45 protein-coding genes and 2 pseudogenes are annotated in these 57671 nt (G+C 39.1%); 23 read left to right on the plus strand and 24 right to left on the minus strand.

What is annotated here, in order from left to right:
• Both C7B62_RS00005 and ilvB read left to right on the plus strand, forming a co-directional pair.
• Positions 1 to 298: pseudogene (locus C7B62_RS00005) on the plus strand (hypothetical protein); the annotation flags it as partial.
• 209 nt (positions 299 to 507) lie between these two features.
• Positions 508 to 2361, plus strand: a complete 1854-nt coding sequence (gene ilvB / locus C7B62_RS00010; RefSeq protein WP_106232554.1) for a biosynthetic-type acetolactate synthase large subunit — start codon at positions 508 to 510, stop codon at positions 2359 to 2361.
• 71 nt (positions 2362 to 2432) lie between these two features.
• Here ilvB and C7B62_RS00015 read toward each other — a convergent pair whose 3' ends face one another.
• From C7B62_RS00015 to C7B62_RS00025, 3 genes are all read right to left on the minus strand, one after another.
• A complete protein-coding gene (locus C7B62_RS00015; RefSeq protein WP_106232555.1) occupies positions 2433 to 3092 on the minus strand; it encodes a hypothetical protein in 660 nt (219 codons plus the stop codon).
• A 387-nt stretch (positions 3093 to 3479) separates the two neighbouring features.
• Positions 3480 to 4295 carry a hypothetical protein gene (locus tag C7B62_RS00020; protein ID WP_106232556.1) on the minus strand — a complete coding sequence of 272 codons (816 nt, stop codon included), beginning with the start codon at positions 4293 to 4295 and terminating at the stop codon, positions 3480 to 3482.
• Between the two features lie 34 nt (positions 4296 to 4329).
• On the minus strand, positions 4330 to 4983 hold the full coding sequence (locus C7B62_RS00025; RefSeq protein ID WP_106232557.1) for a hypothetical protein: 654 nt from the start codon (positions 4981 to 4983) through the stop codon (positions 4330 to 4332).
• A gap of 662 nt (positions 4984 to 5645) precedes the next feature.
• Here C7B62_RS00025 and C7B62_RS00035 point away from each other — a divergent pair.
• From C7B62_RS00035 to C7B62_RS00050, 4 genes are all read left to right on the plus strand, one after another.
• On the plus strand, positions 5646 to 6419 hold the full coding sequence (locus tag C7B62_RS00035; protein WP_146132031.1) for a DUF1868 domain-containing protein: 774 nt from the start codon (positions 5646 to 5648) through the stop codon (positions 6417 to 6419).
• Positions 6420 to 6502: 83 nt separating this feature from the next.
• The gene (locus tag C7B62_RS00040) at positions 6503 to 7114 is read left to right on the plus strand and encodes a precorrin-8X methylmutase (protein WP_106232559.1); all 612 of its coding nucleotides are present in this window, start codon (positions 6503 to 6505) and stop codon (positions 7112 to 7114) included.
• A gap of 235 nt (positions 7115 to 7349) precedes the next feature.
• Complete coding sequence (locus C7B62_RS00045) at positions 7350 to 7619, plus strand: hypothetical protein (protein ID WP_106232560.1); 270 nt, start codon at positions 7350 to 7352, stop codon at positions 7617 to 7619.
• The gene (locus C7B62_RS00050; RefSeq protein ID WP_106232561.1) at positions 7616 to 8041 is read left to right on the plus strand and encodes a PIN domain-containing protein; all 426 of its coding nucleotides are present in this window, start codon (positions 7616 to 7618) and stop codon (positions 8039 to 8041) included. Before C7B62_RS00045 ends, C7B62_RS00050 begins: the two co-directional genes overlap by 4 nt.
• A 187-nt stretch (positions 8042 to 8228) precedes the next feature.
• On the opposite strand, the gene C7B62_RS00055 is transcribed toward C7B62_RS00050, so the two are convergent.
• The 4 genes from C7B62_RS00055 to C7B62_RS00070 all read right to left on the minus strand — a co-directional run bounded on the left by C7B62_RS00055 (position 8229) and on the right by C7B62_RS00070 (position 10702).
• The gene (locus tag C7B62_RS00055) at positions 8229 to 8777 is read right to left on the minus strand and encodes a hypothetical protein (protein ID WP_106232562.1); all 549 of its coding nucleotides are present in this window, start codon (positions 8775 to 8777) and stop codon (positions 8229 to 8231) included.
• A 13-nt stretch (positions 8778 to 8790) separates the two neighbouring features.
• Positions 8791 to 9138, minus strand: a complete 348-nt coding sequence (locus C7B62_RS00060) for a hypothetical protein (RefSeq protein ID WP_106232563.1) — start codon at positions 9136 to 9138, stop codon at positions 8791 to 8793.
• Positions 9139 to 9164: 26 nt separating this feature from the next.
• Complete coding sequence (locus C7B62_RS00065) at positions 9165 to 10217, minus strand: ParA family protein (protein WP_106232564.1); 1053 nt, start codon at positions 10215 to 10217, stop codon at positions 9165 to 9167.
• A gap of 263 nt (positions 10218 to 10480) precedes the next feature.
• Positions 10481 to 10702: a hypothetical protein gene (locus C7B62_RS00070; protein WP_199194002.1), complete on the minus strand. Its 222-nt coding sequence runs from the start codon at positions 10700 to 10702 to the stop codon at positions 10481 to 10483.
• A gap of 122 nt (positions 10703 to 10824) precedes the next feature.
• Here C7B62_RS00070 and C7B62_RS00075 point away from each other — a divergent pair, with 122 nt between their 5' ends.
• A complete protein-coding gene (locus C7B62_RS00075) occupies positions 10825 to 13500 on the plus strand; it encodes an efflux RND transporter permease subunit (RefSeq protein WP_106232566.1) in 2676 nt (891 codons plus the stop codon).
• 106 nt (positions 13501 to 13606) lie between these two features.
• Here the strand turns inward: C7B62_RS00075 and C7B62_RS00080 are convergent, their stop codons facing one another.
• Both C7B62_RS00080 and dut read right to left on the minus strand, forming a co-directional pair.
• Entirely contained in the window at positions 13607 to 14881 is a 1275-nt protein-coding gene (locus tag C7B62_RS00080; RefSeq protein WP_106232666.1) for a glycosyltransferase family 1 protein, read from the minus strand.
• Positions 14882 to 15240: 359 nt separating this feature from the next.
• Entirely contained in the window at positions 15241 to 15672 is a 432-nt protein-coding gene (dut, locus tag C7B62_RS00085) for a dUTP diphosphatase (protein ID WP_106232567.1), read from the minus strand.
• A 62-nt stretch (positions 15673 to 15734) separates the two neighbouring features.
• Between dut and C7B62_RS00090 the strand changes: the two genes are divergently transcribed.
• From C7B62_RS00090 to C7B62_RS00105, 4 genes and pseudogenes are all read left to right on the plus strand, one after another.
• The gene (locus tag C7B62_RS00090; protein ID WP_106232568.1) at positions 15735 to 16151 is read left to right on the plus strand and encodes a hypothetical protein; all 417 of its coding nucleotides are present in this window, start codon (positions 15735 to 15737) and stop codon (positions 16149 to 16151) included.
• 101 nt (positions 16152 to 16252) lie between these two features.
• Positions 16253 to 20101 (plus strand): magnesium chelatase subunit H, encoded by a 3849-nt coding sequence (gene bchH, locus C7B62_RS00095; RefSeq protein ID WP_106232569.1) that lies wholly within the window; start codon positions 16253 to 16255, stop codon positions 20099 to 20101.
• A gap of 129 nt (positions 20102 to 20230) precedes the next feature.
• Complete coding sequence (locus tag C7B62_RS00100) at positions 20231 to 21676, plus strand: DNA methyltransferase (protein ID WP_106232570.1); 1446 nt, start codon at positions 20231 to 20233, stop codon at positions 21674 to 21676.
• Positions 21677 to 22636: pseudogene (locus C7B62_RS00105) on the plus strand (AvaI/BsoBI family type II restriction endonuclease).
• A gap of 545 nt (positions 22637 to 23181) precedes the next feature.
• On the opposite strand, the gene C7B62_RS00115 reads toward C7B62_RS00105, so the two are convergent.
• From C7B62_RS00115 to C7B62_RS00125, 3 genes are all read right to left on the minus strand, one after another.
• Positions 23182 to 23472 (minus strand): antibiotic biosynthesis monooxygenase, encoded by a 291-nt coding sequence (locus C7B62_RS00115; RefSeq protein WP_106232571.1) that lies wholly within the window; start codon positions 23470 to 23472, stop codon positions 23182 to 23184.
• Positions 23473 to 23505: 33 nt separating this feature from the next.
• Entirely contained in the window at positions 23506 to 24537 is a 1032-nt protein-coding gene (locus C7B62_RS00120) for a right-handed parallel beta-helix repeat-containing protein (RefSeq protein WP_106232572.1), read from the minus strand.
• Between the two features lie 275 nt (positions 24538 to 24812).
• Positions 24813 to 25283, minus strand: coding sequence for a J domain-containing protein (locus tag C7B62_RS00125; protein WP_106232573.1), 471 nt, complete (start codon positions 25281 to 25283; stop codon positions 24813 to 24815).
• Positions 25284 to 25532: 249 nt separating this feature from the next.
• On the opposite strand from C7B62_RS00125, the gene psaC reads away from it, so the two are divergent.
• On the plus strand, positions 25533 to 25778 hold the full coding sequence (psaC, locus tag C7B62_RS00130; protein ID WP_006515950.1) for a photosystem I iron-sulfur center protein PsaC: 246 nt from the start codon (positions 25533 to 25535) through the stop codon (positions 25776 to 25778).
• A 260-nt stretch (positions 25779 to 26038) separates the two neighbouring features.
• Here the strand turns inward: psaC and C7B62_RS00135 are convergent, their stop codons facing one another.
• Together C7B62_RS00135 and C7B62_RS00140 are read right to left on the minus strand one after the other, a co-directional pair.
• Entirely contained in the window at positions 26039 to 26308 is a 270-nt protein-coding gene (locus C7B62_RS00135) for a type II toxin-antitoxin system RelE/ParE family toxin (RefSeq protein WP_106232574.1), read from the minus strand.
• 1 nt (position 26309) lies between these two features.
• A complete protein-coding gene (locus C7B62_RS00140) occupies positions 26310 to 26525 on the minus strand; it encodes a hypothetical protein (protein ID WP_106232575.1) in 216 nt (71 codons plus the stop codon).
• 385 nt (positions 26526 to 26910) lie between these two features.
• On the opposite strand from C7B62_RS00140, the gene C7B62_RS00145 reads away from it, so the two are divergent.
• From C7B62_RS00145 to C7B62_RS00155, 3 genes are all read left to right on the plus strand, one after another.
• On the plus strand, positions 26911 to 30888 hold the full coding sequence (locus tag C7B62_RS00145; protein ID WP_106232576.1) for a magnesium chelatase subunit H: 3978 nt from the start codon (positions 26911 to 26913) through the stop codon (positions 30886 to 30888).
• Positions 30889 to 31002: 114 nt separating this feature from the next.
• Complete coding sequence (locus C7B62_RS00150) at positions 31003 to 31668, plus strand: SDR family oxidoreductase (protein WP_106232577.1); 666 nt, start codon at positions 31003 to 31005, stop codon at positions 31666 to 31668.
• A gap of 433 nt (positions 31669 to 32101) precedes the next feature.
• Positions 32102 to 32728, plus strand: coding sequence for a hypothetical protein (locus C7B62_RS00155; RefSeq protein WP_106232578.1), 627 nt, complete (start codon positions 32102 to 32104; stop codon positions 32726 to 32728).
• Between the two features lie 168 nt (positions 32729 to 32896).
• On the opposite strand, the gene tnpA (C7B62_RS00160) is transcribed toward C7B62_RS00155, so the two are convergent.
• Positions 32897 to 33313, minus strand: coding sequence for an IS200/IS605 family transposase (tnpA, locus tag C7B62_RS00160; protein WP_106232667.1), 417 nt, complete (start codon positions 33311 to 33313; stop codon positions 32897 to 32899).
• Between the two features lie 41 nt (positions 33314 to 33354).
• Here tnpA (C7B62_RS00160) and C7B62_RS00165 point away from each other — a divergent pair, with 41 nt between their 5' ends.
• A complete protein-coding gene (locus tag C7B62_RS00165) occupies positions 33355 to 34635 on the plus strand; it encodes an RNA-guided endonuclease TnpB family protein (RefSeq protein WP_106232579.1) in 1281 nt (426 codons plus the stop codon).
• Positions 34636 to 34769: 134 nt separating this feature from the next.
• Here the strand turns inward: C7B62_RS00165 and tnpA (C7B62_RS00170) are convergent, their stop codons facing one another.
• Positions 34770 to 35174, minus strand: a complete 405-nt coding sequence (gene tnpA, locus C7B62_RS00170) for an IS200/IS605 family transposase (RefSeq protein WP_106232580.1) — start codon at positions 35172 to 35174, stop codon at positions 34770 to 34772.
• A 31-nt stretch (positions 35175 to 35205) separates the two neighbouring features.
• On the opposite strand from tnpA (C7B62_RS00170), the gene C7B62_RS00175 reads away from it, so the two are divergent.
• Positions 35206 to 36480, plus strand: coding sequence for an RNA-guided endonuclease TnpB family protein (locus C7B62_RS00175; RefSeq protein ID WP_199194003.1), 1275 nt, complete (start codon positions 35206 to 35208; stop codon positions 36478 to 36480).
• A gap of 56 nt (positions 36481 to 36536) precedes the next feature.
• Positions 36537 to 40550: a hypothetical protein gene (locus C7B62_RS00180; RefSeq protein ID WP_106232581.1), complete on the plus strand. Its 4014-nt coding sequence runs from the start codon at positions 36537 to 36539 to the stop codon at positions 40548 to 40550.
• Between the two features lie 148 nt (positions 40551 to 40698).
• On the opposite strand, the gene C7B62_RS25530 is transcribed toward C7B62_RS00180, so the two are convergent.
• Positions 40699 to 40851, minus strand: a complete 153-nt coding sequence (locus C7B62_RS25530; RefSeq protein WP_158260604.1) for a hypothetical protein — start codon at positions 40849 to 40851, stop codon at positions 40699 to 40701.
• Positions 40852 to 41294: 443 nt separating this feature from the next.
• Here C7B62_RS25530 and C7B62_RS25535 point away from each other — a divergent pair, with 443 nt between their 5' ends.
• Entirely contained in the window at positions 41295 to 41480 is a 186-nt protein-coding gene (locus C7B62_RS25535) for a hypothetical protein (RefSeq protein ID WP_158260605.1), read from the plus strand.
• A 172-nt stretch (positions 41481 to 41652) separates the two neighbouring features.
• Here the strand turns inward: C7B62_RS25535 and C7B62_RS00195 are convergent, their stop codons facing one another.
• From C7B62_RS00195 to C7B62_RS00205, 3 genes are all read right to left on the minus strand, one after another.
• Positions 41653 to 41988, minus strand: a complete 336-nt coding sequence (locus C7B62_RS00195) for a hypothetical protein (protein ID WP_106232583.1) — start codon at positions 41986 to 41988, stop codon at positions 41653 to 41655.
• Positions 41989 to 42104: 116 nt separating this feature from the next.
• The gene (locus C7B62_RS00200) at positions 42105 to 43757 is read right to left on the minus strand and encodes an NAD(P)/FAD-dependent oxidoreductase (protein ID WP_106232584.1); all 1653 of its coding nucleotides are present in this window, start codon (positions 43755 to 43757) and stop codon (positions 42105 to 42107) included.
• Positions 43758 to 43952: 195 nt separating this feature from the next.
• Positions 43953 to 46124 (minus strand): bifunctional diguanylate cyclase/phosphodiesterase, encoded by a 2172-nt coding sequence (locus tag C7B62_RS00205; RefSeq protein WP_106232585.1) that lies wholly within the window; start codon positions 46122 to 46124, stop codon positions 43953 to 43955.
• A 217-nt stretch (positions 46125 to 46341) separates the two neighbouring features.
• Here C7B62_RS00205 and C7B62_RS25540 point away from each other — a divergent pair, with 217 nt between their 5' ends.
• The gene (locus C7B62_RS25540) at positions 46342 to 46503 is read left to right on the plus strand and encodes a hypothetical protein (RefSeq protein ID WP_158260606.1); all 162 of its coding nucleotides are present in this window, start codon (positions 46342 to 46344) and stop codon (positions 46501 to 46503) included.
• A gap of 437 nt (positions 46504 to 46940) precedes the next feature.
• Here C7B62_RS25540 and C7B62_RS00210 read toward each other — a convergent pair whose 3' ends face one another.
• Together C7B62_RS00210 and C7B62_RS00215 are read right to left on the minus strand one after the other, a co-directional pair.
• Positions 46941 to 47732: a WecB/TagA/CpsF family glycosyltransferase gene (locus tag C7B62_RS00210; protein ID WP_106232586.1), complete on the minus strand. Its 792-nt coding sequence runs from the start codon at positions 47730 to 47732 to the stop codon at positions 46941 to 46943.
• Between the two features lie 333 nt (positions 47733 to 48065).
• Entirely contained in the window at positions 48066 to 49670 is a 1605-nt protein-coding gene (locus C7B62_RS00215) for an Hsp70 family protein (protein WP_106232587.1), read from the minus strand.
• A 202-nt stretch (positions 49671 to 49872) separates the two neighbouring features.
• Between C7B62_RS00215 and C7B62_RS00220 the strand changes: the two genes are divergently transcribed.
• The 3 genes from C7B62_RS00220 (at position 49873) to C7B62_RS00230 (ending at position 54831) form a co-directional block, all read left to right on the plus strand.
• Positions 49873 to 51111 (plus strand): HhoA/HhoB/HtrA family serine endopeptidase, encoded by a 1239-nt coding sequence (locus tag C7B62_RS00220; protein WP_106232588.1) that lies wholly within the window; start codon positions 49873 to 49875, stop codon positions 51109 to 51111.
• A gap of 305 nt (positions 51112 to 51416) precedes the next feature.
• The gene (gene recG, locus C7B62_RS00225) at positions 51417 to 53882 is read left to right on the plus strand and encodes an ATP-dependent DNA helicase RecG (RefSeq protein ID WP_106232589.1); all 2466 of its coding nucleotides are present in this window, start codon (positions 51417 to 51419) and stop codon (positions 53880 to 53882) included.
• Positions 53883 to 54093: 211 nt separating this feature from the next.
• Entirely contained in the window at positions 54094 to 54831 is a 738-nt protein-coding gene (locus C7B62_RS00230; RefSeq protein WP_106232590.1) for a succinate dehydrogenase/fumarate reductase iron-sulfur subunit, read from the plus strand.
• Here the strand turns inward: C7B62_RS00230 and C7B62_RS00235 are convergent.
• Positions 54815 to 55504: a glutathione S-transferase family protein gene (locus tag C7B62_RS00235; protein WP_106232591.1), complete on the minus strand. Its 690-nt coding sequence runs from the start codon at positions 55502 to 55504 to the stop codon at positions 54815 to 54817. The two genes, C7B62_RS00230 and C7B62_RS00235, sit on opposite strands and share 17 nt — an antisense overlap.
• Before the next feature lie 67 nt (positions 55505 to 55571).
• Positions 55572 to 57536, minus strand: a complete 1965-nt coding sequence (locus C7B62_RS00240) for a glycosyltransferase family 39 protein (RefSeq protein ID WP_106232592.1) — start codon at positions 57534 to 57536, stop codon at positions 55572 to 55574.
• Positions 57537 to 57671 lie beyond the last annotated feature (135 nt).

Here is a 57671-nt window from a genome sequence, read left to right on the forward strand (position 1 = left end):
GGCAGCTTGGGGGTGGCAGCTTGGGGGTGGCAAAATTAGTAATTTTATTGCTGTTGATGGCTGGGGGATGCCCTTAAGCGCAAATTTTCCTCTGCATCGTGTCAGTCACGATTATTTTACTCACTGGAGTTCCAGCATTTTAGGCGCAGGACAACAAGGTTTTTATGCCGATCCTGGAAGAGAACATTTAGAGTTATGGCGATCGCCACAAACCAGCTATGGATGGCGGATCATTGCTCCAGGACAGAAAACCCGCGATACTCTAGCCAATTATCTAGGTGATATCTTAAATTCATGACATTGTTAAGCAGTTAATAACTAGCCCAAAAACCACTATCCATCCTGTAAAGTGTGTATTTTTATATGTTTTACCAAGTGTCTACTCGACAGCAAAAGCAGTTTAATTTATATTAAAAAGCTTAACCGTAAAAATTAATCCTAGTTTTTGTTGCAGATTAGACTGCAAATTTTACAATAAAGAATAAGCAAGTCATACGGATAGCAAGCGTGGTATCTACAAGTATTCCCCAAAGTTCACAATCAATTCAGGCTTCACAACGTCGTACAGGGGCCTATGCCCTGATGGACAGTCTTCGTCTGCATGGTGTCAAGCATATTTTTGGCTACCCTGGTGGTGCCATTTTGCCAATTTACGATGAGCTATATCATTCGGAAGCCAGGGGCGAAGTGAAACATATTTTGGTGCGTCATGAACAGGCGGCAGCCCATGCAGCAGATGGTTATGCTCGCGCTACAGGCAAGGTGGGTGTGTGTTTTGCCACTTCAGGCCCTGGGGCAACTAATTTAGTCACAGGTATTGCCACCGCCCAGCTAGACTCTATTCCCCTGGTTATTATTACAGGGCAAGTGCCACTAGCAGCGATTGGCACTGATGCTTTTCAAGAAACAGATATTTTCGGCATAACCACTCCAATTGTCAAAAACTCTTATGTAGTGCGTCGCGCCCAGGATATGGCGAGAATTGTCGCCGAAGCATTTCATATCGCTAGCACGGGTCGTCCTGGTCCAGTATTGATTGATATACCCAAGGATGTGGGGATTGAGGAATGCGATTATGTTCCCGTATTGCCAGGGGAGACAAGTCTGCGGGGATACAAGCCTACAGTCAAAGGAAATCCCAGGCAGATCAATGCTGCTTTAAAGTTGATTTCCCAAGCAGAAAAGCCATTACTGTATGTAGGTGGCGGTGCAGTTGCTGCTGATGCTCATGCTCAAATCAAAGAACTAGCGGAAAAGTTTAAAATTCCCGTCACGACAACGTTAATGGGTTTGGGGTCTTTTGATGAACACAATCCTCTAGCGGTGGGAATGTTGGGAATGCACGGTACAGCCTATGCTAATTTTGCCGTGAGTGAATGCGATCTCCTCATTGCCCTGGGTGCTAGATTCGACGATCGCGTTACGGGTAAACTGGATGAGTTTGCCAATCGTGCCAAGGTAATTCATATTGATATTGACCCTGCCGAAGTTGGCAAAAATCGGACTCCTGATGTACCAATTGTCGGGGATGTGCGCAAGGTATTGGAGCAAATTTTAGACCGCGCCAAAGGTTCAGATTTTGCAGCTAAACCTAACCTGACGAAATCTTGGCTAGAAAAGATCGATCACTGGCGCAAGGAATATCCTTTAACCGCCCCTCACCCTGAACAGGGCTTATCTCCCCAGGAAGTAATTGTCGAACTAAATCATCAAGCGCCCCAAGCTTTTTATACTACTGATGTCGGTCAACACCAGATGTGGGCTGCCCAGTTTCTCAAAAATGGGCCTCGTCGCTGGATTTCCAGCGCTGGTTTAGGCACGATGGGCTATGGTTTACCCGCAGCCATGGGGGTAAAAGTTGCTATTCCCGATGAGGAAACCATCTGTATCAGTGGTGATGCTAGTTTTCAAATGAATCCCCAAGAGTTAGGAACTTTAGCGCAGTTTAACATCAACGTTAAAACCGTGATTATTAATAACGGTTGGCAGGGAATGGTGCGTCAGTGGCAGCAAAACTTTTTTGGTGAGCGCTATTCTTCTTCTAACATGGAAATCGGCGCGCCAGATTTTGTCATGTTGGCAGAGGCTTACGGCATCAAGGGGATGATAGTGCGCGAGCGAGATCGATTACCCAGCGCGATCGCCGAGATGCTTGCTCATGATGGGCCAGTCTTAATGGATGTTCGTGTTACCAAAGACGAAAATTGCTATCCTATGATTGCCCCTGGTAAGAGCAATGCTCACATGCTGGGTTTACCCCAAAAAGAACAGCCTGACGTTGAGTTTGTTAACTGTAACAATTGCGGTACTACCAATCCAATCGCCAACAAGTTTTGTCCTGAATGTGGCACTGGTTTATAGTTAGGTCTAAAATCAAATTTCTCCTAGGGGCGAACGGCTGTTTGCCCCTACATACTCAAAATAACTAGTGATTAATTAGCTTTTCTAGCTTTAAACTCTAGTAAGTTAACTTGATTTTGCAAATCTTTATTTTCAGTTTTTAAGACAGCAAGTTTCTTTTGCGCTCTATAAAAATGACCTTTATAAGCTCCCAAACTTTTATTGCTAACCCCTAACTTTTCCCGTCGTCTTACTTCCTGTTGATATTGGCGCTGAAGTTTATTATACGCCGTTTGCAGATCTTTTAAGCCACCTTTGCATTGAGATTTTAGCTGTTTTAATTCGCGATCTCGCGTCGCTACCATTTTATTTAAGCATTCTATTTTAACCAACATTTGCTTGTCAAAATTATTAGTTTTAACCTGCTTAATTAAACCTTGATAGCTATCATGAATCCATTCATGTTGAGCCTTAAAAGCCCGTCTAGTTGCTTCATATTTGACTGTATTTAAAACTGCTTCTTTATAAATTCCCTTATGTTTGCCTTTAATATCAATCAATAATCGGTCATAGTTCGTTGCGTTGTGGCGTAAACTATCACAATTAGCTTCAATATACTTAACGCGATCGCCTGTAGTAGAATTAATAATATAAGCTTCTGATCCTAGTCCTTGGGGTGGATGACAGACAATGCGATCTTTCCAACTTTGAATTACTTCCTCTAACGAAAATTGTTGGGTGTTAATACTCATTTGTATTTCAATTACTAAATAGTAGGTAATAGTTGGCAGCGATAAGCTGAGACTAAATAAAAGGCGTTGGAATCTAAAGTATGACGTACAAAATGTTTCTGTTCGTAGCTAAAAGCTAATAGCTTTTAGCTTTTTAAATTTAATGAAATATAATGATGTTAAAAAATCATATCTTGATTCACCAACGCCAATAAAACAATAAATATAAGTTAGCCAGACCATAGCAACGACAACCATCTATCCTATCTTGTTGAATTATGTGCTATGTAAGTCACGTCAGTTTTAACAAGCAAACTAGAAAACCGCCACTGTAATTACAGCAAGTCAAATAGTCTTTGATTAGTTATCAATTCAAAATTCAGATGATCAAAAGAAGATAAGGCTTTCTTAACTATATTTGATTTTTAGTAGCTTAATCTTGCCTTGAAGATCAATATCGTATTGTTCAAGTAATTGGCGATCGCTCTGGATCAGATTAATTTTATTTTGCGCTTTGATGAAGATATTTTTACAAGCCTGTAAGCTCTTATTTTGACTATCAATCTGTTGTTTATAAGTACAGCTTTTAACAAATTGAGTAATTAATCCTTTGTATTTAAGCTTGAGTTCCTGTAGTCCCTGATTTAATTCAGATTTAAGGCTGATAATTTCGCGATCGCATTTTTGTAGCTGTTGATTTAGTTGCGCGATCTGACGATTTTTTTGCTCAATTTCCGCCTCTTTTTGCTTTAAGAGAACATCGGCTTGAATTGCTGACAACTCTTCCTGATACTCACTCTTAATTACGGCGATCGCTTGATTTTGTTCGGCAATAATTTGTTTAAGATCATCAATTTCTGATGACTGCTGTTCTACCGTTAACTTCTTGTGTTCAATCAATGCTTGATAGCTAGATTGAATCCATTGGTGCTGTTTACGTACTACTCTTCTGGTTGCTTCATATTTGACACTATTCAAAATTGCTTCTTTTAAATAGCCATAATACTGCTCTTTAATCTTATTCAAAATTGAATTGTAGTTAGTACCTAAATGACGTAACTCATCACAGCTTGCTTGAATATAGTTAACTAGGCGACCATCTCTAGAATCCACAAAGTAAGCGCCGTAGCCTTCGCCTTGAGGAGAGAAACAAATAATCTGATCTTGCCAAGTTTGAACTATTATTTGTAGGCTATTTTGTTTTTCTATGGTGGAATCAATCATAGTAGCTAATAATAAATTTTAGTTGTTAATTGGCTTATTCAATCGGGCTATATTTAAGTAATTGGCTCAATTGATGTTGAGCTAAAAATTGTTCCAACCAAGCTCTTTTTAACAAATCTAAAGTAGAAGCCTGAGTTGCCAAAGTATACTCCCACTGCGCTCCTTTCCACCAGCTAATATAGCTTGATAAATCGTCATAGGCTTCTTCCACCGCTGTACTGCCTGTAAGTTGATGATAATTTTGCTGATGAATTGCCAAAATAAAAGCTTCAACATCTTGTTTAAATTTGGCAAATACTTGGGAATCTTTGGTTAAATTGTCGATCGCGTAAGCGCATTGTGACCAAGAAATTTTGGTACGAAAGTCGTACTGCTCGTGTTTAAAGATGGGAAAAGCCAATTTTAATTCCCTCAAACTGTCAACCTGCCCCAAAGTATAGGTTTTGGCTTTAATAATTCTCAGAGGAAAGCGATCTGGATGAGCCTGAATTTCCAGACAAGAAATAAACTCTAGATATTCATAATTTTTAATTGCCGTCAGTCTTTCCAAATCACTTTGAGACAATCCCAACTGCAAGCAGCGTTGATACTCCACCTCTAAAACTGGCAAAGCAGAATTTAATTTAACCGTCACTAACCCTGCGACCTGATATTGTTTTAATCTTCGTTGCAGGTCTATATATTTCATCTCTTAATCATGATTTAGGAACTAAAGTTGAGCGCTCAGAATTAAAATTAACCAACTTATCAGGTATAACTTCAAAACTTATGGGTTAGCAACTTATTGGTTTTCAACTTGAAACTCTAAGCCAAAAAATAATCAGTGAGTTTCAGGCGATCGGGTAAAATAACAAATAATCAACCATAAAAAACAAATTTTACAGGAGATCTTCAATGGGTGGCGCGATCGCATTTTTACTAATCATTGGTTTGTATACAGGAATTGCTTCTGGTTTATATTTAGGTTTACGCAAGTTCGACATCATTTAATTTAACCAGTCTTCTACCGCTAGTGAGTAGGAGGGCAAATTAATTAGAAGATGCTTTGATAGGGAGTTAGGGAATTAGGGAAGTAAAAAATAGAGATAGCTAACCAATTGCCCTCAAAATCTATTTTGTCTTTGATTTGATATTTAATTCCACCTACTTACGTATCTAAAAGAGCATCGTTAGACCTGACGGTGCTTTTTATGTGCAGTTTACTCAGGGATTTAGACATAATAGACAGAGCAAAGCTAATCTCACAAAATTGGGGTGAAATTCTTGGGCAGAGACGGCACAATTAAGAAGCAAAGTTGCTTGCTAATGCTGGGTCATTATCGAATTCAATAAAATTAGAGGTAAGTTAGGTTGGACGAATCATATCAAGAATATATTAATCGAGTTGCGCGGTTAACTCTACCGAGCGCCTGTGCCTTACAGCTTCAGGGTATTCAGCAATCACCTAAATTTGTCGATGGCAAAGCCGTATCATTTCCAGGCTACAGCGTGATTACTCCTCCCGCAGCGGAGGACGATGTCAACCAGCGCTTTTATCAGCAGCTAGAAACTCTACAACGACAATTATTTGATGGTTTGGGACAAAATTTCTTTATTCCTCTACCAACGACAAGTTTTCATTTCACCCTAGCCGATTTAATTTGGGATGAAAGCTATCGTCAGGTAGTTAAAGACAATCCTAATTTTGATCGAGAATTGCAGCAGCAGGTTGCAGCTAGTATGAATGAGTATCAGGCAGAGTGGGATCATCAGCCGATCTCTTGGCAGTTGTGGGGCGTAATCACCAGACCAAGAGCAATTATGGCTTGCCTAGTGCCAAAAGATCAAAACAGCTATCAATCAGTAATCAAGCTACGTCGCGCCCTCTATCAGAATGCAGGAATTATTGGCTTGGGTGTTGAGCAACAGTATGACCTAACGGCACATATTACTTTAGGCTATTTCGATCATATTCCCGACAGCTTAAATCGCGATCGCCTTTGTATCGTCATGTCACAGATTAATGATCGACTGATCGAAAGCGAGTTGCCAGAGTTTACTCTCAAACAGGCCGAATTAAGAAAATTTGAAGATATGATTCACTACAACCGTGAGTCAGATTGGGCGGTAGTTAACTTTGATTAGTTTAGTGAGTTTAATTGTTCCCGAACAGTCGGGACAAAGTTTTAGTCTCTTAAATAAAATCATCGAGATCATTACTAAATTAATTGAGTAAACTAAATCATCCAATTGTCGAACAAAGCTTTGCAATTATTGACCGCGAGGTGGGAAAACATCAGCTTAATCCCCAAGAATATGCTCTTGCTCGCCGAGTAATTCATGCTACGGCCGATTTTGAGTATTTGAATTTATTATGCTTTAGCTCTGGAGCGATCGCTGCTGGGATTCGCCATCTACAACAGGGAATACCAATTGTGACGGATGTAACCATGGTTAAGCAGGGCATCACCAGTCTTGTCAGCCAAACATTTAATAATCCCATTATTAGTGCAGTTGAGCAAGCAAAAAGAGCCGAAGCTGGCAAAACTCGAACCGAGACAGGTATGCTGCGGTGTTGTTCAAAATATCCCCAGGCTATTTATCTAATTGGCAATGCGCCGACAGCACTATTAGCTTTATGCCAAGAGATAACTCATTCTGCAATCAAGCCAGCGCTCGTTATTGGTGTACCCGTGGGCTTTGTTGCTGTGATTGAAGCTAAACAAGCCTTAATTGAACAAGATGTCCCATACATTACGATCAAAGGGAGAAAAGGTGGTTCTCCCGCAGCCGCTGCAATACTCAATGCCCTGCTAATTTTGGCAGCAGAAATGCAATAAGCTGTAGTGACTTGAGTACGTTCTTATTCAAATCAAGATTATTCCTATTGCTATGCCTAGAATCTTAACTCCAAGTCAACTGGTGGAAGAAGTTGATCTCGTAGAATGAGTTGAGGGCGTAGCGAAGCCATGCCGAAGGCTTATCACCACAACATATATTTTTACTTTAAATGCGATCGCGTAGTTAGCCTAAGGCATCGTTTAAAATTAGAATGTGTAAACATCTCGCACTCCTATGCAAGCGTACAAACTAACAGGAAAAATTGATTACTCTGGTAAATTAGTTATTACCGAGCCTACTAATCTTAAACCTGGCGATGTAGAAGTTATTATTTTACAGTCAGCTACAATAGAAAACAAATTTATCAATGATGAACAAATAAAACAACGTCCATCAAAAGTGAAAATATTTCAAGACTGGTTTGCTAAGACTGAGCCAATATCTTCTGATTTTACGTCCGATGATGCTAAGTGGGATTATTTAAAAGAAAAGCATAACCTGTGAAAGTTTTATTGGACACCAATGTAATTCTAGACTTTGCACTAGAACGTTACCCGTGGTTTGCAGACAGCGAACAGATTATCTATTTTGCTGAACAGAAACAGATTCTAGGTTATGTTTCAGCCTCTACTATCAGCGATATTTATTACATAATTAGAAAAAGCAAAAGTAAAGAACTTGCTTTAGAGTTTCTGCTCAATCTTTCTATTTTTTGCCAAATTGCTGCTGTTGATAGTTCAGTAATATCTATGGCACTAAATGTTAACTTTAAAGATTTTGAAGACGCAATTCAATACAGTACTGCGATGATGAATGGTTTAAATATTATCGTTACTCGTAATCCTCAAGATTTTCCTGTTTCCATACCTACAATCTTAACTCCAAGTCAACTGATTAAAGAAGTTGAACTTAATCTCGTAGATTGAGTTCAACAATGAAAAATGAATAAGTTTAGAGCGATCGCAATAGTGGATATCTTTACGTTGATTGCGTAGCAAAGCCATGCCATTAGGTTTTTCGCTCTAAGTAACGAAATTTAATTCTTGAACAAAATCAAAATTATTGTGTGTTGGGCTTCAATCTTTAACCTAATCTAAGATGTCGGCGATCGCACTACAGATCAGCGATCACTAAAAAATCTTTTATTTTCGGTAGCGTCTTGTCACCAATACCACATCGTTGTTTGGTTAAAAAATTAAGGCTGGTAATTTTATTTTTTTTTCTATATTCAACTATTGATTTAGCTGCTTCTTTAGGCTTAATAGTACTCACCCCATATTTCTGAGTTTTAATATATTCCAGCACTTCCACAATATCTTTTTCTAATGCAGTAAGAATTGGCAGCCGAATAATTTTTCCTGATTCAACTAAAACTTGATTCAGCATTTGATTGTTGATAACAATACACCAAACAAAATTTAAGTTTGCTTTTTTTGCTGCTTCTAGTATTTGGGTATTTTCAATTGCTTTGTAGTTATCCTCTGAAACAAGTTCAACCATTACAGGCAAAATATTTTTACCTGTAGTTTCCATCTGTTTAGCTAAATTTTTAATTAATGCTGGATGTGCGTCGGATTTACCTTGAACAAATTTACTAGGTATGCGTAGAATACGACCAAGTTCAATATCTAAAAGAGATTCGTTTTCTGTAAAAAGTGCCATAATTTAATACCTCTTAATTATCTATAAAATGATGACCGAGAAAAATTTCATCTGCTAACTGTTTATAAAGTTTAGTGATTGGAGAATTTTGCCAACAGATAACAGGTAAGTGTTTATATTCAGCTAATTTGGTTTGAGCATAAATTGCTAATCTAGTCTGACATTGATAACCTGTAAATCCTTTATTTTTTAGTTCTTGTTGAATACATTTTTCAAGTTGAGAGTCTGATGCGACACCAGGAGGACAATTACTAAATACTATTCCCAAATTCCAAGGACCAATATGTAAGTAATTTTGCTTAACTCTATTTTGTCTAATAGTCAAAGCATCTTTTTGATATAGATCTACAGCATGATGCAATGTCTTTTTACTGTAGTCTGAAGGAATTAAAAAGTATCACAAGAAAGAAGTGTTGCAATTGTTAAAGGATCACTAGCTGGAGATATATCTATAAAAATATAGTCGTAATCTTCAGTAAATAATTTAATTATTTTTTGGAATAATTGTATTTTTTCACGTTGATCATATTCGGTTGCATTAGTTTTAAATTTCTCTTGAGATTTTTGTTCACCTGGGAGAATAGATAAAGCAAAAGATTTTTTATCTGTAGTGCGATAATTACGAATTTGAACAGTATCATCAAGAATCTGTTTGGCATCATCTAAATGACCCGCTTGAATTTTTTTCAAAGATAGTTCTAGATACTCTGAATAATTTTTAGGTTCTAATCCTAAAGCTCTAGTTAAATCATTTTGTGTATCTAAATCGAGTAATAAAACTTTTTTGCCTTCTAATGCTAAGACTGAAGCTAAGTTAAGCGTATTAGTGGTTTTGGCGACTCCTCCTTTGCGATTCCAGATAGCACTAACTAATGCTTTGGGTTTTCCATATAAGCAATATTCTAATTGCTGCATTAATTCAGGAATAGTTGATTCTGTCATTCTTTGAATTGGTGTTAATGGCAAAATTAAACCATCAACTCGTCGCCAAAGTTGAAAAAAGTCACCATTAAAAACTAATCCGTAAGAAGCTAAACGATTAGGATCGATATTATTGTTACTTTTATTTAGGTATTGTTTGATGCCATTTTCTATTGGAGAATCCTTATAGCCTACAGCATTTTTATATAGTTGATGTTTTTGACATTCATCAATAAAGTCTTGATCATCAACAGTTGCTAAACTTGATACACGTTTTTTTATTTCGATTACCAAAGCTGGAGGTTTATCTAAATTTGGATAAATTAGTCTATCTGGTTTTAATCCCGATCCTATACCCAAGTGAATATTTAATATTTGACTAATTTCAAGATTTAAAGATAAAAGTAATGGTTGAATAAAGTTAAGTTCTAAATTTTGTTCCGCGTAATCATTCGGAAGACTTTTCCAAATTTGAATTATATTATCGTAAGATATTTTATTTAAAGTAGTTGCTAGCATGAGGATAAATTTGAAGTGTAATATACTCAATATTCCCCAAACTCAAATTAAAGTAACCAAAAAATAGATTAAAAATAATTTAACTAGATCGAAACAGAAGTAATACTGTAATTAAGTATTCATTTTCTAAAAACTATGAAGGTTTTGGTATATCTAAACGATCATCAATTCTGGCTGCGATCGCCTTTTGGATCGCGATCGCTATAAATACTTAATCTCTGCAATTGCTGACATTAAAATAAACATGATTTGGGAGTGAGAAACTACACTAAATATAAAACTGCTTTTTTACCTAAAACACTAAGTGTTAGTTTAAGTTCATCTTTCAGGTTACGTACAATCTTCAACTTATCTCCATAATAGAGAGTTACATGGCTACCTTTACTGCGCTTTCTATCAACACGAGATTCAAGACCATTGACTTTTGCTAATTTTTTGACTTTTTTAACAAACTCATTCCCTCTCATTGTCACATTTTCGGACATTAATGTCCGAAGTGATTGAAGATTTAGAATATGATGTAGGAGATACGATATCAGTATTATTTGGTGAACGTGATGATTCTCTTTCTGCGAGAATAGCGGTTAGACTACCTGTTTAATCTCTGATGTTTAAAAAACCGCAGTTTAATCTTTCTCGTTTAGCAATCGAACATTCCCGTTTAACCATCGCCTTTTGGATTGCGATCGCTGTTGCGGGTTTATTTGCCTTTAGTTCGCTCAAATATTCTTTGTTTCCGACGGTGAACTTTCCTGTGGTGGTAATTCGCGCCCAGGCTGAGACAAGCACAGTTTTAGCGACGGAAACGCAGCTAACTAAACCGATCGAGACAGCTTTAGCTGATACCCCAGGATTGGCACAGCTTTATTCTTCGACTTATTTAGGACAGACAGTAGTTAATCTTCTGCTAGATACCGATATAGATATCCAAGCGGCTACTGCTACGGTGGATAGCAAACTCAAGCAATTATCTTTACCCCCGACAACTGATTTAGATATCATTCCTTTTAACCTCAATGAAACTAGCGCGATTAGCTATATAGTTACCGATCAAGAGGACGATTTAGGCAATTTAAACCAGATAGCTAGTACAGAAATTGCACCGGTGATTGAAAAATTATCAGGAGTAGCACGAGTAGATATTTTGGGTAATGCCGATTATGGTGAATTTAATCCAGATCTTCCCACTGCTAACAACACTTTAATTCATTTTAATGGACAAGAAGCGATCGCTTTTCAGGTAATTAAACAGGGAGATGCTAATACTCTAGAAGTTGTTAAACAGGTAGAACAACAGATAGCTCAACTCCAAGAGAGTTTACCCAATCTTCAGTTGATTTTAGCCGAAACCTCCGCAGGCTATATCCGCGATAGCACCCAAGCAACGATTGATGCTTTATGGGGGGCGGTAGTATTGGCAATTTTGATTATTTTTCCCTTCTTACATAATCTTAAGGCAACTCTAATTACTGCGGTGGCTATTCCTATTTCACTATTAGGAACATTTATTGTCATGGCAATCGCGGGCTATAACCTAGAAACTCTCACCCTGCTAGCTTTAGCTTTAGCAATTGGTATTATTGTCGATGATGCGATCGTCGAGATCGAAAATATCATGCGTCATCTAGAAGAGGGTAAAACTATTCGTGAAGCTGCTTTTGCTGCCACTACAGAAATTGGCTTTACGGCTTCAGTGGCGACTTTAACCATTGTGGCGGTGTTTCTGCCTATTGGTTTGATGGGTGGTACTTTAGGGCAATTTTTCCGCCCTTTTGGCATTACCATTTCCGCTGCGGTATTAACTTCTTTGTTGGCAGCCCGTACACTCTCCCCTGTATTAGCAGTATATTGGCTTGATTCTAGGGGAGTTAGGACTCAAAATAATCTTGAAGAGCGAGGCTTTGTTACTAACAGTTATCATAATTTATTGCAGTGGGCATTAAATCATCGTCGTGCCGTAATTGGTATTGCTGTAGGCAGTTTTATCGCGGGAATTGCCTTAATTCCTCTGATTCCCCAAGGTTTTATTCCCCAACTAGATCGAGGGGAATTTAAGATTGTTTATACAACTCCATTACCTAAAATCGCAGGGACAAATAGCAATTCACTCTCTCAAGGTGTTACGAGTCAGAAAAAAGAATCCGTAGGGGAAAATGCTCATTCGCCCTCCAAAAGTAATTTTAGTTGGTTAACTAGTCTTGCGCGATCGCCTGAGCGAATTTTATTACGTAAAACGATTAAAGTTGGACAGGAATTAGAACAGGTAGTTTTAAAGCATCCTGATGTGGAATCTGTATATACAATTGCTGGGTTAAGGGGTGAACCAAATAAGGGCAAGATCTATATTAAACTCAAAAATGAGCGCAGTTTAACTACTAGCCAAGTACAGGCAGAAATTCGACAGCAATTACCTTCTATTCCCCAGGGTGTAGTTAGTGTCGAGGATATTCCCTTCGTGGAAACTGGGGAAGATCCTTCGTTTAAGGTGGCTTTAGAGGGCGAAAATATTGAGCAATTAAGGAAGAGTGCGATCGCTTTTCAATCAGAAATCCAAAAGTTACCAGGGTTTGAAGATGTACGGATTGATGGAGTTAACGAACCTTTAGATAAGGTGATTCATTTAGACCAAAAACGAGTAGCCTATATCAATGCTAATTTAAGCGTAAATCAGGGTATTGGTGATGCTACAGCTGAAGCTCAGGCGATCGCTAGCCAAATTTTACCTCCTGAAATTACTTTTGATTTAGAGGGAGATTCCGCTCGCTCTAAGAAAATTTTGGGAGAATTTGCTATTACACTTACTCTAGCTTTAATTTGTATGCTGACAGTGCTTTATTTCCCCTTCCGTCGCTGGTTAGAACCGATGGTAATTGGTTTATCTTTGCCCTTATCAATCGTCGGGGCAATGCTAGCTTTACTGATGACTCAAAGTGATTTTGGCATGATCTCTTTGATCGGCTTAATTTTTCTGTTAGGCTTATTGGACAAAAACGCGATCCTACTCCTCGATTATATTAATCAACTACGTACTGCTGGAGTAGAACGCACTGAAGCCATTCTGCAAACTGGAGTCTTACGTCTACGCCCAATTATCATGACCACCTTCTCAACCATTTTAGGGATGCTGCCAATTGCTCTGGGTTTGGGTGCAGGGGCAGAATTACGTCAACCAATGGCGGTAGGAATTATTGGCGGGTTAATTACTTCGTCTCTACTTAGTTTAATCGTTGTCCCTGTACTGTATACTTTACTGGAAGATCGAGGAGTAAAAAAAAGGCTGTAAATATATTGTCAGACAAAAATAGAGAGATAAATTATATCTCCCTAATCACACAATATTTTGTACCAATGTAATGTGTCCTTCAAACTCTTTTATGTCTCAGCAATGCTTAAACAGCAGAAACCAGTAGTCCTAATTCTGCACAAAGCTTGTTTAACTCAACCATATACTGCTGATCTAGTTGGGTGGCTACACCATCCCAGCTAAACTTATCTTCAACTCTTTTGCGAGCATTTTCACTTAGCTCTTGACGCCATTGATCATCAGCCAAAATTGAATCAATACCTTTGGCAAAAGCCACCTCGTCTTGAGGTGGCACTAATAACCCTGTCTTGTAATCATCTACTGAGAATTTTAAACCACCCACATTAGATGCTACTACTGGAGTGCGGGAAGCCATTGCCTCGATCGCCACTAAACCAAAGGGTTCATAATGACTAGGAACAACGCAAATATCCGCAGCAGCATAATAGCTGGCTAGATCTTCATGTTTAACTCGACCCACAAATTCGGTAATATCTTGAATACCTAATTCTTCGACAAGTTCACCGATGCGATCTCTTTCCATGCCGTCTTTTTCGCCTGGGGTACTACCACCCACGATCATTAGCTTAAGATTTTCGTGACGTTTAACTTCGTCTCGGGCGATCGCTCTTACTAAAGTTTCAATACCTTTGCGTTCGTCAAAACGCCCTGCATACATGACTACTTTTGCGTCCGCATCTACCCCAATCTTAGCTCGACCCGAAACCTGATCCACGCTTCCGAAGCAGTCAATATTAGTACCGCAAGGAATAACCATAATGTTACCCTTTTTCGATACTAGCGATCGCATGTGTTCTTCTTCTTGGGGTGAAGTGGCGATAATCATGTCTGCGTTTTCCAGACATTCTTTTTCTACCCGCAGACGCGTTTTAGCAATTAAAGGAATAGTATTAATGGAACGATATTTGACTGCTCCCAACGAGTGGTATGTGTGTAGATGTTGTATGGATTGGCGTTTTTTGATTGCCATCCCCACCCATGCGGAGAGCCAGTAATTAGTATGGACAATAGGATAAATAGTTCTTTGTTGATGTTGGTAGTTGAAAAACTCTTCAACAAATTCTGGTAAATAGTTAAATATTTTTTGCCGGGCAATAAACTTTTCTGGCCCTGCTGTTAAGCGAATCGTCCGACAGTTTGAATTATGCTCGACAATTTTCTCTTGGTTGGCATCGCTACAGCGAGTGAACATATCTACTTGCCAACCTTGGCGAGATAACGCTTCTCCAACTTGTCTTACGTAAACATTCTGTCCACCTGCTTCTTCCTTTCCAATATCTACGGCAGGATCTCCATGAACAGAGATTAAAGCAATTTTTCCTCGACTTTTAGGTAACATGATTTTGGGAATTTTTTTGTTTATCAAAGGCTTTAGCTTAATGTACATTAACATTATATCATAGCGCATCTTTCCTTCGTCTGAGATACGTTTTATTCCGTATCTTTCCCCAGTTATAGCTCTTTAGTTGTAGATGAGCCGTATATCTTAATACTTTTTTAAGAAATGCTTAAATACCGCAAATATTTCAAATATTAATCAATTCCTTACCAACAATCACCTTTTAGGGTAATCAAAAATATATTTTGCTTATCTATTTGAATGCTGTTTTAGTATTAATCAGAGTCTTTTATCTGCAAATTCGTGAGCTTAATGCTACTTAATGAACTCTTGAAGTTAATACATATCATAATAACAACTTATGTACTGCCAGTGCTTCCAAAGCCTTTATTTGCTCGAGAAGTACTATCTAAATCCTGAGTAACTATTAGATTGGTTTGAATAAATGAGGCGACAACCATTTGTGCTACCTTCATCCCTGGGATAATTTGAAACGATTTTTTCCCATGATTAATTAGAATAATACCGATCTCTCCTCGGTATCCAGCATCAATTGTGCCAGGGGAATTTAAGACAGTAATTGAATGTTTCAAAGCTAGTCCGCTACGAGGACGGATTTGTGCTTCATACCCATCAGGAAGGGCGATCGCAATACCAGTTTTGATTAACTTAGCTTCACCAGGTAAAATCTCTATCTGTTCAATCGCAAATAAATCTAGCCCAGCATCCCCTGGGTGGGCATAATGAGGAATAATTGCTGATGGATGAAGTTGCTGAATTTTGAGTTCCATAGATTCTTGTTCTAAATGTTTGAACAGGTGTTTAAATAAAGATTTACGCAAGGAGATTGAACATGAACGCATCAGAGAGGGCTAAAAGTTTAGACACTGCTACTAAAATTGCCTCTGTTGTGACCTTGTTCAAAGCACAATTTCCCGATGCCAAAGCAGATCTCAAGCCCTGGAAAAACGATCCAGATACTCGCAAATTGGTCGATCCTGACTCGATTGATATTGGCTTTCATTTTCCTGGCTGGAGTAGACGTTATCAAAGCAATAGTATTTTAGTGCAGATCCGTTTCTACCAAGATCCCAGCGAAAAAGCAGAGAAATTTATTGGCGTGGAAACTTGTGGCTTTAGTCATGTAGGTCAAGCTTGGAAATTTTCAACTATAGACAGTTGGCAATTTGTTGGTCAACATCAGCCAGCCCAGGATGCAGAAAAACAGCTTAAATTGTTTTGTCGCCAAGTATTTGAGTTATTTAATTAATCTGCGTAATCTTACCTTTTTGCCCTAGACGACATTTATGCGGAAATTTCTTTACAATCTTAGATAAGCATATATAAAGAAAACTTTAAGAACCTTGGTGTATGAAACGGATCGTCTTGATTGCGGGATTTGAATCTTTTAACGCCAACCTGTATCGTCAGGCTGCATCGATGGCGATGGCGCGTTGTGAGAAATTAGAAATCATGGTTTTTAGCGATCGCGACATCACGACAGACCCTGCTAAGGTAGAAACTGCGCTACAGTCGGCAGATGTTTTCTTTAGTAGTTTAATCTTTGATTACGATCAAGTTATCTGGTTGCGGGAAAGAGTTAAAGATATTCCCATCAGGCTAGTATTTGAGTCAGCTTTAGAATTAATGAGTTTGACGCAGTTGGGTAAATTTGTCATTGGGGATAAGCCAAAGGGAATGCCCAAACCAGTTAAATTTATTCTCAGTAAGTTTGGTAACGACAAGGAAGAAGATAAGCTGGCTGGCTATATTAGCTTTCTCAAAACAGGGCCTAAATTACTTAAATATATTCCAGGTAAGAAAGTCCAGGATCTACGTAACTGGCTGATTATTTATGGTTATTGGAACGCAGGGGGGACAGAGAATGTTGCTTCCATGTGTTGGATTTTAGCAGAGAAATATCTCGGTTTAACCGTTGGCGAAATTCCTCAACCAATTGAAACCCCCAATATGGGTTTATTACATCCCGAATATCAAGGTTATTTCACCTCACCCCAAGATTATTTAAATTGGTATCAAAACCACGTAGCCCCAAAGGACTTGTCCCGCTTAGTTGGGGATACCGCTTCGCATAGGGCGTTTCGCGAAACGCCCCTACCAGTAATCGGCATATTGTTATATCGCAAACATGTCATTACCAAACAATCTTATATTCCTCAGTTAATTAAACATTTCGCCTCCCAGGGATTAATTCCCCTACCGATATTTATCAATGGCGTAGAAGGTCATGTGGCGGTTAGAGATTGGATGACGACGACCTACGAACAGGAACAAAGACAGCAGGGTAATAAAGAAATCCTGTCTTTAAAAGATGATGCGGCTAAGGTAGATGCGATTGTATCTACCATTGGCTTTCCCCTGGTAGGAGGGCCAGCAGGTTCAATGGCAGCAGGCAGACAGGTAGAAGTAGCTAAAAGAATACTAACTGCTAAAAACATACCTTATGTAGTTGCTGCACCACTGCTAATTCAAGATATTCATTCTTGGACTCGTCAAGGTATTGGCGGTTTACAAAGCGTGGTGCTATATTCCCTGCCCGAATTAGATGGGGCGATCGATACTGTGCCATTAGGTGGTTTAGTAGGAGAAAATATTTATCTTGTACCTGAAAGACTATCTCGTCTGACTGGTAGACTCAAAAACTGGATTAGCTTACGGCATACTCCCACACCAACTAGAAAGCTGGCGGTAATTTTATATAACTTCCCTCCTGGTTATGGTGCAACAGGAACAGCAGCATTATTAAATGTCCCCAAGAGTTTACTTAACTTTCTTCAAGCATTAAAAGCCCAAGGTTATGACGTAGGAGAATTACCCCAAGACGGAGAAGAAATAATTAAACAGGTCAAAGAAGCCGACGAATCTACTACTCCAGTTAATCAGGTAAATGTTCGTACTTTAGAAAAATGGTTGGGTTATCTACAAACCCATAGAGTAGAAAAACAATGGCAGTCTCTGACAGGGACAGGACTTAAAACCTACGGGGACGAATTTCAAATTGGCGGTATTCAATTTGGTAATGTTTGGATAGGAGTACAACCGCCTTTAGGAATAGCAGGAGATCCTATGCGGTTGATGTTTGAAAAAGATTTAACTCCCCATCCTCAATACACCGCTTTTTATAAATGGTTGCAAAATGAATATCAAGCGGATGCAGTAGTTCACTTCGGAATGCACGGAACAGTAGAATGGCTACCTGGTTCGCCTTTAGGTAATACAGGCTATTCTTGGTCGGATATTTTATTAGGGGATATTCCTAACCTCTATATCTATGCAGCCAATAATCCTTCAGAATCTATTTTGGCAAAACGTAGGGGTTATGGGGTTTTAGTATCTCATAATGTTCCTCCTTATGGACGCGCTGGTTTATATAAAGAATTAATCGCGCTACGGGAATTAATTGGGGAATATCGTGAAGATCCAGAAAAGAATACTGCCCTCAGAGACATTATTTGTCAAAAAATCGTTGATGCGGGACTAGAAAAAGACTGTAAGTTTGCAGAGGGCTTAAAACAGGGTATTGATTTTACGCTGGAGAATGCCAAGCTATTTAGTAAAAATGTGATGAACCAATATTTTGTTCAGGTATATGAATACTTGCAAGTATTGGAACAACGATTATTTTCTTCTGGGTTGCATGTTTTGGGGCAAAAGCCAACAGAAGAACAGTTAAGGTCATATTTAGAAGCGTATTTTGATGGTGGGTTGTCGGAGGATGAGATTGAGGGAATTATCTCGCGCGAAGACAAGGACACGCATTTTGAGGAAGCCTCAAAATCGCGAGATGTCCGCGCAAAGACGCAAGTTAGGGGCGGTTCGCGAAGCGAAGCTAGTCCTTTAGGGCGAACCGCCCGTACTGGGGGCGAAAAGCTTTCGCCCGAATTGTCAGAAGCAGTAAAAATTAGAGATTTGTTGGTACAGAATACCGATGAGATGACCAATCTGTTACGGGGTTTAAATGGTGAATACATACCCCCTGCCCCTGGTGGGGATTTGTTGCGTGATGGTAGTGGAGTCTTACCAACAGGTCGTAATATTCATGCTTTAGATCCCTATCGAATGCCTTCCCCTGCGGCCTTTGAACGAGGTAAAGAAATTGCCAGAAAGATTATTCAACAAAATTTAGAGGAGAAAGGGGCTTATCCCGAAACTGTAGCGGTGATGCTGTGGGGATTAGATGCAATTAAAACCAAAGGAGAGTCTTTGGGTATTTTACTAGAGTTAGTTGGTGCTGAACCCGTTAAAGAAGGTACGGGAAGAATTGTCCGCTACGAATTAAAGCCTGTTGCAGAAGTAGGACATCCTCGCATTGATGTATTAGCTAACCTATCGGGTATCTTCCGCGATACCTTTGTCAATATTATTGAGTTACTAGACGATTTATTTAGAAGGGCAGCAGAAGCGGAGGAAACAGAAGAAAACAACTATATTCGTAAGCATTGTTTAGCAATAGAAGCTCAAGGCGTAGAAAATGCCAGTGCCAGGCTTTTTTCTAACCCTGCGGGGGATTTTGGATCTTTAGTTAACGATCGCGTAGTAGATAGTAACTGGGAATCTAGTGATGAACTTGCCGATACTTGGAAAAACCGCAATGTCTTTAGTTATGGACGCAAAGATAAAGGACAGGCTAGACCTGAAATACTGACTCAGTTATTAGAGACAAGCAGTCAAATTATTCAGGAAATAGATTCCGTAGAATATGGTTTAACCGATATTCAAGAATATTATGGCAACACTGGCGGATTAAAACTAGCAGCGGAGAAACAAAGTGGTAAAGAAGTAGAAGCATCCTTTGTGGAAAGTTTTTCTAAAGATACTAATCCCCGCAAGTTAAAAGATCTACTCCGCATGGAATATCGCACCAAGTTGCTCAATCCCAAATGGGCAGCAGCAATGGCAGATCAAGGTTCTGGTGGTGCATATGAAATCTCCCAACGGATGACAGCGCTAATCGGCTGGGGTGGTACAGCGAATTTTAAAGATGACTGGGTATATGACCAAGCAGTTGATACTTATGCCTTAGATGCAGAAATGGCAAATAAACTAAGGGAAGCCAATCCTGAAGCCTTCCGTAATATTGTCGCACGAGCGATCGAAGCTCAAGGAAGGGGTTTATGGAATGCGGATGAGGAGAAATTGGAGAAGTTACGGGAGTTGTATGAGTCTACTGAGGATGAATTAGAAGGGGTTACTGTTTAATTGACAATAAATCATCAATAAATAATTTTAAGTTAGTAGTGTTTTTTTGTTATTATTTTTTGGGAAAGCTTGATAGAGTAAAAACAAAACATACTCTGTAAAATTTTGGTATAGATATTTAAAATACAAATGATATTTAAAACATCTCAAACAGAAAAAGAAATTTATAATTTAAGTAATAATTATTTAGCAAGAATACAAGACTTAGATATAAAATTAGCTGATTATTATTCTAATAAAATCAAAGTTGAGACAAAGTTAAATAGAAAAATTGTCAGTTTTCAAGCAAATAAGAATATTAACTACTATAGGTGGTATAAGTATAAAGAGGCATTTTCTGAAGATTTAACTCAGTATTTAGCTAATGAATATTGTCAAAATAAAGGGAAAATATTAGATCCTTTTGCAGGAGTGGGAACAACTCTATTTTCTTGTTCTAAATTAGGTTTTAATACTGAAGGGATAGAAGTTTTACCTATAGGTCAGTATGTTATTGAAGCTAATATTATTGCTAGAAATATAAATAGTCAAGATGTTATTAATAGATTAAAGTTTTGGAAAATTCAAAAAATATGGAATTTCAAAGGAGATATTAAAGAATTTGGAATTATCCCTATTACTGAAGGAGCTTATCCAAAAGATACAGAGTACAAAATCAAAAGATATTTAGCAGAATTAGAGTTAGAAGAACCAATACCAAGAAAAATTTTATTTTTTGCTCTATTGTGTATTTTAGAGTCAGTTAGTTTTACTCGAAAAGATGGTCAGTATCTTCGCTGGGATTGTCGCTCAGGAAGAAGACCAGAGAAAAATACTTTTAATAAAGGTAAAATACTTTCTTTTGACGAAGCAATAATAAATAAGTTTGATGAATTTATTCAAGATATTTTTGTTGGAGATAGTAATGAAGATATTTTTTCTTATCTAGAAAATAAGCACAAGCGAGGTAAAATTAATATATTTAAAGATTCTTGTTTGAATATATTACCCGATCTTAAAACTCAAAGCTATGCAGGAATTATTACATCTCCTCCCTATTGCAATCGTTACGATTATACTAGAACTTATGCGCTAGAACACGCTTTATTGGATATAGATAATAATGAGTTATCCTTATTACGTCAAGCAATGTTAAGTTGTACAGTTGAAAATAAGAGAAAAGATTTGCTCTCTTTAAATAATAATTGGAACAAAGCTATAAACATTTGTGATAATCTTAATTTGCTTCAAGAAATTATTGATTACCTAGACTACAAAAAAGAACAAAAAGAATTGAATAATAGAGGGATCGTCAGAATGGTAAAAAACTATTTTTACGAAATGGCTTGTGTAATTCAGGAATGCTATCGCATTTTAGAAAAAGATAGCTTTATGTGTATGGTCAACGATAATGTTAGATATGCTGGTGCTTCTATTTCTGTAGATTTAATTCTTTCTAAAATAGCTGAAGATATTGGTTTTACAATAGAAAATATACTTGTTCTTCCAAAAGGAAAAGGTAATAGCTCACAACAAATGGGAAAACATGGCAGAATTTCTTTGAGAAAATGTATATATATCTGGAAGAAAGAATAGATGCCTTATCAACAACACCTTGAATCTTATGAATCACTAATAACACCCTATGAAGAAACAAGAGCAGGGTTTATTGCATTAGCTTTAGAAAAGAATAGAAAAGCTACACCATTTGTTGAAGAAGCAAAGGCACTTAAAATAATTGCTCAACAAACTAAAACACCAAGAGAACTATTAAATATAAAAAATATACAATCATCTTTACTTACAGCTTCTGCTATTTCAAACAAAGCAAAGAAATATCTTCGATAAGAAGATAGAAAAGAAGCTATTTTAGGTTTAATTGAAAACTTTCTCGAACCATCAGGAAAAGATTTTATTGATGAGCTAGTTTATAGATTTTTATTAACAAAAGGAGATTCTCTTGGTGGAAGTATGAGAAACATTGGAGGTCTTTTGGGAGAATGGAAACTAACTAGAGTATTAATATCTACTCTTTCAGTTTATGGTCAAGAATTAGAATATCTTGATATTAATCATAAAAAATGGCTTAAAGCTAGTAATGAGCCAGATTTAGAGAAAAAAGTAAAAGGACTACATTGGAAAATGGAAGGTCAAGATCGGACTCTTGTGTATAATCTAACTGTGCCTATGGTTAGAAAAAATGTTGATTTAAATTTATTTAACTGTGTACCTGAAGAAATTATTTTTGGCAACAATAAAAAATCTGTACATTACCAGTCTGAAAAATATATTGCTTTGGGTGAACTAAAAGGAGGGATAGATCCAGCAGGTGCTGACGAACATTGGAAAACAGCAAATTCTGCTTTACAAAGAATTAGAGTTGGTTTTTCTAGTAAAAATTGCCAACCATTTACATTTTTTGTTGGTGCTGCAATTGAAAAAGCAATGGCACAGGAAATATACCAACAGCTAGAAAATAAACTTTTAACAAATGCATCTAACCTTACTAATGAAAAGCAAGTAGTATCATTATGTAGTTGGTTAATTACTCTCTAACAAAAAATCTAATCTTATTTTTTAGATGTGGTGACGGTGAAAAATTTACGAGATATCAATCCTAAAGCCTTCCGTAATATTGTAAGACGAGCGATCTAATATGATTAATATCTAAAATTTTATACTTTTGATGAGAAAGTAAAATACAATGGCTTCTCTGTCTAACTTGATAGTATTTACTCTGTTTATTAATTCTCTCTAAGAGTCTAATCGTATCTTTACCTAAGCCTTTAATGTATCTCATTTACCAATCTATTCTTTTTTCTTAGTAACTGCGAGGGCTACATTTGTTGTCGGCGATCGCAATTTAAACTTTCTCAACTCCATTTTCTCAAATTTTATTTAATATATACAAATAATTTTGCCTACTTACTTATTTGGTTTGGAATAAAGCTAGTTTAAGGCATCCAAGAATAGTGTATGCAAGGGATCATTTATTAGAAATTTTATAATTGCCAAATTGTGATGGTATTCACTCTCAAAGTGAATCAATTCATATCGCGTTTTCAATGCCTGGTAATCTTTAAAAGCGATCGCAATTTCTTTTAAATTACAGTTTGGTAATGTTCAACAGTGGGAAAAGGAGCGTAAAAATGATGCAGTAGTTTTTTCCAAGTTTGATATTCAGCAGACTGTCTAAAACCGACGGTATGATCTTCAATAGTTTGCCAGTTAACCAATAATAAATATTGATTTTCTATCTCTAAGCACTTTTGGAGATCGTGAGAGAGATATCCATTCATTGAGGCAATAATCTGGGAAGCTTTCACAAAAGCAGTCTCAAATTCCTGATTCATACCTGGCTTGATGTTTAAGACTGCTACTTCTAAAATCATAGTTTAATCTGACAATACAAAAATACAAACCATTTAGACACCGCCAGTAGTATCACCACCAAAAGTACCGCCTGTATAAAAATCATCCTCAAATAGAGAAAAGTCTGCCGCAGCAGGATCTTCAGTTATGGCAACTAGGGTTTCTAGTTTCTCATTTGCCCAATAGTCTGTGGAATTAATCTCCATGCTAGAGAAGTCGTTATTATCTCCTAGTTCCATAGTTCTAGTCGTGAATTCTGTAGCGTCAAATGCTAAGAAATCTTTAGTTGACGTGACGATGTTGTTGTCGACAATTGACTTGTAGCTTTTTTCATTATAAATCCCTGCTACCCCAACATTTTTATTATAATCAGGGGCTAAAAAGTCTTCTCCTACTCCTCTAATCTCATTGCCATCAATAGTGGTGTTGCTCGTAAGATCATTCCAAATATTAAAAGCATTAACATAAGAAATTTTGTTATCACTAACAGTGACAGCGTTGGTATTGAAAAGCTTGATTCCAGCAGCGTCGAAGCTTTGAGAATGTTCTGCGTCAAGATTGATATCTTCTAGAGTAAGTCCACTAACTATTCCCCCATCAGTATCAGTAACACTAACTCCTTTACGACCAATATTAGATATTTCTGAATCCAGTACCTTAAATCCATCCGCTCCAGCTAGACTGATAGCAATATTGTTTTGACCATCTCTAATTGGGTTTTCAATCCCGATATTATGGATATCAAGATTTTTTAAGGTAACATCACTTGCCTGCTTAACATTAATACCGTTGTTGCCGTTAGTTATAATTACATCTTGAATAGTTGTACCGCTTCCGTTTGAGTTGATGGTGAGAATAGCATCGGTTGCGCCCTTCCCTTTGATAATTGATTTTCCTCTGATCCCATCAATGGTAATGTCCTTGTTGATGTGAATTCCAGATGTATTGTAGGTCCTTCTTCCGAGTATAACGGTATCACCATCATTAGCAGCGGCGATCGCTTTATCCAAATTCCCAGCAAAATCTTTGTCTACATAAAAAACTTTACTCGTTTTTTCAGCAGAAGTATTATTTGAGTTATCCATACAAATGTCTATAAATTTTATATAAGGTTAAAACAGAAAGAATTAAGCTAATGTTGAGGACAAACCGTTGATTTAATCAAACAAGATGACGATCTCTCCTCCCTAAACTATTTTATTGCCCCTTCCTGCCGAGCGTCACCTAACCTAGAGGAAGATAATTTATGGTGAGCCTGTTAACCTTATTCCAGATGGCTTGATTATAGGAGGACTTAAACTCTTATTCTGTGAAGATTGTGTGTCTAAACTGTAAAGTTTAAAGATCAATAATTATCTAATTATCCTCGTAGATAAGCTACGATCGCTACTAACAATAAACATCCAATAAAAGTAAAGCCTAACAATACCAAAACAAAAACTTCTCCCGCAGAAAGTGGGCGATCAGTAGGATCTAGATAAGCCGTCCGAGAAGAGTGAGAATCTTGATTAGATGCCGATTTAGACCAGCTTGGCGCTTGAATTACATTCAGACGTGAATAACCGATTTTCAAGTCGTAGAGCGATCGCTGATCGGGACTACTCAAGACAGCATAAGCCTCATTCAGTTTTTGAAACTCATTTATGGCAACCTGAGGAGGTAATTGGGTCGTGTCAGGATGATATTTTTTACTTAGTTGACGATAACTACGACGGATTGCAATATTCGACGCAGAAGGATGTAGCCCCATCAAACCATAATAAGTATTGATTAAAGTTACCTGGGGTGGCAGTGTTGCCGATGTTTGTCGCGAAGAATTGCTGTTAACCATTGTTTGGTGATGACATAGGCTTTCTTTATTATGTAGCTAACTTTGAGTGTCAAATCAAGCTGTAGTTAGTATTTACCTTAAGAAATATGAAGCATAATCAACAAATCGGTCTATATTTCGTGGTGCTTGTAACAGAATTTAAAGTTATCTCGTCTTTAGTCGAGGGACAATAGGCGCATAGGGTAAACTATCCCTTGATTCTATCTAGAATACGATCACAGAACATTCGCAGTTGGAGCTATATATACAATGTCCCATAGCGTCAAGATTTATGATACTTGCATTGGGTGTACCCAATGTGTACGGGCTTGTCCTACTGACGTTTTGGAGATGGTACCTTGGGATGGCTGTAAAGCTGGTCAAATTGCCTCTTCTCCTCGTACTGAAGATTGTGTCGGTTGCAAACGTTGTGAAACGGCTTGTCCTACAGATTTCTTGAGTATTCGCGTCTATTTGGGTGCAGAAACCACCCGCAGTATGGGTCTGGCTTATTAAGACCAAATCTAATCTTAAATTGCGGTTTTAACCAAAATTTATTTAATGAAACACCTTTTATGTCGTTTGACTTTGATAATTGCGTTGTTAAGCATCGTGATTTGTTAAGTTGGACGACATTTTCTCTGAGTGCGATTCGAGGGCTAAGCGCAGCTTAATCGCCCTAAATTTTAACTTCTACAAATGCGATCGCCTTTCTCTTCTACTTATATCAATTCAAGCGCATTACCCTTAAACTTACACGAATGCTATTAATATAATTATGGAAAATAACGATAAAACTCTTTTCTATGAAGTACCCGCATCACTTCTAAGCGATCACCAGATACTTCAATACCAACTCGATAATCGCCTATACGAATACGATATCGATTAGGATAACCTTTCATTGCTTTGACATTACCAATATTTTGTAAGTCTTCTGCACTGGGTAGAATGTCAAAAGCCAAATTGAAAACTTTATTATAGATAAATTGCTTCTTAAGTTTCTTTAAATCTTTCAAGAAAAGTTGGCGGTATTCGACTTGCAAGTTATTCCTCCAGAAATTCTAAAGCTGCTGCACGATCTAATAGAGGAGAGTTTTTTGCTTCATCCATTGCCTTGTTTAAACAATAGTCTTCTATTCCTGCTGATATTTCGGCTTCAGAAACGGTTTCTATTGTAGTTATTCTCTGCCAAACTTCAATTGGAATAACTACTGCCTTTGGTTTACCGTCTTTATCTGTTAAATATTCAAATTCGATCATTTTTGTAGTGCGCTCGCTTGTCTTTTTATATAAATGCTCGCTTATATCTATTTTACTTTGATACTTATATTGCGATCGCCTTACTCTCCAAATCAAATCTCGCTACACAAATTTAGATAGTAACAGGTGAAAATTGTCAAACATTTTATTATTAAGTAATGTAAAACAAGGTTGAAGTATTCGCTCAATAATTCTGTTAAAGTTTGTTACATAATATTTAGTTATTGTTATCGAATTGTGTCAGATCGGGGATTTGGCGGATTTAGAGGAGCATTTTTTGATAAAAATACTTTACGTAAGCTTTTTAGTCCAGGTTAAGTAAAGAGCAAGCTAATCTTGAAATAACCTGTTCATATCGCCAACTATACAAGGAGAGTCAAGTTATATGTTCACCCAGGTCAAATCCACCGTTCGTCACGTTAAACCCGATGCTGTTAACGGACGCGATCTACTTAGGGTGGTCTACGTCGTACTAGAGCCACAGTATCAAAGTACTTTAACTGAGGCAGCCAAGTCGATCAATAATAATAATCCCCACCTAGCTATTGAACTGAGTGGTTATTTAATTGAAGAATTAAGAAACGAAGAAAATTATCATAATTTTAAACATGATGTCGCTCAGGCGAATATATTTATTGCTTCACTAATATTTGTTGAAGATTTAGCTCAAAAAGTAGTTGAGGCCGTAGCACCTCATCGTGATAATTTAGACGCAGCAGTGGTCTTTCCTTCGATGCCTGAAGTTATGCGTCTGAACAAGATGGGTAGCTTCTCCATGGCGCAGTTGGGTCAGTCAAAAAGTGCGATCGCTCAATTTATGCGCAAGCGTAAAGAAAAGTCGGGCAGTTCTTTCCAAGATGCGATGCTGAAACTGTTGCGCACTCTGCCAAAAGTATTGAAATACTTACCTGTGGAAAAAGCTCAGGATGCTCGTAACTTCATGTTGAGCTTTCAGTATTGGTTGGGGGGCAATGCTGACAATTTAGAAAACTTTTTATTAATGCTGTCAGATAAATATGTTTATCCAGACAGACAAGGTAGCAATGTTCAATATGCCGAACCGATTACCTACCCTGATATGGGGATCTGGCATCCCCTCGCACCCAAAATGTTTGAGGATATTAAAGAATATTTAGCCTGGTTTAATAGCCGTAAAGATATATCTGACGACCTTAAAGATCCTTTAGCGCCCTGTGTTGGTTTGGTGTTGCAACGTACTCACCTAGTGACTCAAGACAATGCTCACTATGTAGCGATGGTACAAGAACTAGAGTGTATGGGAGCGCGGGTTATTCCTGTATTTGCAGGAGGACTAGACTTTTCTAAACCCGTAGACGCTTACTTCTGGCAAGAGGGACAGAACCAAGCCATTGTCGATACGGTAGTCTCTTTGACTGGGTTTGCGCTAGTCGGTGGCCCAGCAAGACAAGATCATCCCAAAGCGATCGAGTCCCTCAAACGTCTTAACCGCCCTTATATGGTGGCTTTGCCCTTAGTATTTCAAACCACGGAAGAATGGGAAGAAAGTGAACTAGGTCTACATCCTGTCCAGGTAGCATTACAGATTGCCATTCCTGAATTAGATGGTGCGATCGAGCCAATTATTGCTTCTGGTCGAGATGGGGCAACAGGAAAATCCATTGCCTTACAAGATCGGGTAGAAGCGATCGCCCGTCGAGCAATGAAGTGGGGTAATCTACGTAAGAAACCCAAGCTGAAGAAGAAGGTAGCCATTACCGTTTTTAGTTTCCCTCCTGATAAAGGCAATGTGGGGACAGCAGCTTACCTTAACGTTTTTGGCTCTATCTACGAAGCCATGAAGGGGTTACGAGATAATGGTTATGATATTCAAAACTTACCTGAATCGGCTGAAGATTTGATGCAGCAGGTGATTCATGATGCTCAAGCCCAGTATGCTTCCCCTGAACTTAATATTGCTCATCGGATGTCGGTGGAACAGTATGAAAGATTAACACCCTATTCCGTGAAGTTAGAAGAAAACTGGGGACCACCTCCAGGACACTTAAACAGTGATGGTCAAAACCTCTTGATTTACGGCAAGGAGTTCGGGAACGTCTTTATCGGCGTACAGCCTACCTTTGGTTATGAAGGCGATCCGATGCGGTTATTATTTTCTAGATCTGCTAGTCCCCACCACGGTTTTGCCGCTTACTACACCTATTTAGAACACATCTGGCAAGCTGATGCCGTCCTCCACTTTGGTACTCACGGTTCCCTAGAATTTATGCCAGGGAAGCAAATGGGCATGTCTGGGGACTGTTATCCTGATAGCCTGATTGGTAGTATTCCTAACATCTATTACTACGCAGCCAATAATCCTTCTGAAGCAACTATTGCTAAACGTCGTAGTTATGCTGCGACAATTTCTTACCTCACTCCTCCTGCTGAAAATGCAGGACTATATAAAGGTCTAAAAGAACTAGGAGATCTGATTGGTTCATATCAAAGCCTGAAAGATGGAGGCAGAGGTATCCAAATTGTGGATACGGTAATGGATCAGGCACGGATTTGTAATCTAGATAAAGATATTGCTTTTCCTGACCACTCCGCCAAAGAGATGACTCAGGATGAACGGGATACCATCATTGGGTTGGTTTACAAACAGCTAATGGAAATCGAATCTCGTCTACTACCCTGTGGCTTACATATTATTGGTAAACCACCATCTGCTGAAGAAGCGATCGCCACTTTAGTTAGTATTTCCAACCTAGACCGCGAAGAAGAAGGAATTATTTCTTTCCCCCGCATCATTGCCAATAGCATTGGGCGAGATATCGATGAAATCTATACTAATAATGATCGCGGTGTCTTAGCCGACGTGCAGCTATTCCAAGATATTACTCAAGCAACTCGTGCTGCGGTAGGTGCTTTGGTCAAGGCACAAATTGATGCCGAAGGTAGAGTTTCCATGGTGTCCAAGCTAAATTTCTTGAATATTGGTAAGAAAGCACCTTGGCTGGAAGCTTTAAACGAACATGGCTACAAAAACATCGATGAAAATGCTCTCAAACCCTTAGTTGAATACCTAGAATTCTGTTTAGAACAGGTATGTGCCGATAACGAATTAGGGGGACTACTCCAAGCTTTAGAAGGCGAGTATGTTCTACCTGGCCCTGGTGGCGATCCCATCCGTAACCCTAATGTCTTGCCTACTGGTAAAAACATTCATGCTCTAGATCCTCAGTCTATTCCTACCCTCGCTGCGGTTCAATCAGCCAAAATTGTTGTGGATCGCTTAATTGAGCGTCAAAAGCTAGATAACGGCGGGAACTACCCCGAAAGCATCGCTTGTGTTCTCTGGGGAACAGATAATATTAAAACCTATGGGGAATCTTTGGCACAAATTATGTGGATGGTGGGAGTACGTCCTGTTCCCGATGCCTTGGGCCGTGTAAATAAACTGGAGTTAATTCCGTTAGAAGAACTTGGTCGTCCTCGAATTGATGTGGTGGTCAACTGTTCTGGTGTCTTCCGCGATCTGTTTATCAACCAAATGAACCTTCTAGATCGCGGGGTTAAAATGGCAGCAGAAGCGGACGAACCTGTAGAAATGAACTTTGTTCGTAAACATGCCTTAGAACAAGCAGAGGAAATGGGTATTAACGTGCGTCAAGCAGCCACGCGAATTTTCTCTAACGCTTCTGGTTCTTATTCTTCTAACATCAACCTGGCAGTGGAAAACAGCAGTTGGGAAGAAGAAAAAGAGCTACAGGATATGTATCTCAACCGTAAATCCTTCGCCTTTAACTCTGATAACCCTGGCGTAATGGATGAAAGCCGTGGTTTGTTTGAGTCTTCCCTAAAAAGAGCAGATGTGACTTTCCAAAATTTAGACTCATCAGAGATTAGCTTAACCGACGTATCTCACTATTTTGATTCCGATCCCACCAAGATCGTATCTAGCCTACGGGATGACGGTAAAAAACCCACTGCTTATATTGCTGATACTACTACAGCTAACGCTCAAGTCCGCACTCTATCGGAAACAGTTCGTTTAGATGCTCGTACCAAAATGCTTAATCCCAAATGGTATGAGGGCATGTTAAGCAACGGTTACGAAGGTGTACGGGAACTATCTAAACGCTTGGTAAACACGATGGGTTGGTCAGCTACAGCCGATGCGGTAGACAACTGGGTCTATGAAGATGTGAATACTACCTTCATCGATGATCCTGAAATGTGCAAACGGTTGATGGATATGAACCCCAATTCCTTCCGTAAGATTGTTGGTACTTTGCTCGAAGTTAATGGTCGTGGTTATTGGGAAACTAACGAAGACAACCTCGACAGATTAAGAGAACTGTATCAAGAAGTCGAAGACAGAATCGAAGGTATTGACTAAGGTTACATATCTTTTCAATAACTAATAGTTTAGAGATGCGATCGCATCTCTTTTTTTTGACGTGAGTAAACTAAATAATATTTAACTTAAAAAAAAACCTACACACAAAACAAAATGGCTATTTACATAGTAACAGGAGCAAATCGAGGCATTGGTTGGGAATATTGTCGTCAGCTTAAAGACAGAGGGGATGATGTTATTGCTGTCTGTCGTTCGGCTTCAGATGAATTAAACAATTTAGACATTTCGGTAGAAACCGATGTCGATATCACCTCCGACCAGTCGGTTGCCAATTTCGTCACCAGACTTGACGGTAGATCGATTGATGTTTTGATCAATAATGCTGGTATTTTAGAGAACGTTAGTCTTAAAAATTTAGATTTTAATAGTATTCGCCAGCAATTTGAAGTAAATGCGATCGGGGCATTAAGGCTTACTCATGCTTTGTTGAACAATCTCAAACAAGGTTCAAAAGTTATTATGATGACTAGCCGCATGGGTTCGATTGAGGATAATACTTCTGGAGGTTCTTATGGTTATCGAATGTCCAAAGTTGCTTTATCTATGGCGGGTAAATCACTGTCTATGGATTTAAAACCACAGAAAATTGCCGTTGCCATTCTTCATCCAGGGTTAGTCAAGACTCGGATGACTGGATTTACCAACTCTGGGATTACACCAGAATGTGCAGTTAAAGGATTACTAGCTCGCATTGACGAATTAAATTTAGAAAATACAGGAACTTTTTGGCACTCTAATGGTGAAATTTTGCCTTGGTAAAACATCAAGGTGCTATGTAAAATTATTGCATCAGTCTGAAGATGTGCTTTAATTTGAAATACTGTAAAGCCTTGACCAAAGTAAGATACAGCCATTTTGCCCCCAAATAAATATCTACCTTAAGATCGACGAAATGACTGAGATCGATAAGGCAATATAGTGATTATTCCTAATCAAAAAAAAGACCTTAAAGTATCTTGGCTAAAGCTAATTTTCTTAGCACATAAACCAAGTTTATTAACATACTTTCTAGGTATAAAAGTTCTAGACTGGGTTGTTAAGTTGATCTTAGCAAATCTTTAAATATAAAAGATTTAACAGCCTGAATCAAATGAAACTTAGATAGAATGATTAGGCTTATTTAATTGACGGCCCAATAAAATAATTCATTATCCAAAATCAAAACTGAGACAAAACTGAGAGAAATATCATTATGGCTTATACAGAACCAGGAAACAATCGAGCAGTTGAAACATTTATGGTGGCTGATGATCGAGATCGAATCAGATGGGGTCCAATTATCGCTGGGATATTTGTCGCCATTGCAACTCAGCTAATTTTAAGTGCATTGGGTGCAGCAGTTGGTTTAAGCGTTGGTGCTACAGGTGGTGCATTAGGTATTTGGTCAATAGTTAGTTTACTGTTGGCTTTGTTTATTGGCAGTTGGGTTGCTGCGAGTGGTTCTGCACCCATGAACCGTAAAACTGCCTTGCTTCAGGGATTAATTTTGTGGGCAACTACATTAGCACTGAGTGCTTGGCTGTTGGCGAGTGGGGTATCAGGAGCATTTGGTGTCGCAGCATCTAATGCAGGCGAGGTGTTAAATCAAGTACAGCAGTCTGGAGGCCCAGCCGTGCCAAATCAAGTGCCTAATATCTCCAATAGTCAGCTCAAGGAAGTTGCTGACGTATCTGGTAAAGCAGCTTGGTATTTTATTATTGGTTCGCTTTTGGGGCTAGTAGCATCTTTAATTGGGGCTTCAGTTGGAGCAAAAAAACCTAGAACAGTGCGTAACACCGTAGTTGCCGATCCTCAAGTACCTCAAAACTTCGTTCCATAGTAAGAAAAATAGTTGAGATAATCATAGGGGACAAAGGATTTAGGTTAGCCTGATTTTTTGTCCTCTATTGATTTTTACTAGAAAATTACTAGAAAAGTAAATTAGCAATATTTTCTAACATTTTAACTGTCTTCCGTAATTCGTCCCCCAGTTTACTGGTGGTATGAATTACGGGCTGGGTCTATCTTGTCCGTCTACATATTTGCGTAACTGCTCTATTGTAACGCCACCGCATGAAGCAATAAAATAACTACCAGTCCACAAAACTTTCTTGTTCCAGTATTTTGTTTTTAGATAATCAGAGTGATTACGCCACATGGTTTTACTAGATGTAGCTTTGAGATTAGCAACTAGATTAGATACAGAAATACTAGGTTTGTAGCTAACCAAAAGATGTACGTGGTCGGCTTCGCCATTGAACTCTAAAAGTTCTCCGTCTCTGGTGATGAGTATAGAAGCAAATATACTTTCAAGTTCTGTCAGTAGTTCATCAGTAAGAATTGATTTTCGGTATTTCGTGACAAAAACTATGTGAGTAGTGAGAATATAAACTGCTCTATATGCTTGATTATATTTAGTTTTCACAAAGATAATGAGTTCGCCAGTGAGAGTGATATTATTATCGTATGAGAAAAGCGACAAAGGTAAGACTATATCCAACCATTGAACAAAAACAACTACTAGCTCAACAATTTGGCTGTAGCAGATTTTGGTGGAACAAAGCTTTGAGCTTACAGTACGAACATCGTTTCGAACAAGAAAGATGGTTAAAACGTACTGAACTCAATGCAATGCTTCCTGGGTTGAAAGTAGAATTACCTTGGCTGTCTGATTGCTATTCTCAGGTTCTACAAGCTACTACCAAGCATTTAGAGCAAGCGTTCAAGAACTGGTTTGAGGGTAGAGCCAAAAAACCAAGATTCAAAGCCAAAAAGAATAATCAGTCAATTAGCTTTCCTCAGAATGTCAAGATTGTCGAGAATAACCTCAAAATCCCTAAAATTGGTTTGATTAAAGCCAAATTTAGCCGTTCAATTGAGGGAGAAATTAAGACTGTAACTATAAGTGTCACTCCTTCGGGTAAATACTTTGCTGCAATTGGATTAGATTTAGGCGACGTTGAAGTAGAGCAATCAACTGATGGAGTCATTACAGGGATTGACTTGGGGCTAAAAGACTACGTAACTTGCCATAACGGTACAGAAACTTATTCAATCAAGCATCCAAAATGGCTAAAACGTCATGAACGTAATCTTAGAAAACATCAAAAACAACTGTCTCGTCGAAACGGCAGTCGCTCTTCGACGGCTTGCACCAAACAAAGCGGTGTAAACATCGCATTGTTTGATGAAACCGTCAAGACCGCGCTGCCTCTCAAAGGAAGCAACAGAAAAAATAAAGCAAGACTACTAGTCACTCGCGTTCACGAGCGACTAAGTAACACTAGGCAAGATTTTTTGCACAAACTATCTCGAAAAATAACAGACGAAAGCCAAGTCGTTGTAGTTGAGAATTTGAATATTAAAGGAATGGTCAAAAACCGTAAATTGAGCAAGGCTATTGTTCAGTCTGGGTGGGGAATGTTCCTCAATTTTCTTAGCTACAAACTAGAACACAAAGGCGGTGTTTTAGTGGAGATAGATAGATTTTTCCCTTCTAGTAAAACGTGTAGTAAATGTGGTTACATACACACAGAATTGGAACTCAAAGATAGAGAATGGACTTGCAAGCAATGCTCCACTCATCATCTAAGAGACGACAATGCTAGTCGTAATATTCGCACTGAAGGAATAAGAATCTTAGGGCTGGGACACAGCCCTCGTGGAGATGATGTCAGACTTGAGGCTTGCTTCGAGCAATTGTCTGTGAAACGAGTACCATCCTTTGAGCAGCTTACTTTGTTCTAGGAATCCCTCAATTTATTGAGGGAGGATGTCAAACAACTTCCACGCGAGTGTCCCCACCCTCAATCGTAGCGGAGCGGAGATAGGGCGGGGAGGGATAGCGTACTGATTTGAAGGCTCGATGCCTGAAAAATCAGTTAACTAGGACTATCCTGCTCATCAATATACTTTCTCAAACGCTCTATCGTTACGCCACCGCTACTAGAAATATAGTACGAACCAGACCAAAAAACAGGCTTCCAATATACTTTGTTTATCTCTTCAGCAAATTCTTTACGCAGTATGCGACTAGATGCACTTTTTAAACTAGCAACTAGCTGAGAAATATTGTTATCTGGATGTAGGTCAATCAAAAGATGGCAATGATCGCTTTCTCCATCAAACTCAAGCATTGTGCTTTTTTTTGTTTTGCATATCCTTTGAAACACCTCAGACATTACTCTCATCATGTCTGAGGTTATTATTTTTTTACGATATTTGGTAACTAAGACCAGGTGTAGGTGAATTGAATAAACAGAGTGAGAACCTTTATGTGGTTTCATGATATACTACCTACAGGTCAACTAAATAATTATGTTAACACGCCGTATCACCTATCGCTTATATCCGTCTACCAGTCAACTCAACAAATTGTTCTACTGGCGACGTATGCACGCCTATGTCTATAACGGCGCAGTGTCTAACAGAATTACTCAGTACAGAAAGTTTGGTCATTCTGTAGACTATTTCGAGCAACAGGCTTCTTTACCTGGCTTTAAGAAAACCTGGACTGAATATTTAGAGCTAAATGCTGGATCACTTCAAGCAACTTTGAAGCGAGTAGATTTTGCTTTTGTTCGGTTTTTCCAAGGACTAGCTAAACATCCAAAATTTAGACCGATTAAACAGTATTCGGGGTGGACTTATCCTGATGCTAGACAGGGGTTTAAGGTACATAGCGATGGCAAAAATGGCTATCTTGAGTTAACCGATCTAGGGTGCAAAATTCAGATGCGCGGTGAAGCAAGAACTTGGGGTAAGTCAACTACCTGCACTATCGTGTATCGAAACGGCAAATGGTTCGCTTCCATCACGGTTAAATGTATTCCAGTTAGGGAAACTGGCAATGGGGCTATTGGCTTAGATTTTGGCTGCAAAACTGCTATCGCAGACAGTAACGGTAACAAAATCGAGCCTCCTAAGTTTCTCAAAGAAGCTCAATCTCAAATCAATAAGATATCCAAACAGTTAAGGAGAAAAAGAAACCCAGAAAAAAGAAAGGTCAAAGGCTCTCGACGCTGGAAAAAAACGCAAGCGCGTCTCGCCAAACTCAAAAGAAAAGTAGCCAATAAGCGTCAAAACTGGATTCATCATCAGGCAGTAGATATAGTTAGCTGTAATAGCCTCATTGCCACCGAAAAACTCCAGATTAAAAATATGACGCGGAAAGCCAAGAAAGGCAGCAAGCGAAAACGTCAAAAGGCAGGACTTAATCGTTCGATGCTTGATGTCGGGATTGGGATGCTCAAAAGTGCTATTGCTTATAAAGCTCTTGAGGCAAACGCGATATATCTAGAAGCCCCTACTCGCTCCCTCAAGCCTACCCAGAGATGTAATCTGTGTTGGAAGTTAACCAAGAAAACTTTGAACGACAGATTGCACGTTTGCTCAAATCATCAATGTAATCATCAAGAAGATCGAGACGTTAATTCAGCCCAGGTGTGTCTCACGTGGGCAAGGGGTTTGGAACGAGCCTCTTTAGATGGTGATGAGTCTAGCTCTACTGAAAGTCCCAAGGTGAGATACTGCGGAGGTTTTCAGCAACTAGCTCAAACGAAGCGTTACTTAACTCATGGCTCAACGAAGTAGCCATGAGTAGTTCATACTAAGATATAAATGAGGCGTAAGTTAATTTCACCTTTCTCATGTCTGAAAATGGCGATTACAAGGGTTATGGCGCAGATCAGCGCGATCGCTATCTAGAAATCTATGTCGAGGCAAATCAGCCCGAATTACTTCAGGGTTTGGAGGAATGGTTACGCTTAGGTTTAATTAGCCCAGAACAAATTAACAAGATTGCTCGTAATCATTTAAGCTGTGCTTTACCGATTGCCGAAGTTGTCGAGTCGATCTCGTCAGCAGAAATTCATCCTCTTAGTCAGCAAAGTCATCTACCCCAAGTTTTAGACAATGTCTCTATACTTCACTTATTGCCAAGAGTTTTTCAGAGTTTTTTAGATGAATTAAGTATTCGCTGGCTATTATTTCTGGGGATCTTCTTAGTGATAGTTTCTTCAGGAGTTTTGGCTGCCAGTCAATGGCAGAATTTTCCAATTCTGGGACAATATTTGCTTCTTTTAGTTTACACTCTAGGCTTTTGGGGGATTGGATTTTGGACAGGTAAAGAGTTAAAACTAACTTCCCAAACTTTAACAGCGATCGCAACTCTCTTAATTCCGATTAACTTTTGGGCAATTAGTCACTTGGGGTTGGGAGGCAACTTGTTAGAAGGGGGGGTGATTGTGCTTGCTGTGGTTACTTTAGCCGCTGCTAGTTATCTTTCTAGGCAAGGGAATAAATTGTGGCTAAGGCTGCTGTTTTGGCTGTTGAGCTTTTTACAGTTTGGGTGGCAAATTCCTCATTTCGCTTCACTGGCTATATATGGGGGGATGGGGTTAATTGGTTGGACTCACTATCGCTTGTTGTCACGGCGAAAATACCCCGTAGTTAGTTTATTATTTGTCTTGGCGGCATGGTCATTATTACTGGGCAGAAGATTAATTAGCGCTACCTATTCACTGCCCAACTATAGTTTGGCGATCGCAATTTTTGCCTGGCTTGTTGCCACAATTTATTTAAGTCAAGCTAGAAAAACGAAAATTATTGCCTTAAAACGTAAGTCAGTCGCGATTACTAACGCTTTTTTGGGCAAAGTTACCCAGGTTTTCTGTACTATTCTCTTTATTTTTAGCTGGTTAGTTTCAATTAGGGCAGGGTTGCTTAATTCACCCCTCTATTTTTGGCAAACTTTGGGAATCGGCGCTTTAGCAATTCATTTATTGAGCCAACGTTTAACCCTTTATTGGCGCAAGTCGGATTTAACCGCGCTGTTTGTGATTGGCTTACAAACTCTTTATATCTGCAAAGAATTAATCCCCAACAGCATTCGCAATCAAGCTTTAGATTTTTCCGTGGCGGTGAGTCAGACGGAATATTTTCCTGAATCTGTGTTGGGCGTTACTTTGTTTCCCTATGTGATCCTGTTTGTGTTGATTGCCTCTTGGTTATATAAACAAAAGAAAACCCAGCTAGCATTATATAGCGAATATCTAACCCTAATTTTGGGTATTGTCTTAACCAGTTTAAGTTTAGTTAATCCTACTTGGCGATCGCTAAATCTACTGTTGTCAACTCTAACTTTGGGCTATGTTATCCAAATTCGCCAGCCAATGAGGAACAGTTTAGTTTATTGTACGCACTTATTAGGCTTAATTACTCTAGTCAATGCGATCGCCGTCATTTACCCTAACTTAGATCTAGCTGGGTGGGGCAGTATTTCCCTTGGGTTAATGATAATTGAGTGGAGTTTTTATTTAAGACAGATCGGCTACAAGCGCAGTAAAGTTGCTACCCCGATTAAGCAAAGCTGCTGGTATTTTGGTTTACTTCTAAGTACCATTAGCTATACCTATTTTTGGGCGGTTAATTCAGCTTGGGGTTTATTTTGGCTGACTGCACCCTTGATGTTATCTTTGATTGCTAAATATACTGCCAACATTCGACAACGCCGTTTAGCTACGATCATTAGTTGTCTTGCCCTTGTTCTGGTGCAAATATTGGTGTTTGAGCAGTTTCCAGCTAGGTTATTCTGCTTATTGACAGCTACAGGATTAATGTTTATCAATGCTTTTAACCTGCGTCGCACTTCAGTAACAGTAATTCATCTTGGTTTGGCGATCGCAATTGTTGCTAGTTTGTTCGATCCGCTGATTGGTAATCATTTGAGCGATTATAGAAAGTGGTTATCTGTTGGTGGGGTAATTATTCTCCTGCTATATCGGCTGCGCTTGTTCTTATTAAAAACCATTGATGCACCTAAATTTGGCTATATTTCCCAGCGTACCGCCTTTGGTATTTTAGGGGTTGGCAGGGAAACGCAAAACTTTAAGCTGGTGAGTAAGTATCTTCAAGCAGCAGACTATTGGGCGATTTTTTTAATCGGGATCGAATTGCTGGCGATCGGCGGCTTATATTCAGTACTACCCAATCTTAAAATCGATCCCTATTTTGGACATTATCTTGTCACCACGGCTTTATTAACGGTTGCTATTTTATGGCGCTACGGTAAACAACCTAACAACTTCGTTTTATATACCTTCACTGGGCTGGTAGGCATTTTTGCTGCGGGATTAGTCAGACTGTTTACCAACAGTAGCTTTGTTTTGGCTACGAGCAATATTATCCTGGGATTAGTAGCCTTGGTAATTGTCGTCTTACTAACCGAATCTAATACACCCTGGGCAAGGTCAGAAAGACTCCACCGTGGAACAACAGAGCTTCCTCTGACTTCGTTAAATTTATCCTACATACCCTTGCTATATGCAGCATTAGGCATTTACTGGCGACTATCATCCTTCAACGCCTATACGGGATTATTAACCCTAGGTGCTGCTTTTATTTTACTGAATACCCAACAGAGTAATGAGCAAACTAATCGGCTAGTTAGAGAATCCTCTGACTTCGTTAAATATCTCGGCTTTGCAGGTATCTCTGGCGGGATTTATGAATTGGTTATTTATCAAATGCAGTCGTCATCAGCAGGTGGTATTGCAGATAGGTTGACAATTTTTAGCTTAGTCACAGGAGCGATCGCCTTTAGCTATCGTTTGCTGGCTTGGTGGTATCGGCAAAGATCAATCAGCACTCTATTTAATCTCAGCTTATCCCAAGTAGTGCCGATCGCTCATTGCCATTGGGCAATGAGCAGCATTTTAAAAATTATCGCTGCGGGAATCGCGATTGAAACTAATACTGCTAGCTTAATGCTCATCAGCATTGCGACTAGCTTTTGCCTCGGTGTTTATGCCCTAATTCAGGGTAAAGATGTAGATCCTGCCACTACAAAACCAAAAAATAATCAGAATGACTGGTGGGTATATGTCGGTTTAGTAGAAATTGCCGCCACCCTCGTTTATAGCCGTCTAATTATTAGTAAATTAAGTTTTTTCGACCCTTGGCGGATTGTTTTTACCTGCGCGATCGCCTTGTTGATTTATCAAATTCCTTGGCAAAACTTTGGTTGGCGATCGACTCCCTGGCAGCGCAGCGCCTTAATTATTCCTGCTTTGATGGCATTAATTACGGCAGAAGATATTTCAGTTTTTAGCTTACTCATTTCTGCTTTATTTTATCTGCGTATTGCTTATGATCAAAAAAATATTCGCTGGAGTTATATCAGTCTGGGATTTATTAACTGGCTTGTGATCAAATTGCTGGGAGAATATAACCCTCAATCAACCGTAACTGTAGTGGCGGGAATAATCGGGCTGTCAATTTTATATGTTGCTCAATTCGATCCAGATCTCAAACTCCGTCGACACCTACGTCACTATTTACGTCTGTTGGGAAGCAGTATTTTTTGTATTGCTGCCTTATTTGAGCAACCAGCAATTATCACTGGAGCGATCGCCTTTGGCTTTATTTTAGTAGGTTTAGGTTTAAAAATTAGAGCCTTTCTGTTTACTGGCACAATCACTCTGGTTTTAACCGTCTTATATCAACTAATTATCCTAATATTCACCTACTCTTTCTTGAAGTGGATAATTGGCTTACTAACAGGAATTAGTTCAATTGCGATCGCTGCGGGATTTGAAAGTCAGCGGGATCGACTATCTCATCAACTCAGAAGTTATCGCGATCAATTACAAAGTTGGCAATAAAAAATGCCTGCAACTAATCTAATTAATCTAACTAATCTAACTAATCTAACTAATCTAATTAATCTTTTTGATTCTCTAGTTCAAGAATAGCTGCGGGCAATTCTATTAATATTTCTGAAATCATTAGCTACATGCTTCATATAATCTCTTAAAAAGAAATGGATGTAATTTGCTGTACAAATCCTGAAATTATTTCCTGTTCAGCATTGATTGTAGGAGTGCTTGAAGCTTTTCCACCCAAGTTTAAAAACAGATAAACACAAAAAGTAATCACACCAGCTAACAATATTCTTTCCAACATTTCGATTATTCCTCTACACGTCTTTACGTCTTAATTATGTCTTATATAAAGCAATTAGGCTAAAATATAAAGCTAAATTTACAATCAAATACGACATTAAAGTTAATCTTCAGGGCAACAATTTATTCGAGCGCAAAGCCAAATGAAGCTGGATATATCAGTAAAAGTACTGTGAAAAACGATGGGAAATCGAAAATACTATCGATGAGCTTAAAACTCATCTTTTGGGGCGTAAGACTCGGATTCGTTCCCCGAAACCTTGTGAAGTGGTGCAAGAAATTTATCCTAAAGGATACACTTCGCTATGGCTGGCTTTTGGGTCACTATGCGATTCGCTCTTTAATGTTCCAACCCATATTCATCAGCCCCACAGATGAAGTACATCTAAAATCGGGTTGAAAAGCGATGCAATAAAGAAAAAGAACAAGTATGAACTGGATAAAGTGAGAATAAGGAAAATTTCGGGGCTAGCGATCGCGCTTTATCTCCTCATTCTCATGAAGCAACCCTTCATGAGAATAGCTCTTGTCGAACCCATCACCTCCTTTTCCCCCTCTGGAAGCGATTCTGGTCTCACTTCTCTATTTCATCATGGTTTGACCAGTATTTCTTTTGTACTTTATCTGTAGGGCTGATAAATGTGGGTTGTACCCTTGTGGTATTAGCTTCCCTAAAGGACTAGCTGCTTACGTCCCGTCGCGCGTCCGCTGCATCGCTTGTGGTCGGGAATTTGGCAGTGGTTGCCCGATAATTGGGGAGATCGCGTGCAGTCATCTCTTAAAATAAAAATTCTTGACAAGATTAGCTAATTATTTCGCCATAGTCATGGCTGCGATCGAGAAAAAACGTACCAGAAACTTTAATGGCATTACCTTGGGGCTGCAACCATAAGGTGTCTATGCCCGTATTACCCTCTAAAGGCCCTGTTTGTTCTAACCAGTGCAAAACTAGCACTTCTCCTCCTAAAGGATGCTTGCCGTGAGCAAGATATTGCAATGATCCTGATTCATTACCATCGGGAGTTACATATTTTCCACCGTCCTCATTTAATAAAATTGTTACTGCCTGCCAATCTTCTTGAGCAACTCGAAAACGGGCAGTAATTTCTTTAGTTCGTAACCATTCTGGTACTGGCATTGGGTAAATTATCCTTTTTAAACTTTGATTTAATCGGTGTAGTAGACAAGAAATTTTTACAAAAGTATCTTTCTCAATCTCTTTAGGGAAAGATACTAAATTCGAGAGCGAATAAATTATTCAACACAAGTCAACTCAGTTTGTAACTTTTCAGTTGTCTCATTTTGGACAATGTAAGGAGTCAATTCTGTGTGAATATCTAAATAATTAACCAAATAAGCTTCAATTCTTGAGACCATCACTTCATAATCTTCCTTTGTTTGCTGATTGACTGCTTTTTGTTCGTCTACGGCAATCTCTGCTTCTCGCATGATTTGCCAAAGCTGCTTTTGTAATGATTGATAGATTGGATTGAGAATTCCCCAAACGTTAGTATCCGCAAGACAGTAATCGGACGTAATATGCTGATTAAAGTGTCGACGAGCATCAATTTCTTGGAAACGTTGAATTAGTTCGATCGCTTTGGGGTGATTAAACGACATATAGACAAGCTGATTATCTCGTTCTAGAGCCTCATAAAGTTTGCCCACAAAGGCTTCGTAATCAGCAAAAGCTTCTTGGGAGAAATTGTTACGGTCGATCGCTCTAAGAGTGCTTTGAGCAGCAAAATAAGCAGTTGCCACACCACCAGTTAAGCCTGGTGAAATTAGAGGATCGACAAAAAATGCTGCTTCGCCAATGCTTAACCAACCATCTCCTACCGCTTGTTCGGCATAGCCACGAATGTTAGCCCGCGCTCTTAAAGCTTGTTCAGCGCCATAAAGATCAAAGACGAGTTCAGCACCCTCAAGTAATTCAGCGATCGCAGGATATTGTTGGGCATAATGGTCAAATGTTGCTTTACGTCCTTCGGCAAATTTGTCATCGCGATCCTGACGCAACACCATACCAATACTGATGATATCCTCTTCAGGACAGCCATGACGAGCAGCTAATTCTGCTTTAGTGGGTAATTCTTCTCCACCCAAAAAGCGATTGAACATCGACTCTCTGTCGGCTTCGGGTACGTTTTCCCAAGAAACTAGAGGAATGTACCACATCCAACCTTCACGGAAACAGAAATGTTGGGTATATTGATCGCGGCTAAATTGAGCCACCTTTTGCCAGTCAGTGCGATCGCCGAGACGATTGACGTTTTTAAAATAGCCCCAAACAGCATTGCTTTGAAAATTTACGTCTTCTTTGTTATATAAATCGAGATGTTTGGCAATTATGCTAGCAGGACCACTGGCATCGACTACTAACTGAGATTTAATCTCATATTTTTGTTGCTGAAAACGATAGGCAATAGTGTTACCGCGATCGCTCAATTGAGAATTAGCCAGATCCACTCGCGCCCCTTGAATCACTTCTACTCCCAAGCGACGAGCATTGGTAATCAATAAGCCATCTAGTAAACGTCGTTCAACCTGAAAGGTTTCATCAAATGTTTCCAAAATATATTCTGGTGCTTCGGTGACATTTTCAATTGATTCGTCAACGTGAAAAAAACCTAAGCCATTTTTAGGAAAAAATAGTAGTTCAAGAGCTTCTTGGGAGATTCCTACAGAACGAAGTGCTTTACAAAACCCCGAAAGCGTACTTTCGCCGATTTTAAACTTTGGTTGTGACTCTCTTTCAAGAACTACTACTTGCAGTTCGGGGCGTGCTTGTTTCAGCCAAGAAGCATATAAGATGCCTTGAGGACCAGCACCGATTACTACAACCTTATATTCGCTTTTGGAACAGTTTTTGGCACGATTGCTTTGAAGTTCAGTGTTAATGCTCATGGCTCACTTAAGTAAAATACTTGAACAATCAAACAGTAACTTCTATTTTGTGATTTGATAATGTAGTAATTACTTAAATTTCAACGTCCAAATATTAGTAAAAAAGACAAAAATTAGTGATAGTACCGATGAAAAATAATTTTAAGTAAAAATATTTAAGTAAAAATATTTAAATATTTTTATTTAGATAAATATTTAACTTAATCTAGTTACTAACCAATTAAAAAGAGAGTTGGGGTTTAAAGGTTTAGAAAATAGATAACCCTGTCCGTAAAGACACTGAAGAGTTTGTAATTTAGCAAGTTGAGCTTTAGTTTCAATTCCCTCGGCAATCACTTTTAAGCCTAAACTCTTAGCCATCATCACAATAGCTTCAACAATTTCACTATTATTTCCTTTAGAATCAATTGCTTGAACAAAAGAGCGATCAATTTTAAGTGAGTCAATCGGTAGGCTATGGAGATAGCTCAAAGAAGAATAACCCGTACCAAAATCATCTAAATGTAGCCCACATCCTAAAACCTTTAGCTGTCTTAAAGTTTCCATAGTTGTTTTGACATCCTGCATCAAAAGACTTTCCGTAATTTCTAATTGCAGACTTTGAGGTTCTAAGCCAGTTGTTTGTAGAATCTGAATCAACGAATCAATTAGATTAGGTTGAGAAAACTGCTTTTGAGAAATATTAACTGCTATGGTCAAATTAAAATTATTAAACTGAAGTTGCCATTCCTTTAACTGATAGCAAACTTCCTGCAAAACCCACCAGCCAAGGGGAATTATCATTCCTGTTTCTTCGGCTAGGGTTATAAATTCTCCTGGAGATACATATCCCCTTTGAGGATGTTTCCAGCGCGATAAAGCTTCAAAACCAGCTACTCGACCATCAACTAAAGAAACAATCGGCTGGTAGTGCAGTCGAAATTCTCCTCTGTCGAGAGAATGATGAAAATCAGTTTCCAGGCTTAGTCGATTTGCTACTTGAGTATGCAAACTCTCATCAAACAACTCATAATTAGTAATGCCTAAAGCCTTTGCTTTATACATGGCAATATCGGCATTGCGTAATAAGTCTTCTGACGAATTTATCTCAGGCTCACTAAAAGCAATACCTATGCTGACGCTGGTAAAAACTTCGTGTATGCCCAAATGAAATGGGGATTTTAGGCTTTGTTGAATACGTTCTGCAAGTTTGGTTGCTTCACATAGAGTTTGAATGTCTTCGAGCAAAATTGCAAATTCATCGCCTCCCAATCTAGCTAAGATATCGCTGGCACGTAAACAAGTTTTTAATCTCTGGGCAATCCCCACTAAAAGTAGATCGCCACTTTTGTGACCTAAACTATCGTTAACATATTTAAAACGATTTAGATCTAAGAAAAAGACCGCAAATTTGCGGTTGGGATCGCGTCGATATTTTTCTAAAGCTCGATTAAGATGATTGCTTAATAAGTTACGATTGGGTAGATCGGTCAGGCGATCGTACAAAGCATCATAAGCTAGTTGTCGTTCGGCTTTTTGACGCTCTAGTTCGGCTGTTGCTCTGGCTGCAAAAATTTTGAGGATTGATAGTTCAGTAGATCCGTCTTCCATCGGACGCTCATCAATGACGACCAAATGTCCCAGAATTGTTCCTGATGAATTGACCAAAGGAACACCAACATAGCTTTCCGCATTTAATTTGGCTAAATCGTGGTCTAGAGGAAAAATAGTCCGTAACTTCCTAGGATAATGACAAGATATACCAGCAATAACCTGCTCGCAAGGTGTATTTGCTATAGCATATTCAAAGTTTTCACCAAAGTCTTCTTTGCACCAAAAAGCTAAGGTACAGACTCGCTCAGGGCTAGTTTTTTCTAAACATTCTGTGACAAACGCATAGCTAACCGAGAGCGCGCAAGTCAAATGATAGACTAAAGAGTAGAAAAAGTCTTTCCCCGTTACAGCCGCCGTACCTTCAACTACCGAACGTAAAGATATTTCTGTTTGCATCTGCTTGGTCATATTTTCCTGAATAATCAGGACTCCAAACCAGTTATCTTGCTTGACTTGTTTAATATGAATAACTAAAGGATTTTCTAGCTTAAAATTCTCGCTATTGTGGTTAAGTCTAGATTCAGTTTTCTCTGAGCGAGCGATCGCCTTAATCTCTGTGGCAATTTTTCGAGCTAATTCTGCTTCGCTACCGACTATAGTCTTACATACATTTAGGTAATTATCTCCAATACTCGTGTTCTTTGAAAAACCACTATTAATTGAATTATTTTTCCAAGCTTGATTCAGTGCAATAATTTTGCCTTCTCGGTCGATTAAAGCAACTTGACTATCAAAAGCATCAAAGATTGGCTGAAATAACTGGAAATATTCCATAATTAACTATTCGTAACAGATAAGTTAAACTGTGGTATCGATCAAAGTAAATACATATACATATTTTACCTGGATAGATCAAATTAGACGTTCATATTAGCTTATTCCTGGCTTTTGATTACTGTATTCACAGTGAGACAGTCCAAACTCTCAACAGCAAAGTGTAATCGCTCGCTATACATTCTATTTTTACTAGCCGAACCAAGATATGTTGGCTATGAATAGCCGACAAACCGATACAGTAACCAGAGTCGATATTCGCATTCCCAACCATCTCTACAGTCAGATTCAAGAAATTGCGATCGCTCATTTTAACGCTAAGATTCACCATCGTAGTAATAAGCCAAAGCTTACTCCCACCATTCTTGAATTAATTTAGATTGGCTAGGTATGTTTTATTCAGAGTCTCCAAAATCTTGTTTTAGTTTATCCAAAACTAAGAGTGTTTCTTCTGTTGAACCTCTTTGCACGACTAGTTATCTACAAGCTAGATCGCCAGCTAAACTTGACAATAAGGCAAAACATAAGTTTGGCGATCGCATTTCTAAAATTTGATTATGATGTTAATCTATCGCCTTGGCGAGACTAGTACCGCTGCCCTAAAGGATGTTAAGTACCTAGGCAAAATTAATTTAACATTTAGTAGAGGTAGAAACTAGAAACTAGAAACTAAAAATATCTGATGTTACGCATTAATATAACTGCTGTGGTTGCTGACGGGGTGACAAGTGATGGGGTTTTATAGTCTCCAAGTCTCCAAATCCCGAAGTTTTACAGCTCAATGAGTGCGTAACATTAGTAACTTAACTTGCGCGACTACCTAGATTCCAGTGCATTCTTCTTGCGACGGTAGCTTTTCTTGGCACGGTTCATCTGAAGCTTTTGGCGAAGAATGAGCGCAAAGAAACCGAGATCCTCCACTAAGTATCTTCGCCAAAGTCTGCCAGGCTCAGATAGTAAACGATAAAGCCACTCTAAACCTGCCGAACTCATCCAGGCTGGAGCGCGACGCAGATTACCCGCCTCAAAATCAATAGTAGCCCCAATGGCAAAGAAAGTTTTTATTCCACTCAAGCTGGAGCGATATTGAATAATCCATTTTTCCTGTTTGGGTGCGCCAACTCCCACCGCCAAAACGTTAGCACCAGAACTATTAATAATTTCAATAATTTTCGCACATTCTAGCGGATCATTTTCAAAGCCTATGGGCGGGGAATATGAGTCTACCACAATGTTGCGCCCTACTTTGTGATTAATCAGGAGACGGGCTGTTGCTGCAACTCCTGCTAAACTACCGAGCAAGAAAATTTTGACATTTTCGTCTTGACCATAGCGCTGATAAAAAGCAGGGAATAAATCCGAACCTGAAACTTTTTCTTGGATTGGCTGACCTAAAAAACGGGCAGCATACATGATTAGCTGACTGTCACATACTCGATAGTCGGCATCTTGATAGACTCGATAAAATTCACGGTCTTTTTGTAGCTTCATTAAATGGTCTACATTAGGAGTAAAGACTACTCCGCCATGCTTTAACTCATTGAGCAGCTCGCCCATACCTATATTGTCGATGGGAATATTTAGTATATTGACTCGCGAATGATTCATTACTGTTTCTGTCAGCTTTTGTTTAGGGCAGGGGTATTTACTCAACTGCAACACTCTCAACTTTACCTACGATCAATGTTTATATTTAATGCAAATAAGCAAGAATACCAAGGACCTAAAATGTAGTACCAATTTTTATATATAGAATGAGATTATGAAATAAGCAATAATTACCTAGGCGAAAGTTCGTCAATTGAAATAATTTGCTTACGCTTTAATTGAAAATAGTTGGATTATCAACCCCCTAAATATACAAATATGCCGTGAATTGCTCTAAAACCTGGACTATAGGTCTAGTTATTCTTACATAAGTACATATTACAGTATGTTTCCTTAATTTAGCTTCACGAGTATGTAATTGTTCAGTAAAGATTTTTGTGTCAGTAAATCCTCAACTGTAATACATAAATATCTCTCAGGGTTAATACTGAAGAGCAATTTTAAGCGATCGCTACCAGGATTTCCTGGCGGGTCAAGCCGAGCGATCGATCTACCTCCTTCGCTATCGTTGAGCGGTTGAACTACCCGATCTTGAGCAGACAACGTACGGGTAACTAGGCGATCGCCGTCAAAAAATACTTCTGTAGTCGTGTCGTTACTAAGTTCGCCAATAATCACCTCAATACTGCTTTGATGAGGAGTAGAAGCACCCAAAACCAACTCCTTCACTTGAGGCATAGGATAGGCTTGTCCCTGTTCAATAATGGGATGCCAATCATGACGATTGGTTTTGCGATTCCAATAGCGTATCCCATAGCTATGATAGAGAAAGTCCTGTACCTCAATACTTTGAGACACCTGTAAAGCGCCGACGGCGATCGCCTCAAACTGAAGTTGATGCTTCACCAAAACTTCATCAAAATATTTTCTTACCCACTGCTGCACCGCTGGAATCTGTACCGATCCGCCGACCAATAAAACAGCATCGATTTCTGCTATGGTAATTCCCTGGCGTTTAGACTGCTGCAATAACCTTTCCATGAGACTATCTAGACGATTAATTAAACCTTGTTGGGTCAAAATCTGCTCAAAGCGATCGCGATCTAAACTTAGTTCATAAGTTTCCAAGGTTTCGTCATCAAAATAAACTTCTTTAGCCTCAGTAACTGTAGAAAGTTGAATTTTGAGTCTTTCCGCCAAGCGAGTGGTCAAACTGGACTTATCTAAAGATTGAGTAGCGACAAAATAATCTACCAACCAATTATCGAGATCTGCCCCCCCCAAATTATCTCCTGCCTTAGCAATTACCTTGGCCGTATTTTTTGTTTGAGCAGCACTGTGACCCAACATTCTTTGACCCCACTTGAGCAGATAACCACGATTAGCAGTACCAGCAGATAATTGCACTAAAGATAAATCTAAAGTTCCCCCGCCAAAATCAATGACCAGTAGCGACTGACGATCCGCAGCACTATAACCCAAAGCAGCAGCCGTCGGCTCGTCCAAAATACTAATCTGCTCCACTGCTAAAGACTGACACATATCCATCAACCAGAGACGGTAGGATTCAAAACTATCTACGGGGACAGTCAAGACCAAGGATTTAACTTCTCCTGCTGTTTGCTGAAGATTAGTCAGCAATTCTCTTAAAAACCAGCTGCCTACCTGCTCAAAAGAAATCTTGACTCCATCTAATTCGGGTAAAAAACCCTGAATCTCTGTGCCAATACCGCGTTTGAAATTAGCAAAAAATCGCGCATCACCAGCCAAATCCAAACCGCGATCGCGCACAGCCTGTCCGACGATCACCTTACCCGTCGCTGCATCCTCCACATATACCAAACTAGGAATTAATGGATGTTGAGAACTAAGCTGCTGAGATAAGTTGGGGAGCTTAACCAGTTCGGCTTTACCAGTAGCCAAATTCCAGCGGGCGATCGCCGTATTACTCGTACCAAAATCAATCGCGTAAGAATTGGAGGAGAGAGAATTTATCATCAACAAGATCGATTATCTAAGCTTATTGCAAATCAGTTTATCGCTTTTATCCTAAAGGATACACTTCGTTATTAACTGACAAGTTAAAGTAGGGCAAAACAAAATAGAGGGCAATTACGACTAGGGGAACTCAGATGTCCAATCTCTAGTCAGGCTATGATAAAAAAGCATCATTAATTAAATTAATAGCAGTTAATCAATAATGAAAAACAAGAGATTTCTAGGTAAAGTAGCTAGCCACGCTATAGCGCTTTTTTTAGGAGTTATTTTAACTTTTAGTACAGTCAGAGTAATGTCTTCTAAGGCTTATACTTTAGCCCCAGACAGCACCTCAAATAATCAGCAAATTAATCCCCTTGCCCTGGAAAACGAATCAGTTCAGGCGCAAGCACCCGTAAGCACCACTTCCAGCAGCTTTGTAGCAGCAGCAGTAGCCAAGACAGGGCCAGCAGTAGTGCGTATTGATACAGAAAAAACCATTGCCAGCCAAGCTGAACCTCTATTTGAAGATCCTTTTTTTCGTGAATTTTTCGGCGATCGCTTTGGCACACAAATTCCTAGAGAAAGACAGGTTAGAGGACAGGGTTCGGGTTTTATCACCCAAAAAGACGGGATTATTTTTACTAATGCTCACGTAGTTAGTGGCGCAGATCGGGTGAGCGTCACCCTCAAAGACGGCAGAGAGTTTGCTGGAATAGTTAAGGGTACTGATGAAGTGACCGATCTTGCCGTAGTTAAAATTGAAAACCCCTCAGGAGACTTACCTATTGCCCCTTTAGGTAATTCCGCTCAGGTTCAGGTAGGAGATTGGGCGATCGCTGTAGGCAATCCTGTCGGTTTAAATAACACCGTAACTTTAGGAATTATCAGCACTTTAACTCGTTCTTCAGCACAGGTAGGTATCCCCGATAAGCGCATTGACTTTTTGCAAACTGATGCCGCTATTAATCCTGGTAACTCTGGTGGCCCATTATTAAATGAACGAGGGGAAGTAATTGGTATTAATACCGCTATTCGCCCTGACGCTAATGGCATTGGTTTTGCCATCCCCATCGATCAGGCAAAAACTATTACCAACACTCTGGCTATGGGGAAACAAGTTCCTCACCCTTATATAGGAGTACAAATGCGAACTATGACTCCAGAATTAGCCCGACAAAACAACAGCAACCCCAATTCTCCTTTTGCTCTTCCTGAAGTTGAAGGTGTTTTAATTGTCCGTGTTCTCCCCAATACCCCCGCCGAAGCAGCAGGTTTGCGCTTGGGAGATGTAATTACTGCCATTGATAGTCAGACAATTAATGATGCGGGACAGCTACAGTCAATAGTTGACCGCAGCGGTTTAAATAAAAGTCTTCAGTTTAATATCATTCGAGGCGATCGCCCTTTAAAACTTAAAGTAGTAACCAGTCAGCTCAAAAATATCTCTATGACACCATAACCGAACGATAGGTTTTAAGATAAGGGTGAATATAATTCACCCTTTTTTTTGTGATTGAAACAAGTTTAAAACCTAAATTATTGAACATAGACGCGCTTTATGTCGGAGTACAAGCAACAAGTAATTAAGGTTGTCCCCTAATTCCCTAATTCTCTAAGCCAAAATATTTAACTGTTCAACCGAACTTGATATAACAGAGCGATCGCTTGACAGAAAATGGCATATGGTAAGATTCGACAGCTTTGTCTGTGCAAGCCCACAAATAGTATTTAAAATATCAATTACGGATAGCTAAAAAATTGGGCATGGGTGAACAAACACTAGATTGGGTGAGGTTGCAAAAAGCATTATCTGTAGAGGCAGAAAGAGGATATGCAGATTTAGTGGGCAATCAGTTTCGCTTTAGTGAGTTTCTCTGTCTGAGTCTGGGTAAGCCTCCGAGAAATATTGCTGCGACAGATAAAATGCAGTGGCATGATGTGGCGCAAAAGTTTGCCAACTATGGTCATTTAAGTTCGGCTCAAAGAAAGCAGCTAGTAATTAGTACCCGTAATTTTCTCCAACAGCAAAAAGCGATCGCGGAAACTCCTCATACTCCACCCCAGCCGAAGACTCCCCGCACCGCTACTTTAAGTAGCCCTAAGGCAAAGACTTATTTCAAACAGGAAATCAGTTTAGATCAGCCTTTAAGTCAGGTAATTGAGATTGGACGCAGGAGTAACTATCTAGAACGTTTAGGATTGTATACTGTTCGGGATCTACTGTTTTACTATCCCCGCGATCATCTAGACTATGCCCGACAGGTGCAGATTACTCATTTAGAAGCGGGAGAAACGGTCACGGTAATTGGCACAGTTAAAAGCTGTAAATGTTTTAGTAGTCCGAAAAATAAACAGCTAACGATCTTTGAATTAATCCTCAGTGATGCGACAGGAAGATTAAAGCTGAATCGCTTTTTAACAGGGGCAAGATTTAGTAATCGGGGTTCTCAGGAAAGATATAAAAGTCAGTATCCTGTCGGCTCGATTGTAGCAGCATCAGGACTGGTTAAACAGAATAAATATGGCATTACCCTAGATAAGCCTGAAATAGAAGTTTTAGACGGCGCAGGGGCGAGTATTGAATCTATAAAAATTGGTCGGCTTTTACCCGTATACCCTTTAACAGAAGGAGTCCCTGCCGATACGGTGAGAAATTCAGTGATTGCTGCTTTACCTGCTGCTGCTCAATTGAGCGATCCTTTGCCGAGGGAATTACGGAATCTTTATGGCTTGATTAAATTAAAAAATGCGATCGCCTGCATTCATTATCCCGAAAATAACGAAGAACTCGCCCATGCTCGACGAAGATTAGTATTTGATGAATTCTTTTATCTTCAACTGGGCTTTCTCCAGCGTCGTCAACAGCTTAAGCAAAATCAGTCCAGCGCCAGTTTTACACCCCAAGGAAAATTAATTGAAAAGTTCAATTGCATACTACCTTTTGTTCTCACTAATGCCCAGCAGCGAGTGATTCAAGAGATCTTTGAGGATTTAGCTAATGCTGATACGCCGATGAATCGTTTAGTGCAGGGAGATGTCGGTTCAGGCAAAACTATTGTGGCAGTATATGCGATCTTGGCAGCAATTCAATCAGGTTATCAGGCTGCATTAATGGCACCAACAGAAGTACTAGCAGAACAGCACTATCGTAAATTAGTGGCTTGGTTTAATTTGTTACATCTCCCTGTGGAATTGCTCACAGGTTCAACTAAAACCGCCAAACGTCGCGAGATTCATTCCCAACTGCAAAATGGAGAATTGCCGTTGCTAGTGGGAACTCATGCCCTAATTCAAGAGCCAGTAAAATTTAATCAGCTTGGTTTAGCGGTAATTGATGAGCAACATCGTTTTGGAGTTCAGCAAAGAGCGCGTCTATTAAGTAAAGGCAAATCTCCCCATGTCTTGACCATGACGGCGACACCAATTCCTCGAACTTTGGCTTTAACCCTTCACGGCGATCTCGATGTCAGTCAGATCGATGAATTACCCCCTGGTAGACAAAAGATTGAAACCATGATGAAACAGGGCAAGGATCGCAAAAAAATCTACGATCTAATTCGTCGTGAAATCGCCCAAGGTAGACAGGCTTATATTATTTTTCCTCTGGTAGAAGAATCCGAAAAGTTAGACCTCAAAGCAGCTACGGAAGAACACCAGCGTTTATCAGAAGTTATTTTTCCTGAGTTTAGTATTGCTTTGCTACATGGTCGCATGAGTTCTGCTGATAAAGATGCAGCTTTAACTTCTTTTCGCGATAATAAATGTCAGATTATTGTTTCAACTACGGTAATTGAGGTAGGAGTAGATGTTCCTAATGCAACGGTAATGGTCATTGAACACGCCGAACGTTTTGGTCTATCCCAATTGCACCAGTTACGGGGACGAGTGGGTAGGGGTGAAAGTAAATCCTATTGTTTTTTAATGAGCAGCACCAAAAATATTGAAGCCAGACAGCGTTTAGCGGTACTAGAAGAGTCTCAAGACGGGTTTTTTATTTCTGAGGCGGATATGCGCTTTAGGGGTCCTGGTGCGGTATTAGGTACTCGGCAATCAGGACTACCCGATTTTGCCCTGGCAAGTCTAGTAGAGGATCAGGAGGTGCTTAATTTAGCCAGAGAAGCAGCCGAGAAAATTATTGCTGCGGATCAGCTATTAGTTAATTCTCCATCTTTAAAACAAGAGCTAGAAATTCGTTATCGTCGTTTGATGGGAGGCGATATTTTGAATTAAAGATAAATTTATTAAAATAACTTATACATAACCAGGGCGCACGGCGATTCATCTGATAGCAAATTAAAAATAGAATGCGACACATTTTGTAAGGGCAAATGGCGACGCGAAGCTAACCCTTTAAAGAATCTTTTAGGGCATTCGCCCCTACCCAAAAATCATCTGTTGTAAACTTTAATCGAATTAATATAACTCAATAAACTAACGAATTATGCAAATTAACCTCAAAATTTGGCGACAAGAAAACCCAGAAAGCGCAGGTAAATTAGAAGAATATACCGTAGCAGATGCTCACCCCAGTATGTCGTTTATTGAACTGTTGGATGTTTTAAACGAACAGCTAATTAAAGATCATCAAGAACCTATTGCTTTTGATACTGATTGTGGTGAAGGTATCTGTGGCTCTTGTGGCATGATGATTAACGGGGTAGCTCATGGATCACAAAAACAAACGGCGGTGTGCCAGCTACATCTTAGAAGCTTTCAAGACGGAGACACAATAACTGTTGAACCCTGGCGGGCCAAAGCTTTTCCCATTGTTAAGGATTTAGTAGTTGATCGCTCTGCTTTTGATCGTATTGTGGTTGCGGGGGGTTATGTTTCTGTGAATACTGGTGCTGCACCCGATGCCAATTCCTTACCTGTGGCTAAAGAAAATAGCGATCGCGCTTTTGATTATGCAGCTTGTATCGGTTGTGGTGCTTGTGTTGCCGCCTGTCCTAATGCTTCTGCCTCCCTCTTTACCGCAGCTAAAGTTGCTCATCTAGCTTTACTTCCTCAAGGCGCTCCCGAACGCAAACAAAGAGTTTTAAATATGACCGCCCAAATGGCAACAGAAGGTTTTGGCGACTGTTCTAATCATGGGGAATGCACGGCTGTATGTCCCAAAGGCGTACCTTTAGAGGCAATTTCTGCCATGCGTCGGGAATATATCAAGGCGATGTTTTAGTTAGTCTTGATTGCTTTTGCTGCCACTGTCTTGCTCTAATTTTTGGCAATTTCTGGATACGCTTGAACCAATCTTGAATAACTTCGGGGTTGGGTTGGGTTTCTTGCCAAGTTGGGCGTTGCTTTAATTGATTAGACCATAATTCTACTTTGGGATGATTTGAGAAAGTGACATTTAAATCAGGCAACCAAATAATGACCGATCCTGCAACAATTTCGGCTAGGCTAATTTGATCTCCAGCAATATATAAACCATCGTCAAGCTGCGTCTCTAAAAAATTAAGCATTGCAGTTATTTGCTGGTTAGCCTGATCAATCGCATTTTCGTTGTTAGTTACACGAATCAGAGTGAGCATAGCTGGAATCAACTCATGTAGTGTCAGCATTTCTATCATTCGGACAATAGTTAATGTTTTAATATCTTTGGGTAAAAAGCAAGGAGTTGGATACTTAAGTTCGAGATAGTTCAAAATGCTTGAAGATTCAAAGATAGAAAAGTCGTTATCTACTAGTACAGGAACACGCCCAAAAGGGTTGATTGCTAAAAACTTAGGCTGCCATTGATCTCCATCAAGTGCTAATTCAATTAATTCAAAGGGCAGTTTTTTTTCTAGTAATGCAATCCATACAGAACGAGAATACAGTGAAAATTTTTGATAGTAAAACTTCAGCATAAGATTTATGGTCAGCTAATTTCGTTAATTGAGTGGAAATAGTTTATTCTTTTGCTTTAATTAACAATTATTTTGGGCATTGATTTTGAGCCAACTTGGTAGCAGCCTGATTTAGATAAAGTTGACGTTGACCGTTAATGATGTATGCTGGGCTTGCTCCTTGGGGAAGATTGAGAGCAAGAGGATCGCTATTGTCATTGGGTTGGCGTAGAAAATCAGTCAGAAATACCACAGGGCGATCGCTATCCCAGTAAGTTTGTAGTTCAGTTTGAGTAATTAAATATTCAGGAGAAGAGCCAGGAAACTCTGGAGGAATACGGTTCTTGCCACCGTCAGCAAGAATTAATACAGTACGGTAGGTACTGTTAGCCACGGTAGTCCATCCTGATTCGGCTCTATTTTGGTGATAATCTTTGGTTTTGCCCTGATTAAGATAATAGCCAATCGCTCCTGCTGCACCAATTTCTCGCGATCCTTCATAGATCCAAAGAGTGTCGATACTAAGACAAGCATTTGCCTGTTGGACAAGATTTTTGGATGAGCGAATATCTTGATAGATTGCAAATCCTCTAATTGTAGTCAGATAAGTGAGCATTAAGACGATGACCAATGGTAACCAAGCCCAAGCAGAACGTTTGAGCATGGCAACTCCTGAAGCGAGACAGCCTGTTCCTAAAGAAATCGCCACAATTATCATTAACCTAGAAATTTCTGCCGTTTGCAACAACTCAGGTAACAGGTTTACTACACTAGGTAAGAATGTAATCAAACCATAGCAGGTAACTCCTAAGATTAAAGCGATCGCACCATATAGATCTACTGTTTTAGTTGAGAGAACCTGATTTGCCACCTGCGCCGAGGATTTACAAAGAGTAACGATTGCAGCAGGATAGACAGCATTAGATGTTGAGTAGCCAACAAATGTAGAGGACGTTCCTAGAGATTGAACTTTAATTTTAGTTGGACGATAACGCTTTGACCACCAGCCAGCACACAGGATAATGTAGGGAGGAATAGCAGGAATACTATAGTAAATTAGGCGAGAAGAAAGGGGGAGAAACAAAATTATCGGTAAAATTGCAGCGGAAGCTAGTAAGAAGATGCCGTCACTATTTTTACGATCTAAGAGAGAAGCATTAGCTAGAAATCCTCGCTGCCAATCTTGAGTAGCCGATTTAATTACCGAGGGCAAAAATAAGACCCAAGGAAAGCACCAGCAGGCTGTAATTGCTAAATAACCAACGGCGCTAACTTTAGAAACTTCGTAGTCTGGAGGATAACGGCGATCTAATAGCCGATCAAAATGTTCGTTAACAATAAAATAGTGCCAAAAACCAGGATTAGCTCGCTCTACCGCAATAAACCAGGGGAGAATAATTGCCAGCATTAATAGTAACCCTTGATAGATTTTAATGCGTCCTAAAATTTTGAAATCTCGTCGGACAACAATTAATCCTAAACATCCTAGTAGTGGAAAAACCACCCCAATTAATCCTTTAGTCAAAACACATAAAGCCAGAGAAATATATGTTCCCCACCAGTTGAGGCGATGGGGTTGATAAAGCGATCGCCAAAGAAAATAATTGCTACTAACCAGCAATGTCGCTAGTAAGGCATCAATTAAGATTTGATGGGTAAAAATAAACCAGCCGAGAGTTACAGAAAGCATTAACGCAGCAACTCGACTAGAATCAATACCCCAAAGTTCTCTCGTCCATTTCCAGGTAATAACTATGCCGATCCAGCCAGCTAGACCAATAGGTAGTCTAGCAGCAAACTCGGTTGAACCAAAAATCCCTGTGGTTAAGGCAATCAACCAATATAATAGGGGTGGTTTATTGAGATAGGGTGAACCATTGAGGTGAGGAGTAACCCAATCATGTCGCCACAGCATTTCTTGACCAACCATGGCAAAATGACCTTCATGGGGTTCATATAATCCATAGCTACCAATACCCAAGAGCGTTACTATTAATGCCAGTAAGAGAATCGAAATATCGACCCAGTATAGATTTTTAATAGTAAATCGCATTTTCGGCTATTTTATTTTATTTAATAGATATTTTAGTCGCATCATGGTCAATTCTCGAAAATACTCAATTACTCAATCTAGTTTCAGGGGCAAGAGTTGTTTTTTCATTTAGACTGGCAATTTTTCTAGTAGAGT

The organism is Pleurocapsa sp. CCALA 161 (assembly GCF_003003995.1).
Lineage (GTDB): Bacteria > Cyanobacteriota > Cyanobacteriia > Cyanobacteriales > Xenococcaceae > Waterburya.

Excerpts from the sequence above, each read along its gene's own strand:
- C7B62_RS00015 (WP_106232555.1), bottom strand. The coding sequence starts at position 3,092 with ATGAGTATTAACACCCAACAATTTTCGTTAGAGGAAGTAATTCAAAGT.
- C7B62_RS00020 (WP_106232556.1), bottom strand. The coding sequence starts at position 4,295 with ATGATTGATTCCACCATAGAAAAACAAAATAGCCTACAAATAATAGTT.
- C7B62_RS00025 (WP_106232557.1), bottom strand. The coding sequence starts at position 4,983 with ATGAAATATATAGACCTGCAACGAAGATTAAAACAATATCAGGTCGCA.
- C7B62_RS00045 (WP_106232560.1), top strand. The coding sequence starts at position 7,350 with ATGCAAGCGTACAAACTAACAGGAAAAATTGATTACTCTGGTAAATTA.
- C7B62_RS00055 (WP_106232562.1), bottom strand. The coding sequence starts at position 8,777 with ATGGCACTTTTTACAGAAAACGAATCTCTTTTAGATATTGAACTTGGT.
- C7B62_RS00065 (WP_106232564.1), bottom strand. The coding sequence starts at position 10,217 with ATGCTAGCAACTACTTTAAATAAAATATCTTACGATAATATAATTCAA.
- C7B62_RS00070 (WP_199194002.1), bottom strand. The coding sequence starts at position 10,702 with ATGTCCGAAAATGTGACAATGAGAGGGAATGAGTTTGTTAAAAAAGTC.
- C7B62_RS00075 (WP_106232566.1), top strand. The coding sequence starts at position 10,825 with ATGTTTAAAAAACCGCAGTTTAATCTTTCTCGTTTAGCAATCGAACAT.
- C7B62_RS00080 (WP_106232666.1), bottom strand. The coding sequence starts at position 14,881 with ATGTTACCTAAAAGTCGAGGAAAAATTGCTTTAATCTCTGTTCATGGA.
- dut (WP_106232567.1), bottom strand. The coding sequence starts at position 15,672 with ATGGAACTCAAAATTCAGCAACTTCATCCATCAGCAATTATTCCTCAT.
- C7B62_RS00090 (WP_106232568.1), top strand. The coding sequence starts at position 15,735 with ATGAACGCATCAGAGAGGGCTAAAAGTTTAGACACTGCTACTAAAATT.
- bchH (WP_106232569.1), top strand. The coding sequence starts at position 16,253 with ATGAAACGGATCGTCTTGATTGCGGGATTTGAATCTTTTAACGCCAAC.
- C7B62_RS00100 (WP_106232570.1), top strand. The coding sequence starts at position 20,231 with ATGATATTTAAAACATCTCAAACAGAAAAAGAAATTTATAATTTAAGT.
- C7B62_RS00115 (WP_106232571.1), bottom strand. The coding sequence starts at position 23,472 with ATGATTTTAGAAGTAGCAGTCTTAAACATCAAGCCAGGTATGAATCAG.
- C7B62_RS00120 (WP_106232572.1), bottom strand. The coding sequence starts at position 24,537 with ATGGATAACTCAAATAATACTTCTGCTGAAAAAACGAGTAAAGTTTTT.
- C7B62_RS00125 (WP_106232573.1), bottom strand. The coding sequence starts at position 25,283 with ATGGTTAACAGCAATTCTTCGCGACAAACATCGGCAACACTGCCACCC.
- psaC (WP_006515950.1), top strand. The coding sequence starts at position 25,533 with ATGTCCCATAGCGTCAAGATTTATGATACTTGCATTGGGTGTACCCAA.
- C7B62_RS00140 (WP_106232575.1), bottom strand. The coding sequence starts at position 26,525 with ATGATCGAATTTGAATATTTAACAGATAAAGACGGTAAACCAAAGGCA.
- C7B62_RS00145 (WP_106232576.1), top strand. The coding sequence starts at position 26,911 with ATGTTCACCCAGGTCAAATCCACCGTTCGTCACGTTAAACCCGATGCT.
- C7B62_RS00150 (WP_106232577.1), top strand. The coding sequence starts at position 31,003 with ATGGCTATTTACATAGTAACAGGAGCAAATCGAGGCATTGGTTGGGAA.
- C7B62_RS00155 (WP_106232578.1), top strand. The coding sequence starts at position 32,102 with ATGGCTTATACAGAACCAGGAAACAATCGAGCAGTTGAAACATTTATG.
- C7B62_RS00165 (WP_106232579.1), top strand. The coding sequence starts at position 33,355 with ATGAGAAAAGCGACAAAGGTAAGACTATATCCAACCATTGAACAAAAA.
- tnpA (WP_106232580.1), bottom strand. The coding sequence starts at position 35,174 with ATGAAACCACATAAAGGTTCTCACTCTGTTTATTCAATTCACCTACAC.
- C7B62_RS00175 (WP_199194003.1), top strand. The coding sequence starts at position 35,206 with ATGTTAACACGCCGTATCACCTATCGCTTATATCCGTCTACCAGTCAA.
- C7B62_RS00180 (WP_106232581.1), top strand. The coding sequence starts at position 36,537 with ATGTCTGAAAATGGCGATTACAAGGGTTATGGCGCAGATCAGCGCGAT.
- C7B62_RS25530 (WP_158260604.1), bottom strand. The coding sequence starts at position 40,851 with ATGTTGGAAAGAATATTGTTAGCTGGTGTGATTACTTTTTGTGTTTAT.
- C7B62_RS00195 (WP_106232583.1), bottom strand. The coding sequence starts at position 41,988 with ATGCCAGTACCAGAATGGTTACGAACTAAAGAAATTACTGCCCGTTTT.
- C7B62_RS00200 (WP_106232584.1), bottom strand. The coding sequence starts at position 43,757 with ATGAGCATTAACACTGAACTTCAAAGCAATCGTGCCAAAAACTGTTCC.
- C7B62_RS00205 (WP_106232585.1), bottom strand. The coding sequence starts at position 46,124 with ATGGAATATTTCCAGTTATTTCAGCCAATCTTTGATGCTTTTGATAGT.
- C7B62_RS25540 (WP_158260606.1), top strand. The coding sequence starts at position 46,342 with ATGAATAGCCGACAAACCGATACAGTAACCAGAGTCGATATTCGCATT.
- C7B62_RS00210 (WP_106232586.1), bottom strand. The coding sequence starts at position 47,732 with ATGAATCATTCGCGAGTCAATATACTAAATATTCCCATCGACAATATA.
- C7B62_RS00215 (WP_106232587.1), bottom strand. The coding sequence starts at position 49,670 with ATGATAAATTCTCTCTCCTCCAATTCTTACGCGATTGATTTTGGTACG.
- C7B62_RS00220 (WP_106232588.1), top strand. The coding sequence starts at position 49,873 with ATGAAAAACAAGAGATTTCTAGGTAAAGTAGCTAGCCACGCTATAGCG.
- recG (WP_106232589.1), top strand. The coding sequence starts at position 51,417 with ATGGGTGAACAAACACTAGATTGGGTGAGGTTGCAAAAAGCATTATCT.
- C7B62_RS00230 (WP_106232590.1), top strand. The coding sequence starts at position 54,094 with ATGCAAATTAACCTCAAAATTTGGCGACAAGAAAACCCAGAAAGCGCA.
- C7B62_RS00235 (WP_106232591.1), bottom strand. The coding sequence starts at position 55,504 with ATGCTGAAGTTTTACTATCAAAAATTTTCACTGTATTCTCGTTCTGTA.
- C7B62_RS00240 (WP_106232592.1), bottom strand. The coding sequence starts at position 57,536 with ATGCGATTTACTATTAAAAATCTATACTGGGTCGATATTTCGATTCTC.